This window comes from Streptomyces sp. NPDC005070 (assembly GCF_053600395.1).
Genome location: NZ_JBSFZS010000009.1, coordinates 57,672 through 106,909, shown reverse-complemented (window position 1 = coordinate 106,909; position 49,238 = coordinate 57,672). Strand labels below are relative to the sequence as shown.

The 49,238-nt window shown below is 71.9% G+C and carries 44 protein-coding genes, 1 pseudogene and 1 riboswitch; of the genes and pseudogenes, 27 read left to right on the top strand and 18 right to left on the bottom strand.

From position 1 onward, the window contains the following. Nucleotides 1–611: pseudogene (locus tag ACWEBX_RS05590) on the bottom strand (GMC family oxidoreductase); the annotation flags it as partial. A gap of 338 nt (nucleotides 612–949) precedes the next feature. On the opposite strand from ACWEBX_RS05590, the gene kstD reads away from it, so the two are divergent. Then, on the top strand, nucleotides 950–2,773 hold the full coding sequence (gene kstD / locus ACWEBX_RS05585) for a 3-oxosteroid 1-dehydrogenase (protein ID WP_451883613.1): 1,824 nt from the start codon (nucleotides 950–952) through the stop codon (nucleotides 2,771–2,773). Between the two features lie 50 nt (nucleotides 2,774–2,823). On the opposite strand, the gene ACWEBX_RS05580 is transcribed toward kstD, so the two are convergent. Continuing rightward, complete coding sequence (locus ACWEBX_RS05580; protein ID WP_451883612.1) at nucleotides 2,824–3,993, bottom strand: PP2C family protein-serine/threonine phosphatase; 1,170 nt, start codon at nucleotides 3,991–3,993, stop codon at nucleotides 2,824–2,826. Between the two features lie 373 nt (nucleotides 3,994–4,366). Between ACWEBX_RS05580 and ACWEBX_RS05575 the strand changes: the two genes are divergently transcribed. Both ACWEBX_RS05575 and ACWEBX_RS05570 read left to right on the top strand, forming a co-directional pair. Next, the gene (locus tag ACWEBX_RS05575) at nucleotides 4,367–5,173 is read left to right on the top strand and encodes a DMT family transporter (protein ID WP_451883617.1); all 807 of its coding nucleotides are present in this window, start codon (nucleotides 4,367–4,369) and stop codon (nucleotides 5,171–5,173) included. Nucleotides 5,174–5,264: 91 nt separating this feature from the next. Further along, nucleotides 5,265–6,008, top strand: coding sequence for an HAD family hydrolase (locus tag ACWEBX_RS05570; protein ID WP_451883611.1), 744 nt, complete (start codon nucleotides 5,265–5,267; stop codon nucleotides 6,006–6,008). A 182-nt stretch (nucleotides 6,009–6,190) separates the two neighbouring features. Here ACWEBX_RS05570 and ACWEBX_RS05565 read toward each other — a convergent pair whose 3' ends face one another. The 3 genes from ACWEBX_RS05565 to ACWEBX_RS05555 form a co-directional block, all read right to left on the bottom strand. Then, complete coding sequence (locus tag ACWEBX_RS05565) at nucleotides 6,191–8,608, bottom strand: SpoIIE family protein phosphatase (RefSeq protein ID WP_451883610.1); 2,418 nt, start codon at nucleotides 8,606–8,608, stop codon at nucleotides 6,191–6,193. A gap of 102 nt (nucleotides 8,609–8,710) precedes the next feature. Next, nucleotides 8,711–12,988, bottom strand: a complete 4,278-nt coding sequence (locus ACWEBX_RS05560; RefSeq protein ID WP_451883609.1) for a HAMP domain-containing protein — start codon at nucleotides 12,986–12,988, stop codon at nucleotides 8,711–8,713. A 358-nt stretch (nucleotides 12,989–13,346) separates the two neighbouring features. After that, a complete protein-coding gene (locus ACWEBX_RS05555) occupies nucleotides 13,347–14,228 on the bottom strand; it encodes an RNA polymerase sigma factor SigF (RefSeq protein ID WP_451883608.1) in 882 nt (293 codons plus the stop codon). Nucleotides 14,229–14,532: 304 nt separating this feature from the next. Here ACWEBX_RS05555 and ACWEBX_RS05550 point away from each other — a divergent pair, with 304 nt between their 5' ends. Next, on the top strand, nucleotides 14,533–15,474 hold the full coding sequence (locus ACWEBX_RS05550; protein ID WP_451883607.1) for an anti-sigma factor RsbA family regulatory protein: 942 nt from the start codon (nucleotides 14,533–14,535) through the stop codon (nucleotides 15,472–15,474). Between the two features lie 88 nt (nucleotides 15,475–15,562). Here the strand turns inward: ACWEBX_RS05550 and ACWEBX_RS05545 are convergent, their stop codons facing one another. Continuing rightward, on the bottom strand, nucleotides 15,563–16,132 hold the full coding sequence (locus ACWEBX_RS05545) for a Dps family protein (protein WP_451883606.1): 570 nt from the start codon (nucleotides 16,130–16,132) through the stop codon (nucleotides 15,563–15,565). Between the two features lie 200 nt (nucleotides 16,133–16,332). On the opposite strand from ACWEBX_RS05545, the gene ACWEBX_RS05540 reads away from it, so the two are divergent. Both ACWEBX_RS05540 and ACWEBX_RS05535 read left to right on the top strand, forming a co-directional pair. After that, nucleotides 16,333–16,692: a DUF5133 domain-containing protein gene (locus ACWEBX_RS05540; RefSeq protein ID WP_451883605.1), complete on the top strand. Its 360-nt coding sequence runs from the start codon at nucleotides 16,333–16,335 to the stop codon at nucleotides 16,690–16,692. A gap of 140 nt (nucleotides 16,693–16,832) precedes the next feature. Continuing rightward, nucleotides 16,833–17,240, top strand: a complete 408-nt coding sequence (locus ACWEBX_RS05535) for a hypothetical protein (protein WP_451883604.1) — start codon at nucleotides 16,833–16,835, stop codon at nucleotides 17,238–17,240. Here the strand turns inward: ACWEBX_RS05535 and ACWEBX_RS05530 are convergent. Continuing rightward, entirely contained in the window at nucleotides 17,237–17,833 is a 597-nt protein-coding gene (locus ACWEBX_RS05530) for a DUF4383 domain-containing protein (protein ID WP_451883603.1), read from the bottom strand. The two genes, ACWEBX_RS05535 and ACWEBX_RS05530, sit on opposite strands and share 4 nt — an antisense overlap. A gap of 227 nt (nucleotides 17,834–18,060) precedes the next feature. Here ACWEBX_RS05530 and ACWEBX_RS05525 point away from each other — a divergent pair, with 227 nt between their 5' ends. The 10 genes from ACWEBX_RS05525 to ACWEBX_RS05480 all read left to right on the top strand — a co-directional run bounded on the left by ACWEBX_RS05525 (nucleotide 18,061) and on the right by ACWEBX_RS05480 (nucleotide 25,720). Further along, complete coding sequence (locus ACWEBX_RS05525; RefSeq protein ID WP_261705424.1) at nucleotides 18,061–18,237, top strand: hypothetical protein; 177 nt, start codon at nucleotides 18,061–18,063, stop codon at nucleotides 18,235–18,237. Between the two features lie 221 nt (nucleotides 18,238–18,458). Then, complete coding sequence (locus tag ACWEBX_RS05520; RefSeq protein ID WP_451883602.1) at nucleotides 18,459–20,048, top strand: PP2C family protein-serine/threonine phosphatase; 1,590 nt, start codon at nucleotides 18,459–18,461, stop codon at nucleotides 20,046–20,048. After that, nucleotides 20,045–21,154: a cobalamin B12-binding domain-containing protein gene (locus tag ACWEBX_RS05515; protein WP_451883601.1), complete on the top strand. Its 1,110-nt coding sequence runs from the start codon at nucleotides 20,045–20,047 to the stop codon at nucleotides 21,152–21,154. The genes ACWEBX_RS05520 and ACWEBX_RS05515 overlap by 4 nt, the downstream gene beginning before the upstream one ends. After that, nucleotides 21,151–21,534 (top strand): STAS domain-containing protein, encoded by a 384-nt coding sequence (locus ACWEBX_RS05510; protein ID WP_451883600.1) that lies wholly within the window; start codon nucleotides 21,151–21,153, stop codon nucleotides 21,532–21,534. The genes ACWEBX_RS05515 and ACWEBX_RS05510 overlap by 4 nt, the downstream gene beginning before the upstream one ends. Before the next feature lie 135 nt (nucleotides 21,535–21,669). Further along, complete coding sequence (locus tag ACWEBX_RS05505) at nucleotides 21,670–22,035, top strand: PRC-barrel domain containing protein (RefSeq protein WP_451883599.1); 366 nt, start codon at nucleotides 21,670–21,672, stop codon at nucleotides 22,033–22,035. 22 nt (nucleotides 22,036–22,057) lie between these two features. After that, nucleotides 22,058–22,429 (top strand): STAS domain-containing protein, encoded by a 372-nt coding sequence (locus tag ACWEBX_RS05500; protein ID WP_451883598.1) that lies wholly within the window; start codon nucleotides 22,058–22,060, stop codon nucleotides 22,427–22,429. Further along, entirely contained in the window at nucleotides 22,426–22,854 is a 429-nt protein-coding gene (locus ACWEBX_RS05495) for an ATP-binding protein (RefSeq protein ID WP_451883597.1), read from the top strand. The genes ACWEBX_RS05500 and ACWEBX_RS05495 overlap by 4 nt, the downstream gene beginning before the upstream one ends. 140 nt (nucleotides 22,855–22,994) lie before the next feature. Then, nucleotides 22,995–23,900, top strand: coding sequence for a YihY/virulence factor BrkB family protein (locus ACWEBX_RS05490; RefSeq protein WP_451883596.1), 906 nt, complete (start codon nucleotides 22,995–22,997; stop codon nucleotides 23,898–23,900). An 81-nt stretch (nucleotides 23,901–23,981) separates the two neighbouring features. Continuing rightward, nucleotides 23,982–24,260, top strand: coding sequence for a GlsB/YeaQ/YmgE family stress response membrane protein (locus tag ACWEBX_RS05485; protein ID WP_355773918.1), 279 nt, complete (start codon nucleotides 23,982–23,984; stop codon nucleotides 24,258–24,260). 251 nt (nucleotides 24,261–24,511) lie between these two features. Next, the gene (locus ACWEBX_RS05480; protein WP_451883595.1) at nucleotides 24,512–25,720 is read left to right on the top strand and encodes a cysteine desulfurase-like protein; all 1,209 of its coding nucleotides are present in this window, start codon (nucleotides 24,512–24,514) and stop codon (nucleotides 25,718–25,720) included. A gap of 19 nt (nucleotides 25,721–25,739) precedes the next feature. Here the strand turns inward: ACWEBX_RS05480 and ACWEBX_RS05475 are convergent, their stop codons facing one another. The 6 genes from ACWEBX_RS05475 to ACWEBX_RS05450 form a co-directional block, all read right to left on the bottom strand. Continuing rightward, nucleotides 25,740–26,936, bottom strand: a complete 1,197-nt coding sequence (locus ACWEBX_RS05475) for a MerR family transcriptional regulator (RefSeq protein ID WP_451883616.1) — start codon at nucleotides 26,934–26,936, stop codon at nucleotides 25,740–25,742. 231 nt (nucleotides 26,937–27,167) lie between these two features. Next, entirely contained in the window at nucleotides 27,168–27,485 is a 318-nt protein-coding gene (locus tag ACWEBX_RS05470) for a hypothetical protein (RefSeq protein WP_451883594.1), read from the bottom strand. Nucleotides 27,486–27,535: 50 nt separating this feature from the next. Then, the gene (locus ACWEBX_RS05465) at nucleotides 27,536–28,873 is read right to left on the bottom strand and encodes an ATP-binding protein (RefSeq protein ID WP_451883593.1); all 1,338 of its coding nucleotides are present in this window, start codon (nucleotides 28,871–28,873) and stop codon (nucleotides 27,536–27,538) included. Nucleotides 28,874–28,986: 113 nt separating this feature from the next. Further along, nucleotides 28,987–29,874: an oxygenase MpaB family protein gene (locus ACWEBX_RS05460; protein ID WP_451883592.1), complete on the bottom strand. Its 888-nt coding sequence runs from the start codon at nucleotides 29,872–29,874 to the stop codon at nucleotides 28,987–28,989. 159 nt (nucleotides 29,875–30,033) lie between these two features. Further along, nucleotides 30,034–30,984 (bottom strand): ornithine cyclodeaminase family protein, encoded by a 951-nt coding sequence (locus ACWEBX_RS05455; RefSeq protein WP_451883591.1) that lies wholly within the window; start codon nucleotides 30,982–30,984, stop codon nucleotides 30,034–30,036. Beyond that, nucleotides 30,981–31,886 carry an IclR family transcriptional regulator gene (locus tag ACWEBX_RS05450; protein ID WP_451883590.1) on the bottom strand — a complete coding sequence of 302 codons (906 nt, stop codon included), beginning with the start codon at nucleotides 31,884–31,886 and terminating at the stop codon, nucleotides 30,981–30,983. The genes ACWEBX_RS05455 and ACWEBX_RS05450 overlap by 4 nt, the downstream gene beginning before the upstream one ends. A gap of 163 nt (nucleotides 31,887–32,049) precedes the next feature. On the opposite strand from ACWEBX_RS05450, the gene ACWEBX_RS05445 reads away from it, so the two are divergent. From ACWEBX_RS05445 to ACWEBX_RS05430, 4 genes are all read left to right on the top strand, one after another. Further along, complete coding sequence (locus ACWEBX_RS05445; protein WP_451883589.1) at nucleotides 32,050–33,477, top strand: amidohydrolase family protein; 1,428 nt, start codon at nucleotides 32,050–32,052, stop codon at nucleotides 33,475–33,477. Beyond that, the gene (locus tag ACWEBX_RS05440) at nucleotides 33,474–34,541 is read left to right on the top strand and encodes a dipeptidase (RefSeq protein ID WP_451883588.1); all 1,068 of its coding nucleotides are present in this window, start codon (nucleotides 33,474–33,476) and stop codon (nucleotides 34,539–34,541) included. The genes ACWEBX_RS05445 and ACWEBX_RS05440 overlap by 4 nt, the downstream gene beginning before the upstream one ends. 232 nt (nucleotides 34,542–34,773) lie before the next feature. Further along, nucleotides 34,774–36,123 (top strand): transaminase, encoded by a 1,350-nt coding sequence (locus ACWEBX_RS05435; protein ID WP_451883587.1) that lies wholly within the window; start codon nucleotides 34,774–34,776, stop codon nucleotides 36,121–36,123. A gap of 43 nt (nucleotides 36,124–36,166) precedes the next feature. Continuing rightward, a complete protein-coding gene (locus tag ACWEBX_RS05430) occupies nucleotides 36,167–36,607 on the top strand; it encodes an Lrp/AsnC family transcriptional regulator (protein ID WP_355764227.1) in 441 nt (146 codons plus the stop codon). Nucleotides 36,608–36,626: 19 nt separating this feature from the next. Here ACWEBX_RS05430 and ACWEBX_RS05425 read toward each other — a convergent pair whose 3' ends face one another. Further along, nucleotides 36,627–38,900 (bottom strand): FUSC family protein, encoded by a 2,274-nt coding sequence (locus ACWEBX_RS05425; protein WP_451883586.1) that lies wholly within the window; start codon nucleotides 38,898–38,900, stop codon nucleotides 36,627–36,629. A 151-nt stretch (nucleotides 38,901–39,051) separates the two neighbouring features. Between ACWEBX_RS05425 and ACWEBX_RS05420 the strand changes: the two genes are divergently transcribed. Then, nucleotides 39,052–39,681, top strand: a complete 630-nt coding sequence (locus ACWEBX_RS05420; RefSeq protein ID WP_451883585.1) for a GNAT family N-acetyltransferase — start codon at nucleotides 39,052–39,054, stop codon at nucleotides 39,679–39,681. A gap of 57 nt (nucleotides 39,682–39,738) precedes the next feature. Here the strand turns inward: ACWEBX_RS05420 and ACWEBX_RS05415 are convergent, their stop codons facing one another. Continuing rightward, nucleotides 39,739–41,193, bottom strand: coding sequence for an MFS transporter (locus tag ACWEBX_RS05415; RefSeq protein WP_451883584.1), 1,455 nt, complete (start codon nucleotides 41,191–41,193; stop codon nucleotides 39,739–39,741). 186 nt (nucleotides 41,194–41,379) lie between these two features. Between ACWEBX_RS05415 and ACWEBX_RS05410 the strand changes: the two genes are divergently transcribed. Together ACWEBX_RS05410 and ACWEBX_RS05405 are read left to right on the top strand one after the other, a co-directional pair. Beyond that, entirely contained in the window at nucleotides 41,380–41,835 is a 456-nt protein-coding gene (locus ACWEBX_RS05410; protein ID WP_451883583.1) for a MarR family winged helix-turn-helix transcriptional regulator, read from the top strand. A 129-nt stretch (nucleotides 41,836–41,964) separates the two neighbouring features. Further along, on the top strand, nucleotides 41,965–42,528 hold the full coding sequence (locus ACWEBX_RS05405) for an exonuclease domain-containing protein (protein ID WP_451883582.1): 564 nt from the start codon (nucleotides 41,965–41,967) through the stop codon (nucleotides 42,526–42,528). A 188-nt stretch (nucleotides 42,529–42,716) separates the two neighbouring features. Here ACWEBX_RS05405 and ACWEBX_RS05400 read toward each other — a convergent pair whose 3' ends face one another. Continuing rightward, on the bottom strand, nucleotides 42,717–43,310 hold the full coding sequence (locus ACWEBX_RS05400; RefSeq protein ID WP_451883581.1) for a DinB family protein: 594 nt from the start codon (nucleotides 43,308–43,310) through the stop codon (nucleotides 42,717–42,719). A 230-nt stretch (nucleotides 43,311–43,540) separates the two neighbouring features. Here ACWEBX_RS05400 and ACWEBX_RS05395 point away from each other — a divergent pair, with 230 nt between their 5' ends. The 3 genes from ACWEBX_RS05395 to ACWEBX_RS05385 all read left to right on the top strand — a co-directional run bounded on the left by ACWEBX_RS05395 (nucleotide 43,541) and on the right by ACWEBX_RS05385 (nucleotide 46,079). After that, on the top strand, nucleotides 43,541–43,915 hold the full coding sequence (locus ACWEBX_RS05395) for a VOC family protein (protein WP_451883580.1): 375 nt from the start codon (nucleotides 43,541–43,543) through the stop codon (nucleotides 43,913–43,915). Nucleotides 43,916–44,231: 316 nt separating this feature from the next. Then, nucleotides 44,232–44,936: a beta-glucanase gene (locus ACWEBX_RS05390; RefSeq protein WP_451883579.1), complete on the top strand. Its 705-nt coding sequence runs from the start codon at nucleotides 44,232–44,234 to the stop codon at nucleotides 44,934–44,936. Between the two features lie 396 nt (nucleotides 44,937–45,332). Next, complete coding sequence (locus ACWEBX_RS05385) at nucleotides 45,333–46,079, top strand: alpha/beta fold hydrolase (protein ID WP_451883578.1); 747 nt, start codon at nucleotides 45,333–45,335, stop codon at nucleotides 46,077–46,079. A 30-nt stretch (nucleotides 46,080–46,109) separates the two neighbouring features. On the opposite strand, the gene ACWEBX_RS05380 is transcribed toward ACWEBX_RS05385, so the two are convergent. Continuing rightward, nucleotides 46,110–46,340 (bottom strand): hypothetical protein, encoded by a 231-nt coding sequence (locus ACWEBX_RS05380; protein WP_451883577.1) that lies wholly within the window; start codon nucleotides 46,338–46,340, stop codon nucleotides 46,110–46,112. 419 nt (nucleotides 46,341–46,759) lie between these two features. Then, nucleotides 46,760–46,931: riboswitch (cyclic di-AMP (ydaO/yuaA leader) on the top strand. 7 nt (nucleotides 46,932–46,938) lie between these two features. Here ACWEBX_RS05380 and ACWEBX_RS05375 point away from each other — a divergent pair. Beyond that, nucleotides 46,939–48,825 carry an NlpC/P60 family protein gene (locus tag ACWEBX_RS05375; protein WP_451883576.1) on the top strand — a complete coding sequence of 629 codons (1,887 nt, stop codon included), beginning with the start codon at nucleotides 46,939–46,941 and terminating at the stop codon, nucleotides 48,823–48,825. A gap of 59 nt (nucleotides 48,826–48,884) precedes the next feature. On the opposite strand, the gene ACWEBX_RS05370 is transcribed toward ACWEBX_RS05375, so the two are convergent. Continuing rightward, entirely contained in the window at nucleotides 48,885–49,202 is a 318-nt protein-coding gene (locus tag ACWEBX_RS05370; protein ID WP_451883575.1) for a hypothetical protein, read from the bottom strand. Nucleotides 49,203–49,238 lie beyond the last annotated feature (36 nt).

Below are 49,238 nucleotides of genomic sequence, written 5' to 3'. Positions count from 1 at the left end.
ACGAAGGGGAAGCCCGAGCGCTGGGCCTGCTTCCGGCCGACCCGCGCGTACTGGTAGCAGTCGGTGGTGTCGAACCACGCCGGGTCGATGAGGCCCGTGCCGAGCGTGGCGTTGGCGCGCGGGTAGTACGTCGCGTACATCTCGTCGGCGTTCACCGACGGGAGGATCGCACCGAAGTTCTCCCGCTTGGGAGTGACCGCCATCCCTCCGTTGACGAGTGATCCGCCGCCGACACCGCGGCCCTGGTACACGATGATCTGGCCCATCTCCTCGGCGTCGAGGATCCCCGTGTATCGGGGGATGTCCTTGTCGATGGGGAAGCCGAGGAAGTTGCTGAGGGGCTGTTTGGTCCTGGTCCGCAGCCAGTACGAACGCTGGTCCGGGCTGGTCGTGTTGGCGAAGATCTTGCCGTCCGAGCCCGGTGTGTCCCAGGCCATGCCCATCTCGACCATCTGCACGTCGACGCCCGCCTGGGCGAGGCGCAGGGCGGCGACGGAGCCGCCGTATCCGGTGCCGATCACGAGGACGGGGACGTGTGCGCCGGACGGGATGGACGAGGCCGCCGTGGCGATCACCGCGGGGGCCGCGACAGCGCGACCGGCAAGGCTCACTGCTCCAAGAATAGAACTTGTTCCAGCTATGAATCGTCGGCGCGAAACACCCCTGGAATCGTTGTTCTGCTGGTTGATGTCACCCACGTGACACTCCTCACTCTCGATGAGTGGGAACAGGTTCTACTGTTGCCGGCTTGTTAAGTCACTACATACCGGTTGGTAACTTCTGTCCGATCTTGGGGTGATCGGCGAGCTCTGCTCCGCTTGCTCTTGACTTCACAAGACCCTCGCGCGACATTCCTGACGCTGCATCAGAACCGGTACGGCGGGGGCCAGTCGGGCTCCCGGAGCAACGGAGAGCCACACATTTCCTCGCCCTGCTGGAGAGCCCCGTCATGTCCCCGAACACCGAGCCCGCCAGACCTGCCCCTTCCCTCCCGGCCCCCGGCCCGTCACGTCGTCGGGTGCTCGGCGCGGCCACGGGCGCCTCCCTCGCGCTCGCCGCCGGAGCCGCCCAAGCCGCCGGTGCCGTCGCGGCCGCCGGCCCGGCCACCGCGGCCGACCTGCCCCTGCTCGGCACGTACGACGTCGTCGTCGTGGGCTCGGGAGCCGCCGGGATGACCGCGGCGCTCACCGCCGCGAAACGGGGGCTTAGCTGCGTCGTCCTGGAGAAGGCGGCCACCTTCGGAGGGTCGGCGGCCCGCTCGGGCGCGGGCATCTGGATCCCCAACAACCCCGTCATCCTCGCCGCGGGCGTCCCCGACACCCCGGCGAAAGCCGCCACCTACCTCGCGGCCGTCGTGGGCCCGGACGTCCCGGCCGACCGGCAGCGGGCCTTCCTCGGCAACGGACCGGCCATGATCTCCTTCGTCATGGCCAACAGCCCGCTGCGCTTCCGCTGGATGGAGGGCTACAGCGACTACTACCCGGAACTCCCCGGCGGCCTGCCGGGCGGACGCTCCATGGAGCCCGACCAGCTCGACGGCACGATCCTCGGAGCGGAACTCGCCCACCTGAACCCCGCGTACATGGCCGTTCCGGCCGGCCTGGTCGTCTTCAGCGCCGACTACAAGTGGCTCACCCTCGCCGCCGTGAGCGCGAAGGGCGCCGCCGTCGCCACCGAGTGCCTGGCGCGCGGCACCAAGGCGGCGCTGCTCGGCCAGAAACCACTGACGATGGGCCAGTCGCTCGCGGCCGGACTGCGCGCCGGCCTGCTCGCCGCCCAGGTCCCGGTGTGGCTGAACAGCCCGATGTCCGACCTGCTCATGGAGAACGGTGCGGTCACCGGCGCGGTGGTCACCCGCGACGGCGCGTCCGGACTGGTCAGGGCCAGGCGCGGGGTCGTCGTCGGCTCCGGCGGCTTCGAGCACAACGCGGCGATGCGCGCCGAGTTCCAGCGGCAGCCCATCGGGACCGCCTGGACGGTGGGCGCCAAGGAGAACACCGGCGACGGCATCCAGGCGGGCCGGCGGGCCGGGGCGGCGCTCGACCTGATGGACGACGCATGGTGGGGCCCGGCCATCCCGCTGCCCGGCGAGCCCTACTTCTGCCTCGCCGAACGCACCCTGCCCGGCGGCCTGCTGGTCAACGCCGCCGGCGCGCGTTTCGTCAACGAGGCCGGACCCTACAGCGACGTGGTGCACACCATGTACGACCGCAACCCGAGCGCTCCGGACATCCCGGCGTGGCTGGTCGTCGACCAGAACTACCGCAACCGCTACCTGTTCAAGGACGTCGCGCCGACCTTCACGTTCCCTGACTCCTGGTACACGTCCGGAGCCGCGTACAAGGAGTGGACCCTGGACGCGCTCGCCGGGCGGATCGGTGTCCCCGCCGCGGCCCTGCGCACCACCGTCAGCCGCTTCAACAGCCTGGCCCTGAGCGGCAAGGACACCGACTTCCACCGCGGCGACAGCGCCTACGACCACTACTACACCGACCCCGTGGTCCTCCCGAACTCCTGCCTCGCCCCGCTGTGGCTCCCCCCGTTCCACGCCTTCAAGATCGTCCCGGGTGACCTCGGCACCAAGGGCGGACTGCGCACCGACGCCCGCGCCCGCGTCCTGCGCCCGGACGGCACGGTGATCCCGGGCCTGTACGCGGCGGGCAACGCCAGCGCGGCCGTCATGGGCCACAGCTACGCGGGAGCGGGCTCGACGATCGGCCCCGCGATGACGTTCGGCTACATCGCGGCACTGGACCTCGCGGCGACGACCTGACACGCGCGGCGACGGCCTGACATGCGCGGCGACGACACGACGGACGACCGTCAGCCGCCGGTGCTCTCGCGGTGGCTGTCGGCGGTCGCCCCGGCGACTTCCTCCCTGTCGCCGTCGTTCCGGTCGCCGCGGGGCCGGGGCGACAGGACCAGGACGGAGACGTCGTCGCGGATCGAGGGGCAGAACCGGAGGAGGTCCTCCCACAGGTGGTCGACGAGCGCGTCCGAAGGCTCCTCGGCGAACGAGGTCAGCCGCTCGGGCAGCGGGTAGAAGGCGCCGCTCGCGTCCCGGCTCTCGCTCACGCCGTCCGAGGCCATGAACAGCCGGTCGCCGGGGTCCAGCTCCACCGTGCTCCCCTTCGGCGGGGACAGCTCGAAGAATCCGAGCCCCAGCGGAGGCCCCGGCTCGGTGTCCAGTTCGAGCGCCTTCGCCCCGCGCAACAGCAGCGGCGCGGGGTGCCCGCAGGACACCATCCGTACGGTGTCGGTGCCCGGCGGGAACTCCAGGAGCAGCGCGGTGGCGAACAGCTCGGCGTGATCGACCGACGCCGAGTCCACCACCAGCCTGCGTTCCAGCCGGGCCGCGGCCGCCTCCAGGTCACGCTGGTCCAGCACCGTCTCCCGGAACGCCCCCAGCAGCGAGGCGACCGTCCCCACGGCCGACAGCCCGTGTCCCTGTACGTCGCCCATCACGGCCCGGACCCCGAACGGCCCGTCCCGCACCTCGAAGAAGTCGCCGCCGACCAGCGTCTCCCGCTGGGCGGGCCGGTACAGCCCGGCGCAGCGGACCGGCCCGACCCGTTCCGGCAGCGGGGGCAGTACGGCGAGCTGAGCGGCTTCGGCGACCGACCGTACGGTGACCAGATGGGCGTCCCTCCGGCTGCGGACGAGCGCGACGAACACGCTCAGCACGGCGATGAAGGTGATGGTGAGCAGGTCCGCGTTGCCCGGATGGTTGAGATGCAGGGCGGGGACGTTCAACAGGACCACGACGAGCGCGCCGAAGCCCGCGGTCGCCAGCGGGCCGTAGGAGAGGACCGCCAGGGAGGGGATGGCTCCCAGCAGGAAGCCGATGTCCGGGGGCACGCTGCTGACGAGTTCCGCTACGAGGACAGCCACCAGCAGGACCGGTGGGAGCAGCCGTACCCAGCGCGGAGGGGGCGAGCCGCGCAGCCATCCCCGGTGGTCGTCCCGCCGACCGGACGCGGCCTTCGTGGCCATGGCACTCCTCTCTTCGCCACCACGCTCCTCCCTTCCCCGCCGTCGCGCATTTTGATCGGCTCGCGGACACGGGCGGACCCGAGCGTGCGGGCCGGATCGTGCGGGCGGGATCGTGCGGGCCCGAGTGTGCGGGCCGGAGCCGTCGGGAACGGCCCGGACGGGGGACCGGCGAGGAGAGCCGGCGTGGTGGGAGCGGCACGAAGCCCCGCCACCACGGGGATGAGATGACGGGGCTCCACAGGGCGGATGCCCCGTCGTCGGCGATCCATCCCACCGGCGCCCGGGAGAGGCCCCGGGTCCCCTCCCGGGGCATGGTGGAGGGGTGACCGGACTGGCCGTGCTGTTCGCGCTCCTCGGGGCCGCCAGCAACGCGATGGGCACGGCGTTCCAGCGCAAGGCCGCCGCCCGCGTCAGCGAAGGCGGCGGGCTGCGGCTGATCATCCGGCTGGCCCGGCAGCCGCCGTGGCTGATCGGCATCGCCGGGGTGATCGGGGCGGCGCTGTTCCAGGCCCTCGCGCTGGCGAACGGGCCGCTGTCCCTGGTGCAGCCCCTGTTCATCCTGGAGCTGCCCTTCGCCCTGATGATCGCCGTCCCGCTCCTGCACCGCCGTCTGTCGCGCGCGGGATGGCAGGCCGTCGCCGGTGTGGTGGCGGGACTCGGTCTCGTCCTCCTCGCGGCCGCTCCCTCGGGAGCACAGTCCGACGCCTCCATGGAGCGCTGGATCCCGGTGCTGATCGCGTGCCTGGGAAGCGTGGCGGTCGCGGTCGTCGTCGCCCGTCCGGGCCGCCCGCCGCTCTTCCGCGCCGCCGTGCTCGGAGCGGCGTCGGCCATCAGCAACGCGCTCACCGCCGCTCTGCTCAAATCGGCCATGGGCACGCTCCGCGACGACGGGTTCGCCGCCTTCCTGGGCGTCTGGCAGACCTACGGATTCGCCCTGACCGGGATCGCCGCCGTCCTGCTTCTGGAGAACGCCCTCCAGGCGGGCCCGCTGGCCGCCTCGCAGCCCGCGCTGACCATCGGCGACGCGACGCTCAGCCTCGTACTCGGTGTCACGCTCTTCGACGAGACGATCCGTACGGGCTGGTGGCTGCTGCCCGAGCTGATCGGCGCGGGGCTGGTCCTGTGGGGGGTCCTGCGGCTGACCCGCGTGGTCCCGCATCTCGCGGACATGGCCCATTGACGGCGGTCGTCCCGGCTTGTCCCGGCCCGCGACCGCCGGTGCGGCCGGAGCCGCGACGGTGCGCGGCGACTGGCCGACACTCGCTCGATTGGTGACGGCCGGGACTGGACAGACCCTGGTGGTGACGAGTCGGATCGAGAACGTTCGGGAACTGGTCGCGCGGACGCGGTATGTCGTCTTCGGCTTCGACGGCCCGATCTGTCAGCTCTTCTCCGGGCCCTCCGCGACGGCCCTCGCGCGAGCCCGGCTCGACCGGCTGACGGAACCGGACCTGAGCGCGGTGCTCACCGAGGAGGAGCGCCACCCCGCGGACCCCTACCGCGTTCTGACGGCGGTGGCCGGACGGCACCCGGGCGGCGAAGCACTCGCCCGGCTCGACGCGTGGCTGACGGGGACCGAGCTGGAGGCGGTACGCACCGCCATGCCGACGGCGTACGCGGATCCGCTGATCCACACCTGGGCGGCGGTCGGGGCGCGGCTCGCCGTGGCGACCGGCACCTCGGCCAGGGCCGTCACCTCGTACCTGGACGCCCGCGGGCTCACGCCCCGCTTCACTCCGTACATATTCGGCCGCGCGCCGCACCCGGGAACGCCCGCGGCCCGTCCCGCCGCCCTGGAACGCGCCCTGAGCGCCATGGGGGCCGAGCCGGACGTCTCGCTGATGATCGGCGCCGCTCCCGAGGACCACGCGGCGGCGCGCCGGGCCGGTGTCCGGTTCCTCGGATACGCCCGCCACCCGGCCAGAGCGCGGACACTGCGGGAGGCCGGTGTTCCCGCGCGCTGCGTCACGGACTCCCTGGAGCCCCTGCTGCGTACCCTGCGTGAACCCTCCTGAGCCGATCGCTCCGCCATACGAGCGGAAAGCCGGCCCGAAACTCGTGTGCATGCTTCGCCTGGAGCGGGGCACCAGCATCCTGAGACAGTTCGGGAAGCTACCCCCCTGGCGAAACCCGAGCTGCACGGCCCCGCAGGCAGCCACTCCCCCCGGCTGTCGGCGGGGCCGCATCTCGTACGGCCCTACTCCACCCGGATGCCGACGATGCAGGTGTCGTCGTCGGTGTCGGACCTGCTGTACGTCAGGAGCCGGTCGAGCTGGTGGTCCAGCGTCCCGGACGTCGTACGGGCCGCGGTGAGAAGCTGGCGCAGCGACACCTCGACCGAGCGGTCACGCCGTTCGATCAGACCGTCCGTGTACATCAACAGCGTGTCGTGGAGCTCCAGTTGCACCTCGTCCTCCTCGAACGTCGCCTCGGGGACGGCACCGAGCAGGATGCCCTTGATCAGCGGCAGCGGGCCCGCGTCCGCGTCGCGGACGAGAACGGGCGGCAGATGTCCGGCCCGCGCCCAGCGCAGGACACGGCGGCGCGGATCGTAGATTCCGCAGACCGCGGTGGCGGTGATCCCGCCCGTCAGATGGTGCGCCACGATGTTGAGCCAGGACAGCAACTGACCGGGCCCCGCGCCCGTCACGGCGAGTCCGCGCAGCGCGTTGCGCAGCACCACCATGCTGGTCGCCGCCTCTATCCCGTGACCGGCCACGTCGCCGACACACAGCAGGACCAGACCGGAGGACAGCACGACGGCGTCGTACCAGTCGCCGCCGACGAGCTGCTCCGTCTCCGCCGGCCGGTAGCGCACCGCCACGTCGAGGCCCGGAGCCCGCAACGGCGCCCGGTCCGGCGGCATGATCGCGTGCTGGAGCTGGAGGGTCAGCCGGTTGCGTTCGTGCGCCTGCTGTTCGGTGTGCGCGAGCTGGTCGCGGGTGACGGCCAGCGCCACCTCGGTCCAGTGCTGCGCCGAGATGTCCTGGTAGGCCCCGCGGACCGTGAACAGCCGGTCGTCGGCGTCGAGCACCGGCTCGGCCACCACGCGGATGTGCCGGGTCACGCCGTCGGGACGCTGCAGCCGGAACGCGGCGGACGCCGGCCGACGGTGGTGCAGGACGGTCCGCAGGAAACGGCCGATGGTGACGGCGTCGTCCGGGTGGGCGTGCGCGGCCAGTTCCTCCAGCGGCACGGGGGCGCCCGACGTGGGGCGGCCGTACAGATCGAAGAGCGTGTCGTTCCAGACGGTCTCGCCGGTCAGCAGGTTCTCCTCGAAACCGCCGATCCTGCCGAGCCGCTGGGCGTGCTGGAGCAGACTCGCCAGCCGTGCCGTCTCGTCCTCTATGCGCCAGATGAGCAGCACGGTTCCGCCGTGCCGGCTGACGTTTATGTCGGCCACGGCGGACAGCCGCACCTGGTCGACCAGCGCCGTCAGATCCATGCGCCGCGCCCGGAAGGGTTCCCCGGTGGCGTAGACGCGCTCGACGCACTGGAAGAGGCCGCTGTCCCCGGCGGCCAGCGGGTAGGCCTCGAGGAGCAGCGCCCCCTGCACGGTGCCCCGCGGCCGGCCGGCCGGATCGAGGAAGCGGCCGTTCACATGACGGATGCGGAAGTCGGTGAGTCTTCCCTGGTCGTCGAGCTGGGGCACCAGCACGAGCGCGGGATCGTGCAACCCGTCCACCAGGTCGATCAGTTCGCGGACGTCGGCCGTTCCCCGCACGTCGGCGCAGTCGCCCGGCAGCGCGTGCGTCTCCAGCGTGTGCGAGCACAGTTCGGCCAGTGCCTCGACCTGACGGACCACCTGCGGCGGCTGAGGTTTCAGGGCGGACGGCCACGCGATCTCCAGGACGCCGTGGATCCGGCCTCCCGATCCGGCCGGTACCGCGACCCGGCCGCCGCCCGGATGGTCCGCGTGCCCGATGGACGGCAGCCCGGTGTCCGCCAGCGAGCCCGCCCACTGCGTCGTACGGTCGGCCAGGGCCCGGCGTGCCATCGTCGCGACGCCCGGGGGGACGTAGCGCCAGCGCCGGGCCTCGCCCGCCGAGAACCCGGCGCTGCCCGCCAGGGACAGCGAACCGTCGGCGTCCGCCGCCCAGATGGCCACGGCGACCGCCCCGAGCGGGGTCAGCGCGTGCTGGAGCAGGGAGTCGGCCACCGCCTGGCTGTCGCCCGCCGCCAGCGCGCCGCTCTCGGCCGCGCGCAGCCGTACCGCGGAGGCGTCCTCCTTCGGCGGATGCTCCGCCGCGGCGGAGAGGAAGGTGCCGGTCACCTCCGAAAGCCGGTCGTGCGCCGCCTGGTTGATGATCTCGACCGCGAGCTGGAGCTGCGGCACCTTGGCCTGTTCGGCCAACTCGGCGAGCTGGCGCGCGGCCTGGGCCGGTCCGCAGCCCAGACGCTCGACCAGGATGCCCTTGGCCAGCTCGATCAGCGCGCGCCCGTCGGCCTCCGCCTGCGCGGTCCGTACCTCGCGGCGCAGGCGTTCGACGGTGGCGGCCAGCCGGCCCACCGGTGATGTCCGGGCCACGCCCGGGAGTTCGCCGGACCGCCCGGCGTCCGTGCCGTCCTCCGTGGGCTCGGGGACGTGCGCGCCGGTTGCCTCAGGACTGTTCATCGTGCGACCGCTCCTCGGCGGCGGCCCCGGGGAGGGCGGGGGAGGGGAGTCGGCGGAGGATGTCCCGCCGCGCTGCCGCGGCGGAGGGGTCCGGGTGTCATGTCACGCCCCGAGCCAGCGTCGGACACACGCGATGAGGTCGTCGGTGTCGACCGGCTTGGTGACATGGTCGCTGGCACCCGACAGCAGGCTCTTCTCCCGGTCGCCTGGCATGGCCTTCGCCGTCACCGCGATGATCGGCAGGTCGGCGTACCGCGGCATCTTGCGGATCTCGGCGGTCGCGGTGTACCCGTCCATCTCGGGCATCATCACGTCCATCAGGATCAGCGCGACCTCGGGCCGGCTCAGCAGCGTCTCGATGCCCTTCCTGCCGTTCTCCGCGTGCAGCACCTGGAAGCCGTGCAGCTCCAGAATCCCGCTGAGCGCGAAGAGGTTGCGGGCGTCGTCGTCGACGACGAGCACCGTACGGCCCTGGAAGGCGCTGTCGATCGGCCGCGCGGGCCGGCTCCTGGCCTCCTCGGCGCGGACCAGCGGCACCACGTCGCCCGGCTGGTCCGCGGACAGGTGCAGCGCGATCCGCTCGCGCAACTCGTCGAGGCTGGACAGGAATTCCAGCGACCGGGCGCCCGAGCGGGACTGCAGCGCCTGCTCCTGCGCGAGGTCGACCCGGCTGCCGTTGTGGACCAGGACGGGCACGGTCGCCAGGGCCGAGTCGCCCTCCACCGCTTCGAGGAACCGGGCGGTCTCGCCCTCCGGCATGCCGAGTTCGAGCACGACGCAGTGCCACGGTTCCGCGGCCAGGGCACTGGCCGCCTCCTGCGCCCCGACGACGGTGACGACGTCGACGCTCTCCCGCGCGTCGCCCTCGTCACGGCTGCGCGCCACATCCCCGACGGCGCTCTCGGCCACCAGTGTCAGCAGCCCCCGCGGCCGTTCCTCGACGACCAGGAGCCGGCGCCGATGCTGGCGGGGCAGGCCCGTCGAGCCGGGAGCGGTGTGCCGCTGTTCGGAGTGCGCCGAGGCGTCCTCGTGCGGCGCGGACTCGGGCGCCCGGCCGCCGGCCAGCAGCTCCTCGAACTCGGGCCGGGCCACCGGGAGGAACAGTGTGAACGTACTGCCCTGTCCGGGCGTGCTGTCCACGGTGACCGCTCCGCCGAGCAGATGGGCGATCTCCCGGGTGATCGACAGACCGAGACCGGTGCCGCCGTACTTGCGGCTCGTGGTGCCGTCGGCCTGCTGGAAGGCGCCGAAGATCGTCTCCAGCTGCTGTTCCGGGATGCCGATCCCGGTGTCCTTGACCCGGAAGGCGACGATCGTGTCGCCGCGCCGTACGCCGGCGGGGATCTCCTGGTCGGACGCGGGTTCGATGCGCAGCTCGACCCGGCCGCGCTCCGTGAACTTCACCGCGTTCGACAGCAGGTTGCGCAGTACCTGCCGCAGCCGGGAGTCGTCGGTGAGCAGGTCCACCGGGGCCCCGGGAGCGGTGCTCACGGTGAACTCCAGGCTCTTCTGCGAGGTCATGGGGCGGAAGGTGGCCTCGACGTATTCCAGGAGCTGGCGCAGCCGGACCCGTTCGGGAGTCACGTCCATCTTGCCGGCCTCGACCTTCGACAGGTCCAGGATGTCGTTGATGAGCTGGAGCAGGTCGGAGCCGGCGGAGTGGATGATGCCCGCGTACTCGACCTGCTTCGCCGTGAGGTTGCGCGAGGGGTTCTGCGCCAGCAACTGGGCCAGGATGAGAAGGCTGTTGAGCGGGGTCCGCAGCTCGTGGCTCATGTTGGCGAGGAACTCGGACTTGTACTTGGACGCCAGCGACAACTGCTGGGCCCGTGCCTCCAGTTCCTGCCGGGCCTGTTCGATCTGGAGGTTCTTCGCCTCGATGTCGCGGTTCTGTGTCGCGAGCAGGGAGGCCTTGTCCTCCAGCTCGGCGTTGGAGCGCTGGAGTTCGTCCTGCTGGACCTGCAACTCCTCGGAACGGGCCTGGAGTTCGGCGGTCAGGCGCTGCGACTCGCCCAGCAGCTCGTCGGTGCGGGCGTTGGCCACGATGGTGCTGACGTTGACGCCGATGGTCTCCATGAGCTGTTCCAGGAACGTCCGGTGGCCCTGGGTGAAGCGGGTGACCGAGGCGAGCTCGATGACGCCGAGCACCTGCTCCTCGACGACGATGGGTAGGACCACCAGCGCGGTCGGCGCGGTCCGGCCGAGCCCCGAGGAGATGGTGACGTAGCCGGCCGGGACCTCGTCCACGGTGATCGCCCGCCTGCTGCGCGCGGCCTGCCCGACGAGCGAGCGGCCGAGCGGGATACGAGTGGGACGCCCGTCCTCGTCGGGATAGCCGTACGACCCGACCAGCCGGAGTTCCGTGCCCTTCGCGGTCTCCTCGGCGAGGTAGAAGGCGCCGTACTGCGCGGCGACCAGCGGGGTGAGCTCGTCCATGATGAGGTCGGCCACCACGTCCAGGTCGCGGTATCCCTGCATCAGACCGGAGATACGGGCCAGGTTGGTCTTGAGCCAGTCCTGCTCCTGGTTGGCGCGCGTGGTCTCCCGCAGCGACTCCACCATGGAGTTGATGTTGTCCTTCAGGTCGGCGACCTCGCCCGAGGCTTCCACGGTGATGGACCGGGTCAGGTCGCCCTCGGCCACGGCACCGGTGACCTCGGCGATCGCGCGCACCTGGCGCGTGAGGTTGCCGGCCAGTTCGTTCACGTTCTCGGTCAGCCGCTTCCACGTGCCCGAGACGCCCTCCACCTCGGCCTGGCCGCCGAGCCTGCCCTCGCTGCCGACCTCCCGGGCCACGCGGGTGACCTCGGCGGCGAAGGCGGAGAGCTGGTCGACCATCGTGTTGATGGTCGTCTTGAGTTCGAGGATCTCGCCGCGGGCGTCGACATCGATCTTCTTGGAGAGGTCGCCCTTGGCCACCGCCGTCGTCACCAGGGCGATGTTGCGCACCTGCCCGGTGAGGTTGTTGGCCATCGAGTTGACGTTGTCGGTGAGGTCCTTCCAGGTGCCCGCCACATTGGGCACGTGCGCCTGGCCGCCGAGCCGCCCCTCGGTGCCGACCTCGCGGGCGACGCGGGTGACCTCGTCCGCGAACGCGGACAGGGTGTCGACCATCGTGTTGATGACGTCGGCCAGCGCCGCGACCTCGCCCTTCGCCTCCACGGTGATCTTCTGCGAGAGGTCGCCGCGGGCCACGGCGGTCGCCACCTGCGCGATGGAGCGGACCTGACCGGTCAGGTTCGACGCCATGACGTTGACGTTGTCGGTGAGGTCCTTCCAGGTGCCCGAGACACCCCGCACGGTGGCCTGTCCGCCCAGGTTGCCCGCGGTGCCGACCTCGCGGGCCACACGCGTCACCTCGTCGGCGAACGCCGAGAGCTGCTCGACCATCGTGTTGATGGTCTCCTTGAGCTCGAGGATCTCGCCCCGGGCGTCCACGGTGATCTTCTGCGACAGGTCGCCCTTGGCCACCGCCGTGGCCACCTGGGCGATCGAGCGGACCTGGGCGGTGAGGTTGCCGGCCATGAAGTTCACCGAGTCGGTGAGGTCGCGCCAGGTGCCCTTGACGCCCTTCACGTCGGCCTGGCCGCCGAGGCGCCCGTCGGTGCCGACCTCGCGGGCGACGCGGGTGACCTCGTCGGCGAACGCGGAGAGCTGGTCGACCATCGTGTTGATGGTGTTCTTCAGTTCCAGGATCTCGCCGCGGGCGTCCACGGTGATCTTCTGCGAGAGATCTCCCTGGGCCACCGCGGTGGTGACCTGGGCCACGTTGCGGACCTGGGCGGTGAGGTTGCCGGCCATGAAGTTCACCGAGTCGGTGAGATCACGCCACACCCCGCCGACCCCGGGAACCTGGGCCTGGCCGCCGAGGCGTCCGTCGGTGCCGACCTCGCGCGCGACGCGGGTGACCTCGTCGGCGAACGCGGAGAGCTGGTCGACCATCGTGTTGACGGTCTCCTTGAGCTGCAGGATCTCGCCGCGGGCGGGCACGTCGATCTTCTGCGAGAGATCACCCTTGGCGACCGCGGTGGCCACCTGCGCGATGTCCCGGACCTGCGTGGTGAGATTGCCCGCCATGGCGTTGACGGAGTCGGTGAGGTCGGCCCAGGTGCCCGAGACCCCCGGTACCTCCGCCTGGCCGCCGAGCGTCCCCTCCGTACCCACCTCACGGGCCACCCGTGTCACTTCCGAGGTGAACACCGAGAGCTGGTCGACCATGCCGTTGAAGACGGTGGCGATGTCACCCAGCAGGCCGCCGGCCTCGTCGGGGAGCCGGGTGCCGAAGTCGCCGTCGCGCACCGCGGTGAGACCGGCCAGCAGTTGCCGCAACTCCTGTTCACCCGGCGTCCGTACGGACGTCCCGCTCGCTGCCCTGGTCATGGCCACCCTCGTTCCGCTCCCCTGGAGTCCCGTGTCACGGAACTCGGAACCGCGCCGGGCCCACGGGCGGCCCCCCTGCCTGCCCGTGGGATTCCCGCAGATCACGGGTCATCCCATCAAGAAAATACGCCGCAGGCTAACCCAGGGAGCGGGGGCGGAACAAAGCGTCGGAGGGAATTCTCCAGGGGGCCGAAAATATCGCCGGTCACAGGAATAACCTCGCGTGAACGGGATACACAGGACCCTCTCGGTCCCGGTGGGCGGGCCCCCGGGTACGGGAAATCCCGTCGGCCCGCCGCGGACCGGAGTCCTGGGCGGGCCGACGGGAGAGTCGTACGCGCTGTCACGTGCGGAAACGTCAGGCGACCGCGGGATCGAGCAGCCCGGCGCGCAGCCGCTTGACGATGCGGGTGATCAGCCGGGAGACATGCATCTGCGAGATACCGAGCTCCTCACCGATCTGCGCCTGGGTGCGCTCCTCGACGAAGCGCAGATGAATGATCCGGCGCTGCCGGTCGTCGAGCTGGGCGATCAGGGGAGCCAGGGAGTTGAAGTCCTCGACCAGTTCGAGTGACGGGTCCAACTCGCCGATGAAGTCCGCGAGGACAGCCTCGCCGTCCGCACCGCCGTCGGCCGTGAGAGCGGCGTCGAGGGACGAGGAGTTGTAGCCGTTCGACGCCTTGCGGGCCTCGATGACCTCTTCCTCGGACAGGCACATGAGCTCGGACAGTTCACGGGTCGTGGGCGTGCGGCCGAGGCGGGTGCGCAGTTCCTCCGTCGCCTTGGCCAGCTCGACGCGGGCCTCCTGAAGCCGCCGGGGCACATGCACGGCCCAGCTCGTGTCGCGGAAGAACCGCTTGATCTCGCCGACGATGTAGGGAACCGCGAAGGACGTGAACTCGACCTCGCGGGACAGCTCGAAACGGTCGATGGCCTTGATGAGCCCGATCGTGCCGACCTGGACGATGTCCTCCATCTCACCCTGGCTGCGGCTGCGGAAGCGTGCCGCGGCGTACCGGACGAGGGAGAGGTTCATCTCGATGAGGGTGTTGCGTGCGTACTGGTGTTCATGCGTCCCCTCCTCCAGTACGGACAGCCGGTCGAAGAACTGACGGGACAGCTCACGCGCGTCCTTCGGGCTGATCTTCAGGGGTTCGTCGATCTGCGGAAGGACACCTTCCGTGACCGTCGCTGCCTGGTGCGCCGTGTCCGTCGCCCTCACTGCCGCCACGGCTGCCATGCCGTCCACCCCACATCGTCCTAAGGAATTGATGACAGGGCCCGTCTGCCCTGCCTCACACCACTCATGCCACCCGGTTTCGGGAATTCCGCGGAACGCGTACGTCCCGCCTCCCCCTGACCCCAGGTCAGGGATATTCCTCCCGGGGACACCGTTCGGATGCGGCGAAGTAAAATGGGTCACGGGGTGAGTCCGTGGGTATCGAGCGACGAGTCGGCCGGGCGCAGACGCGCTCGCCTCTGGCGTACCCCGACGCGGGACCGCTCGCCGCACGCCGGTCCCTGGGCGCGGCGGTGGTCGTGGCATGACGACGGCGGCACTCCACGGCGAAGCCGAACCCTTCGTCCATCCCGCGCTCATCTACCGCGACGACCTCGAGTACGTGCAGGAGATGACACGGTTCGTCTCCGACGGCGTAGCCGCGGGGGAGCCGGTGGCGGTGGCCGTTCCCGCCGCGCGACTCGGCCTCGTCCGCGACGCGATGGGACCGCTCGGTGCCGGCGTCCGCTGGATCGACATGGAGCGGGCCGGCCGGAACCCCGGCCGGATCATCCCCTCCGTTCTGCGGGCGTTCGCCGACGTCCACCGAGGCGTCCATGTACGGATCATCGGCGAGCCCGTGTGGGCCGGCCGCACGGCGGTGGAGTACCCGGCCTGCGTCCAGCACGAAGCCCTGATCAACCGGGCGTTCGCCGGACGGGACGTGACCATCCTCTGCCCGTACGACGCCCGTGCCCTCGACTCGGGCGTGATCGCCGACGCCCATGCCACCCACCCCGTCGTGATCGGCGCCGGGCGGCAGTGCGTCAGCGCGGCCTACGACCCGGACGGTGTGCTGGCCCGCTTCAACGACGTGCTGCGCCGTCCGCCGGGAGCGGCGACGGTTCCTTTCGACGCCGAACTCCTTCCCGCCGCGCGCGACTTCGCCCTGGCGGAGGCCCGGGCCTGGGGGATGTCAGGAGCCCGCCTCCAGGACCTGAACCTCGTCGTCGCGGAGCTGACGACCAACAGCGTGGTGCACGGGGGCGGTTCGGGGACCCTGAGGATGTGGGCCGAAGGCGAGCAGATCGTGTGCGAGACGCGGGACAAGGGGTGGCTGAGCGATCCGCTGGCCGGCCGGCACCCCGCGCATCCCGATCAGATCGGCGGACGGGGTCTGTTGCTCGTGCACTTCCTCTCGGACCTCGTCCGGGTGCACAGCGACAGCTCCGGAACGACCGTGCGCAGCTACATCGACCGCGCCTGACCGGCCCGGCGGCCGCGCCGACCGCGAGGAGGCCCGGACCCGTGCTCCCGGTCCGGGCCCCCGTCGGTGCGGGCCGGCGTCGTCGCCCCTAGCGCGTGGCGCCCTGCCCCGCCGAGCGCGCCGCCTCACGCTCGGTGCGGGCACCGGCATGTGACAGCGACCCGCCGGCACTCTCCAGGTGCGCCCGGACGAACCACTGGAACTGCTCGAGCGCGCGGAGCTGCTCGATGAGAAGGTCCTCGGTCACCGGGTCGATCCTGCCGACCTCGGCCACGGCCGCGCGGTGCTCCTCCACGATCCCGGTGTAGACGAGATCGAGGGCGCCGAGGTGGGCGATGGCGTCGGCGCGGCCCACGCTGTAGTCGTCCCAGGTCCGTTCGGCGACGAGCGCGCCCGGTGTGCCGTGCGGAACCCCGCCGAGGGCGGAGATCCGTTCGGCGGCGTCGTCCGCCATGTCACGTACGCGGTCCACCTGCGGGTCGAGCATCTCGTGCACGGCGATGAAGTGGGGACCCACCACGTTCCAGTGGATGTGTTTCAGCGTGAGCGACAGGTCGTTGAGAGCATGCAGCCGCATGCTCAGGACATCGATGATCCGACCGCCGTCCTGCGTGCTGATGCCGGGGACCGTGTACTGGGGTGTCGTGGAAGTCGTCATGGTGCCTCCAAGTGCCCTGGTTCACCCGTGTCACACCTTTCGCCCCGGGCGCCGACCGGTTCCGTACGTGACGGGCGGGGGCGACGGGATTCCGTCAGTGAGACGGCGTTGGGCCAAATAGGTTGTCCGGTGCGGATGTTGCGAATGAACCGTCCCGAACCCGGGCACACGGTCGGAAACTCGAGAGAGGAGCCCTCGCCGTGCTCGTGCCCGACCCGAAGGTTGTCCGGAGGCTGCTGACCCGCTACGCGGCCCTGAAGATCGCGTACGCCGAGAAGGAGACTCCGGAGACGGCCCGCGGACTGGAGGACGTCACGTACACCTTGTGTGTGATGACGGGAACGACCCGTGTGCGCGACGCCGTCGCCGCGGCCGACGTCCTGCTCGCGGCCGGAGAGCAGCGCCGGGACGCGCGGCAGGCCGGGCTGCTGGCGGGCGGGACGTCCCCGGCGCCCTCGCCGAAGGCGGTGTCCGCGGCCGTCCCGCCGCTCGTCCGGCCGCACACCGAGGTGCGGACGCTGAACGGCAGGACCCTGGGTGTGTCCGGCCCGCTCCACTGAACGCCACGCGGTTCCTGTCCTTCGAACGGCTGAACTACCTAGTCGGCTCCCGCTCGTTCTCCTGCTGTGAGCATCGTCGAGGCGGAGATGAGGAATCGATGAGCCGACACAGCAAAGGCCGTAGGCACCGCAAGGTGAACATGACGCCCCGTCCGGTCGGACCGAGGAGATCGCCGCGTGAGATCCGGGAGCAGGTGGGCGCGGCCGTGGCCGACCCGCGGCCCGCGCGCGCCCAGCCTCCCATTCCCGGGCAGGACGCGAACGGAGAACGGGCCGAGGCCGTGTCCAGGACGGTGACCGAAAGCGGTCTGAGCCGTCACGCCGTACGCACGTGGGAGCGGTTGGCGGAAGCGGGCGCCGGCGGGGCCGAGGTCGCCGAACTCACCGAGGCCGTGGGCTTCCGGCGCTCCACCGTGCTGGGCCATCTCAAGGGCCTGGCCGGGCTCGGACTGGCCGAGGACCACGAGAGCGTGTGGCGGGCGACCGGCCCGGTGGAGGGCGCGGTCGCCCGTGAGGGCGTGGGGGCTACGGCCGGGAGCGTTTCCTAGGACGGCGGCCCGTGGCGGCGCTTGCCGGGTGAATCCGCCCAGGTCAAGTGCCGCCCGCCGCGCTCCGCGCCGGCCGGAAGCGCGCCTCTCGGGGCCGGGCCGGCGCCGAGGGCGAGGGATTCCCGGGCGGCTTCGTGCGGGTGACGGTGCTGCCAGTACGGATTGTCGTGGGACAGCTTGCTCGACACGCGCCCGTACATGCCGAACGTCAGGATCACCAGCCCCATGACGAAGCTGAAGACGACGTTGGTCATGCCGAAGTCGAGGATGTTGGCGGGGCGGTCGAGGATGAAGATGTGGACGAATCCACTGAGCAGGAACAGGGTTCCCACCGCCATGTTGAGCGTCGAGGCGACGTTTCCGCCGATGACGGCACCGGCGATCAGGAACAGGCCGACGGCCACGGAGATCAGGCTCAGGGCGCCGTTGCTCGACATGCCCGCGACGCTGTCCCCGTTGGTGTCGAACGGACTGAGCTCGTCGGCGAAGCCGAGACTGCCGAAGACGAGCAGGACCACCCCGCAGAACGCGGCGCCCCACCGGTAGACGGCGGCCAGGTGGTGATCGAGGGGCAGTTCGTCCTGGAGCTTCATCGCCCGTCCCTTCATGCACCGGGGAGCACCGCCGAATGGTGCCCTCTTCGTGCCTTTTGTCCTTCACTTCCGTGGAAAGTCGCCACGCGGTTGCACCTGCCTCCGGGTGGTGGATCCGACGAATTCGTCACACGCGCGGTGTCGGGCGGCCTTCTCGGGGCATCCGGACTCCATCGCTCGACGACCGGACCTTCACCTCGACGGCCGGACCTTCACAAGGAGTCCTCATGCTCGGCATCGCCGCCGCCGTACTGCTGTTCATCGCGTTCCTGATCAATGCCGGTGACGTCTCGACCAATCACGTGTTCACGTCCACCAATGTCATGCTCATAGGGCTCGCCCTGCTCGCCCTTCACCTCTCCGGCGTCGGCGGCGGCTGGGCGACGCGCAGTCGCCGGCGTTGACGGACATCACCGGCCGGAACGGTCCGTTTCGGGTGACTTCACCCGGGTGACTTGCCGCGACGTGCTCCCTCGGGAGATGGTTGTCGGACGGAAACAATCTGTCGTCCCGGAAAGGTGGTGGGCTCGCTCTGCGGGCCTTGCTCGTGGACACTTCCCAGCAACCTCCCCCCGGCCCGCGCGGCGCCGTCACGGCCGCCTCGTGGGGGTCCGCCCCCTACCCCGTGGTCGTCGCAGACCCGTCCGGTGGCGTGGTCGACACGAACGACGCCGCGGCCACGCTCTTCCCCGACGCGATCGCCGGGTCATGGCTGCGGGACGTGGTCCCCGCGTGGATCGCCGACGGCCACACACGTCTGCGGGGCGTCGTGCCCGGCCCCCGGAACCCCGGTCCGGACGCGTTCGTGCACGGCCCGGTCGGCGACCGCACCTTCGAAGGGCGCCCCACCCGCACGGACGACGGCGACGTCGTCTGGTGGCTGCTCGACGACACCGACCGTCGCCTGGCGGAGGACGCGCTCAGGACCGAACGGGAGCGCGCCACCTTCCTCGCCGGCGCCTCCAGCGCCCTGCTGTCCTCACTGAACGTCGAACGGTGCATGGAGGTGACGGCGGAACTGGCCGCCGAGCACCTCGCCGACGCCGCCGTGATCGTCGCCCCGCCGCGCGGGCGCAAGGTCCAGCTCACGTTCTGCGGACCCGACGGCGCCGTGGTGCACCGGACGGTGCAGAACGACGTACGACAACTGCCGGGGCTCGGCGAGGCCCTGCGTGGGTTCCCGCCCGTACCGTCCCGCTGGATCGACCCGGCCACCGTTCCCGGATGGGTCGTGCCGGAGGGGTTCACCGAACCCGTCGGCTCGGCCGTCGTGACACCGCTGCCCGGACACGGCGTGCCCGCGGGCGCCCTCATCCTGCTCCGGTCGAGCCGGCACGCGGCCTTCACCGAGAGCGAGGAGATCTTCGCCCGGCTCTTCGCCTCACGCGCCGGAGCCGCCATGTCCGCGGCCCGCATGTACGCCGAACAGGCCGCCATCACGGCGACGCTGATGCGGGAACTGCTGCCGCCCCGACTGCACGAGGTCCACGGGGTCGAGTTCGCCGGACGCTACCGCCCCGCGGGCCACGCCGAACGCGTCGGCGGCGACTTCTACGACGTCCACCCGGCCGCGGACGAGGGCCAGGAGTCCCTCGTCGTCCTCGGGGACGTCTGCGGCAAGGGGCTCGAGGCCGCCGTGCTGACCGGCAAGATCCGCAACACGGTGCAGGCGCTCCTGCCGCTCGCCGACGACCACCAGCGGCTGCTCGGACTGCTCAACGGCGCGCTGATGAACTCCCACCACACCCGCTTCGCCACCCTGGCCATGGCCTCCGTGGTGCGCCGCGCGGGCATCGTCCATCTGCGGGTCACCAGCGCGGGACACCCCGCCCCGCTGATCGTGCGGGCCGACGGCGCGGTCGAGCAGGCCAGGACACGCGGGACCCTCATCGGCGCGTTCTGGGACGTGAGCTCCACCACGGTCGGCGTCGAACTGGCGCCCGGCGAGACCTGCCTCTTCTTCACGGACGGCATCACCGAGGCCAGGGGAGGGCCGCTGGGGGACGAATTCTTCGGCGTCCTGCGGCTGGAGACGGCACTCGCGCAGTGCGCCGGCATGCCCGCCGAGGCCGTGGTGGAGCACATCCAGATGCTCGCCGCGCAATGGGTCGGACGCGGCGGACACGACGACATGGCGACGGTCGCGGTCACCGCACCCCACCACGCGCACCTGAGCGCGGTGAACGGCCACACTCGGGGCAGGTACACAGGATGACCCCACCACCCCCACCGCACCCCGAGGCCGTGTCGCTCGGCCCCGCCCGCGACCATCTGTGGTCGGCGGTCCACCAGGGCGACGAGCGCGCGGCCGCGGCCGTCGTCCTCGACGCGCTGGAGTCGTCGGCCGACGCCGAGACCGTGCTGCTCGACCTGATCGCCCCGGTCCAGGCGAGAGTCGGCACGGAGTGGGCGGCCAACCGGCTCACCGTCGCCCAGGAACACACCGCCACCGCCATCCACGAGCGGGTCATCGCGGTCCTCGCCCACCGTACCGACCGCCGCGGCGAGACCCCGAGCGGTCCGCGTGTCACCGTGGCCTGCGTCGACGGCGAGTGGCACGCCCTGCCGGCCAGGCTCCTCGCGGAGGTGCTGCGGCTGCGCGGATGGCGGGTGGACTTCCTCGGCGCTCACGTGCCCACCCCTCATCTCATCGCGCATCTCCACCAGACGGGACCGAGGGCGGTCGCGCTCTCCTCCTCGATCCCCACCCATCTGCCCACCGCGCACATGGCCGTCACGGCCTGTCAGGCGGCGGGCGTGCCCGTCATCGCGGGCGGCGCCGCCTTCGGCCCCGAAGGCCGGTACGCCCGCGCCCTGGGCGCCGACGGATGGGCGCCCGACGCCCGGCGCGCGGCGGAGGTCCTCGAACGGGGCCTCGACCGCCCCCGCCCCCCGGCCGTCCACCAGACCGTGGACGACCTCCCGCACCTGGCCGACCAGGAATACACGATCGTCGCCGGGACGGCCCACCAGCTCGTCAAGCAGACACTGGCGGACCTGGAGGACCGGTTCGCGCCGCTGCGCGGATACACCGAACGGCAGCGGCGGCACACCGCCGAGGACCTCGCGCACATCGTCGAGTACCTGGCCACGTCGTTGTACGTCGCCGACGAGGAGCTGTTCACGCGGTTCGTTCTGTGGACCGCGGACATCCTCACCGCCCGCCATGTCCCCGCGCGGAGCCTGGACCCCGCCCTGGACCTGCTGGCCCTGCAGCTCAAGGACTTCCCGCGCGCCTGCCGCACGCTGGCCCACGCGCGGGAGGCGCTCGGAAACCGAACGCCGCCATCCACGATCCCCGGCCCCGGAAAGCCCGCATGACCACTTCACATCCCCCCGCCTTCACGCTGACCGTCGACGTCCAGCCCGCCGCACTCGTGATCCGCGTCGCCGGAGACCTCGACCACGAGACGTGCGACGAGCTCATGAGGACCGTCGACCAGTACCTCGTCGCCCCCCGGGACCCCGAGGGGCGATTCCGGGAACTGCGCGTCGATTTCGCCGGCCTCGGCATCATCGACTCCATGGGCCTGTCCACCCTGCTGATGATCCGTCGCCGCACCGACGCCGCGGCTGTGCGCCTGTACCTCGACGAGCGGCCCCGCGGCATGGACCGGCTGCTGGAGATCACGGGAACGCTCGAGCACCTCACCGCGCTCCGCGACGAGAGCGGCGGGGAGCGGAGTCCCGGGACCGGCTGACGCGCGTGGGCCCCGGTCACGCACGCGGGTGAACGGTGCAGGACTCGCGCTCCGCCCGTCGCATTCCGTCGAATGCGCGCCGGATAGTGGGGTATTGGGGGCCCTGTACGACCCGGCGAGCCCACGGAGGAAGACATGACGATCGACGGAATCTGGTCCTACGCACCGGAGTTCAACCACCCCGAAGCGCACGAACTGGCCGGCTACAGCGTCGAGGCGACCGACGGGACCATAGGACACGTCGACCGGCAGGCCGACGACGCGGGCATGCGTCACCTGGTCGTCGACACCGGCGTCTGGGTGTTCGGCAAGAGCGTGCTGGTGCCCGTGGGTGTCGTCGCCGGCATCGACACGGAGTCCCAGAAGATCACCGTCGCCTGCACCCGCGAGGAGATCAAGTCGGCGCCGGTGTTCAGGACCGACCGCGAGACCTCGGACCCCGTGTACCTGTCCAGCGTCGGGACCTACTACCGGAGCCTCCCGCCGAGGCAGCCCGTGTGAGCGGACGAGAAGGAGCGTTCCCATGCCCGACGGGCCGGAAGCCACCGTGACGCACGGGGCGGACCAGGACGCCTTCGTCGTGCGCGTCGGCGGCGACATCGACCACGAGAGCGCCTTCCGGCTGGACGAGGCACTGAGCCTGGCCGGCCGGACGGGCCCGGAGCGCACGGTGGTCGATCTGTCCGGCACCGGCTTCGCCGACTCGTCGATCCTGCACGTCCTCATCGAAGCGCAGCGCGCGCACCGGGCCCGCGGCACGTTCATGGTGGTCTGCGGGCCGTTCAGCGACATCGTTCGGAGGCTGTTCGACGTGACAGGGACCGAGGGCTTCTTCGTCCTCGCGGACAGCGTCGGAGCGGCGCTGGAACTCCCGGACCCGGCGACCGGGCCATGAACCCGGCCAACCGCCCACCGGCGGACGGGCCGAGCCCGGGAGCGGGCGCCGCGATCACGAGCGCCGCGACGGCACGCGACCACGTACGGGCCCTGCTGCGCGAACACGGCCGGACGGGCGGGCCGAACCCGGACGCGGTCGTCGACCTGCTGCTCGTCGTCTCGGAACTGGTCACCAACGCGATCCGGCACGGCGACGGGCTCGCCGGATTCGACGCGACGCCGACCGACGACGGCGTACGGCTCGCCGTGCGCGACAACAGCGACATCGTCCCCGAGCAGGCCTACGGCACCGGCGAGATCCCGCGCACGCACCGGACGAACGGATACGGCTGGCCCTTGATCATCCGCCTCTCCACCGCCGTCACCATCGAGCCGTGTCCCGGGGGCGGCAAGACGATCCACGTGTTCGTCCCCCTGACCTGAGGCGAGCCCACGCGTCCCGCCCGTCGCGGCGTGCGAGGTCAGCGGGCGTAGCGGGACGCGCGCGTGGAAGAAGAGCCTCGACCGACTCCGCCGGACACGGGGTCCGGAACGCCGGCCGGACCGGCGCGGAGAGGTGAGTCATGAACAGTGTCATCGAGGCGGTCCGCCCGGCGCGGCGGCGCCGGTACGGGCCCCGGCTGCCCGCCTTCTGGTGGCCGGCCCTGCGCCGTACCCCGGTCTCGATGTGGAACGACGACGTGTCCGACTGGGCGGCCGCGCTGACGTACTACGCGATCCTCGCGGTGCTCCCGGCCCTGCTCGTCATGGTCATCGCCTTCGGCCTGATCAGCCCGGACACCGCCGAGCAGTTCATCGCGCACGTCACCGCGTACGCTCCCGCCCAGTCGGGGGCCGAGCTGCACCAGGCGCTGGGGGAGATGCTGCGGCAGCGGTCCGCCGCCTGGACGCTGCTGGTCACCGGCGCGGCCAGCGCTCTGTGGTCGGCGTCGAGCTACCTCGCGGTGTTCCGGCGGGCCCTGCACCGCATGCACGACGCGGCGGACCACCGCTCGGCCTGGCGCACCGCGCACCGGCTGGTGCTGACCGCGCTGGCGCTTCTCGGGCTGCTCGTCGTGAGCGCGCTCGTCCTGCTGCTGACCGGACCCGTGGCGGAGGCCGCGGGCCGTGTCCTCGGTGTCCGCGGCCCGGTGGCCCTGGCCTGGAACCTGCTCCGCTGGCCCCTCTTGACGTGCCTGGTGGCCCTGCTGGTCCTCGTCGTGTTCCACACCGGGCCACAGCCCGCGCGCCGTCGTCGGCACAGCTTTCCCGGCGGCATCCTGGCCGCCGTCCTCTGGCTCGCCGTCTCGGCCGGATTCGCCCTCTACGCCTCCGTCCTCGGCGCCTACAGCCGGCTCTACGGCTCTCTCGCGGGCCTGGTCGTCTTCCTCGTGTGGCTGTGGCTGTCCAACCTCGCGCTGCTGGCCGGCGCGCAGTTCACCGCCGAACTGAACAAGGCCGCGGCGGCGGGGAATCGGGCGACGGTCTGAGGTTCACAGGTTTGTTCCGGCCGGGACGGAACACACGGAGTGAGGAAGCCACATCTTGTACGGACGGACGATGGAGGAACTGTGGGCATCATCGCTTGGATTCTGATCGGGTTGCTTGCCGGTGCCATCGCCAAGCTGCTCCTGCCGGGCAAGGACCCGGGCGGGATCATCATCACCATGCTGATCGGTGTGGCGGGTGGCCTGCTGGGCGGCTGGCTGGGCAAGGTCATTTTCGGCGTCGACTCGATCGACGGGTTCTTCGACCTGTCGACGTGGATAGCCGCCATCGCGGGATCGCTGATCCTCCTGGTTCTGTACCGGGTGCTGACGGGCAACAGCCGATCGCACCGCCACGCCTGAACGGGCCCCGGCCCGTTCGGCGCGTCCTGACCCACGGCCTGGGGCCGGCACCGGAGTTCCCGGTTGCCGGCCCCAGGCCGTTCGTCGTTCCTCGGGGCGCGCCCGGGCGGCGCACCGCCTTCCCACCGCGGTGGGCCTCCTGCCATGATCACCGCAGAACGTGCGGGCCCGCCCGGTCACGGGCTCCCGCCCGCCGGACCGCGTTCCGGGCCGACCGGCGCGGGCCGCGACACAGCCAGTGAGGAGTCCGAGTGACGTACGACGTCGGCGCGCTGCGTGCCGAGATCCCCGCCCTGCTGTCCGGTGTCGCGCACTTCGACGGGCCGGGCGGCACCCAGACCCCGGCCCGGGTGGCCGGGGCGATCGCGGACGCGCTCACCGGACCGCTGTCGATCCGGGGACGCCTGACGCCGGGAGAGGTGAACGCGGAGAACGTGGTCCAGGGCTTCCGGCAGGCCGTCGCCGACCTGGTGGGCGGTCGTCCGAACGGTGTCGTCTTCGGCCGCAGCGCCACCCAGCTCACGTACGACGTCGCCCGGGCGCTCGCGAAGGACTGGGCCCCCGGCGACGAGGTCGTCGTCAGCCGTCTCGACCACGACGCGAACATCCGGCCCTGGCTCCAGGCGGCCGAACAGGCCGGCGCCCACGTGCGCTGGGCGGACTTCGATCCGGAATCGGCGGAACTCCCGCCCTCGGTCGTGGGCGCCCTGCTGACCGAGCGCACCCGGCTGGTCGCGGTCACCGCCGCCTCGAACCTCACGGGGACCGTGCCCGACGTCGCCGCGATCGCCCGCCTGGTCCACCGTCACCCGCGGGCACTGCTCTACGTCGACGGGGTGCACTACGCGGCGCACGCCTTCGTGGACGTCACGCGGCTCGGCGCCGACTTCTTCGTGTGCTCGCCCTACAAATTCCTCGGCCCGCACCACGGTGTCCTCACCGCTTCCCCGGAGCTTCTGGAGCGACTGCACCCGGACAAACTGCTGCCGTCCACCGACACGGTGCCCGAACGGTTCGAACTGGGGACACTGCCCTACGAGTTGCTCGCCGGCACCACCGCCGCGATCGATGTCCTCGCCGGACTCTCGGGCGAGACGACAGGCGCTCGCCGAGACCGTCTGCGTACGGCCTTCGCGGCGATCGAGCGACACGAGGGAGCACTGTGCGAGCGGTTGGAGGCGGGCCTGGCCGAACTGCCCGGCGTCACGGTCCGCTCCCGGGCGGCCGAGCGCACGCCCACCCTGCTGCTGACATTCGACGGCCGGAAGGCGGTGGACGCCTCCGCGTTCCTGGCGGGCCGCGGGGTGCACGCACCCGCCGGATCGTTCTACGCGCTGGAGGCGTCCCGGCACCTCGGCCTCGGGGACACCGGGGGTCTGCGCGTCGGGCTCTCGCCGTACAGCGACGCGGACGACGTCGACCGGCTGCTGGAGGGGCTGGCGGCCTTTCAGCGGTCTTAGGCGCGGGGGCGCTTCCCGGTCAGGAGACCGCCGGCGTCTGCGGATCCGTCGTCCGGTCGTCCGGGGCGGTGATCAGGTGGAGCGCCTCGGCGAGGTGACGTGGACGCAGGAGTCCGGGTCCGGGCGGGGCGGTCCAGCCCGGCCCGCTCAACAGGATCCGGCTCCGGGTCCGTGCTCCCCGTACGCCCCAGCGCGTGGCGGCGATGTGCCGGGCGAGCGGCAGGTTCGCCGTGGACCACGACTGGGACCACAGGACGACCGCCGGGGGACCGACGCGCTGCACCGCCGCGATGAGTGCCTCGGGCGGGACGGCGCCGCCGAGGGTCACGGCGGGCACGCCCTGTTCCGCGAGTGCCGCGTTGAGCGCCTCCAGGGGCAGGGTGTGCTGTTCGCCCGGAACACAGGCCAGCAGGACGGGCGACGCGGCGGCGGGCGGTGCCTGTCCCGCCGCGGAGACGTAGGCGTGTCGCAGGGTGGCGGAGACGTGCCAGGTCAGAAGGTGCTCGACCTCGACGTAAAGGTCCCCCGAGGACTCCCACTTGCGGCCCACCGCCCGCAGGGCGGGCACCATCACGTCCTCCCAGGCCCGGGCCAGACCGTGCGTGCGGACCGCCGCAGCCAGCCGGGCCTGGACGGCGTGGGCGTCCAGCCGGACGGCGGCGCGGGCGAGACCCCGGCTTTCCTGGGCCGCGTCACCCGGGACAGGCCCGGTGTCCGGAGCCCTGGTGCCCGGTGACTCGGTCCCTGACGGCTCGGTGCCCGACGGTGATTCCGGAGCTCCCGGACCCGGAGCCGTTGCGGCCGCCTCCTCCGGGCCCCGGAGGCCGGTTCGCGCGGGGGCGGCGGTCCGCGTGCCGGCGGCGGCCTGGGTACGGCCCGCGGTCCGCGTACGAGCGGCGGCTTCCGTCCGGGCGGCGGCCCCCTTCCGTGCCGCCAGGGCCGGCGACGCGGCGACCCGGCCGCGAGCCGCCTCCTTCGCCGCGCGGGCGGCTTCGGCGGGGGGCAGACCGGCGGCCGTCAGGCGGCACATCTCCCGGACCATGGCCACGTCGTCGGGCGACCAGCGGCGGTGACGGCCGTCGGCCCGCACCGCGGGTCCCAGACCGTACCGCCGGTCCCAGGAGCGCAACGTCGTGGGCGACACTCCGACCTTGCGCGCCAGGAAACCGGTGGTCACTCCCACACCGGCGCTCTCCGTCCCGTCGCCGGAGCTCAGTTCCACGGCCCGGCTCCCGGGAGAGCGCGGGACGCCGCTCCGTCGGCGATGCCCCACCCGGGGGTGGACGGGCCCGGTGCGCGGTGGCAGCGGTTCATGACGGGCCTCGCCTCGATTCCGGAGCCGCCCGGGACCCGGCCGGTCCGCCTGGCTCACCCCTGCTTCGGCCCGGGAAGGCCCCCCGGATGCAGCGAAAGGGCCCGCCGTGACGCCGGAGCCGTCCCGCCTTGCTCAGGAAGCCTTGGGGGGACCGTCGAGGAGGTGGTGCAGGATGGTCTCGGGGTCGCTGAGCGCCGAGTGCAGAAGGGCCTGCTCGTAGCGGTCGTCGCCGAGGAGGGAGCGGGCCGTGTCCTCGTAGCGTGCGCGTACCGGGCCCAGTTCGGGGGTGCCGCGCTGCGGATGGCCGACCGCGCTCCAGTACGTCTCCCCGGCGGCGTACGCGGCCACCGCGCGTTCGCCCGCGCCCTGGGCGGCGAGGGCGGAGGCCAGCAGATCCAGGCCGAGCGCGATGCCGAAACTGTCCCCGATGCGCCGCTTGCCGTCCAGCATCGACAGGGCGTGGGCGGTGGCGTCCTCCGCGCGGTCCTCGAAGAGGGCGATCAGCGCGAGCTGGTAGTCGGCGTACGAGCGCGTCCACCACTCACCGCGGGCGACACAGCCGTGCCGCAGTTCCTCCGCCGCCCGGCGTGCCTCGTCAAGCAGCCCCTCCGCGGTGACCTGTGGGCGCTGGGCGTCACCCGTGTCCTGCGCGGCGAACTGGCGAGCAGACCGGTCAGTTCGAGGGCCGCGTCAGGCCGTCCGGAGAGCAGGTGGTCGAGCGCCGCGCACAGATCGGCGTGCGCCGAGCCGAGCCGTGCGTACCACCGCGCCTGCTGTTCTCCCAGCCAGCCGGCGTGGGCTTCGCGGGCCATCGCCAGGAAGTGCGAGGCGTGCCGGTCCGCCGACTCCCGGCTCTCGCCCACCTGGTCGAGCCACATACGGCCGTACTCCCGGACGGTGTCGAGCATCCGGTACCCGGAACCGGCCCGCGACAGCACCGACTTCCTCACCAGGCCCGTCAGCGCCCGGTCGACGTCGCTCTCGGGGAGCGGACCCCCGCCGCATACGAGGCGCACCGTCGGCGCGTCCACCGGCTCCCGGAACACCGACATCCGTGCCCACAGCAGGCGTTCGGCGGGCGCGCACAGTTCGTGGCTCCAGCCGATCGTCGTCCGTACCGCCCGGTGCCGCGGCGGCCCGGGGAGCGGGCCGTCCGCCGTGATGTCCAGGCGCCGGCCGAGTTCGAGCTCGACCTCCTCGACCGTACGGTGCACGAGCTGTCCGGCGATCAACTCCACAGCCAGCGGCATGCCTTCGAGCCGCTCGCACAGCCGGGCGGCGATCACCATGTCCGCCGGGGAGGACAACGGGGTGCCCGCGGCGGCCGCATGCAGCCGGAACATCTCCACGGCGTCCGTGGCCGGAGGCAACGGCTCCACCGCGACGACATGTTCACCGGGGAAATCCAGCGGCTCCCGGCTCGTCGCGAGGACGGTCAGGCGCGGGCACGCCGATATGAGGCGGGCGACCAGACGGCGGCAGCGGCCGACCAGATGCTCGCAGGAGTCCAGGACGAGCAGGGCGTCCCGGTCGGCCAGCCACGCGGTCAGGGAGTCGAGCGCCTGGTCGGTCGTGTGGTCCGCGAAGTCCACCGCGTCGGCCACGGTCGCGACGAGCAGCCGGTCGTCCCGCAACGGCCACAGGTCGGCCCACGCCACCCCGCGTTCCCCCGCGCGCAGCGCCCGGTCCGCAGCCTCCAGCGCCAGCCGGCTCTTGCCCACACCGCCGGCCCCGGTGAGGGTCACGACACGCTCCTCGCCCAACGCGTCGTCCAGGTGGGCGAGTTCGCCCCGGCGACCGACGAAACCGGGCGGAACGGCCGGAAGATTTCTCAGCACACGCACAGTCTTTCGGCCTCGACGTCCCCTGTGTGCCGACTTGGCCGACTCGGTACCGCGTTCGTGGCCGACCGGGGAGGGGCGCCCGTGCCGACGTGCCGGCACGGGCGCCCTCAGGCGACCCCCCGCACGGTTCGGGCGCGCTGCGGCGCCATCGCCCAGCGCACGGCCGACGTGAAGGCGCTGCCGAGGGGACGCACGCACACGCTGTCGACCAACGGCAGCCGGGGCAGCCGGAGTTCGGCGGCGGCCCAGGCCGGCAGCAGGGACACCGCGTTCGCGGCGAGCACCCCGTACGGCACGCGGGCCACGAGCGGCACCGGCGGATTCAGCAACAGGAAGCGCGCGGCGTCGCGTGCCTGCGGCGTCGCCCGCAGCTCGCCGCGGTACGCGGCCAGCCGTTCCGTGAGCTCGGCGACGGTCGTGGGCGGGTCGAGGACGCCCAGCGCGGCGGCGACGCGGGCCGTGTCCGCCACGTAGGCGTCGCGGCCGGCCTCGGACAGGGGTCGTGCGCCGTACCGCTGATGCGCGCGCAGGAAGCTGTCGACCTCGGCGACGTGGACCCAGCCGAGGAGGTGGGGATCCGCCGCCCGGTACCGCGTCCCCTCCGGGGTCACTCCGCGCACCCGCTCATGGACCGCCCGCACCCGGTCGCAGGCGTCCTGGGCGCTCTCGGCCGTCCCGTACGTCGTCACCGCGAGGAAGGTGCTGGTGCGCTGGAGTCTTCCCCAAGGGTCGCCGCGGAAGCCCGAGTGCGCGGAGACGGCGGCCATGGCGAGCGGGTGCAGCGACTGGAGCAGCAGCGCGGACAGGCCGCCGATGAACATCGACGCGTCCCCGTGCACGGCGCGGATGGGGCGGTCCGGGCCGAACCAGCGGGGGCCGGGGGTGCCGTGGATACGGGCGCGGTTCTTCGGTCCCTCCGGGCCCGCGACCCGGGAGAACAGCGCGCTGCCCAGCCGTTCCCGTACTCCGCAGCCGTCCGTTCCGGTCCGTCTCATGGGCGTCGGCCTCCCTTCGCGTCCCGCTCCGCCGGGCCCACGGTCCGTCCCGGACCGGCGCAAACGGTGGAAGCCCCTTCAGCATGGTCGAACCGGGGGAGGAAAGTCCACGGGCCCGCACCGGACACCCGGACCCGCTCAGGGCACCCGGACCCCGCCTCACAGGGCGACGCGGGTGCCCCACGCCTCCGCGCGGGCAACGGCGTCGGCGACGTGGGCGGCCGCGACGTCCAGAGCGGCGTGGCCGGTCGACTTGAACAGGGTGAGCTCGTCGTCGTCGCGCCGGCCGGGGTGTTCACCGCCGAGGACGGAGCCGAGGAGCGTCACGCTCCGGTCGGGCGGGAGGTCCTGCAGCTCGTGGGCGCCGGACGGAGGCCGGGTCGTGGCCGCGCCGTGCCACTCGGCGAAGAGAGCGGCGTCCCGGACCGTGTCGGCGTCCAGCTCGGGCCCGTGGGAGCCCCCCACCGAGCTGACGTGGGTGCCGGGGGCGAGCCAGGCGCGACGGATCACAGGGCGGACGGCGCCGGTGCAGCAGAACACCGTGCCCGCCCCTCGTACCGCCTCCTCGATGCTCTCCGCGACCCGGCCGGCGGGGTGGAGCGCGGCGACGCTCGCGGCCCGCCCGGGATCGCGGCCCGCGACGAGGACGGGGGTCTCGGGGTCCAGATCCGCGAGCAGCGCCGTCTGGGCGCGCGCCTGGGCGCCCGTTCCGACGACGGCGACCCGGTCGGCGTCCGGACGGGCCAGCGCGCGGGCGCTCAGTGTGGCGGTCGCGGCGGTACGGATCTCGGTGAGCGGCTCCGCGTCCATCAGGGCCAGCGGGCGGCCGTCGGTCTCGTCGAAGAGCGCGACGATCCCCCGGTGACTGCTGCGGCCCGGCCGTGCCGGGTCGGCGAACACGGAGACCAGCTTGGCCGCGAGCCCGAGACCGGGCACATGACCGGGCATCGCGCCCAGCAGGCCGTGCGGGGTGTGCGCGGCGATGCGCGGCGGTACGGAGACCTCGTCGCGGCCGATGGCGACGAGGGCCGTGGCCACGGCGTCCAGGACGCGCCGCGGTTCGAGGGCGGCACGCGTCTGCGCCCCGTCGAGGAAGAGGATCTCGCTCATGCCGGGCCTTCGGTGGGCGTGGAAGGGGAGGGGGAGGTGGAGGGGGAAGAGGTGGACTCGGGCTGCGAAGACGCTTGCTCGGTGGCCTCGGTGGCCTCGGTGGCCTCGGTGGCTCCGGTGATCCCTGTGCTCCCCGTACTTCCGGTGACCTCGGAGGCCTCGGTGCCGGACAGGATCCGTGCCAGTTCGTCCGCCGCCTCCCGCAGGCGCTCCCGCAGGCCGGGGAGTCGGGCCTCGTCGAAGTCCGGACCCAGGCCGACCAGCGTGAGGGCGCAGACCGGCGCACCCGGGCGGGTGACCACGGCGCGGGCGAGCGAGGCGACCGGCTGTTCGTTGCGCCCGTACTCGACGGCGAATCCCGTGCGTTCGGCTTCCGCGATGTCGGCCAGCAGCCCTTCGGGTCCGTCCAGCGGGTGCCCGGACTCCTCCGCGGCGCGCAGATAGGGGCCCCGTTCGGCCGGGTCGAGGGCGGCGACGAGGGCGAGCGGGCCGGCGAACCGGTGAACGGGCAGGGCCTGGCCGTTCAGACTGCTGATCATCGCCAGCCGGTCGGGCCGCACGACGTCGATCACGCGGGACCGGTCGACCTCGGGCACCTGGAGGTTGACCATCAGGCCGGTGCGTCCGGACAGCGCCGCGAGAACCGGGCCGGCGAGGGCGCCGAGCGAGTTCCGGGCCGCCGAGGACGACAGTTGAAGGACCGCCGTGCCCGGCAGATAGCGGTCGCCGGCGCGCAGCACCCAGCCACGCCGTACCAGGTCGACGAGCACGCGGTAGGCGGTCGCGCGATGCAGCCCGACCTCCTCGGCGAGGTCGGTGAGACGCGGCGGCCGGGACGCGCGGGCCACGGCTTCGACCAGGTCCAGGGCCTTGTCCACCGCGCTGCGGGGTGCCTCGGGCAATTCCGACCCCTCCTTGTGACGTCGTGAGATGTGAGCGTACGGTAGCGCATGTTGCGAGAGACGATACGTCTGTTACGTAGAGCGTAACAAGATCCATGAAGCGGCCATCGGCCCGGACGGCGGCGGCTGCCGGAGTCCGGGCACTGCGACTACTGAGGTGAAGATGACGGACGAGACTTCGGGCGCACCGGCCCCGCACGCGCCCGCGGTGACGGGCTCCGTCGCGGTGTACCGCGGCGCGACCCTGTTCGACGGAACCGGCGCTCCGGCCCGGAGCTCGACGTCGATCGTGATCGACGGCCAGATCATCCGTGCCGTCGGCGACGACGCCGTGATCGCCGAGGGTCTGCCCGCGGACGCCCGGGTCTTCGACCTCGACGGCCGTTTCGTCATCCCCGGTCTGATCGACGCCCACCAGCACATCGCGACCCCGCCCGACCGGCCCGCCGCCGAGGCGGTGCTGCGCCGGCTCGTCCACAGCGGCGTCACGGCCATCCGCGACATGGCCGACGACCTGCGCCAGGTGGGCGACCTAGCGCGGGCGACGCTCGTCGGCGAGATCCCCGGCCCGGACATCCGCTACGCCGCCCTGATGGCGGGGCCTGGTTTCTTCGACGACCCGCGCACCCACCAGGTGTCCCAGGGCGAGACGCCCGGCGCGGTTCCGTGGATGCAGGCGGTCACGAAGGACACCGACCTGCCGATCGCCGTCGCGCTGGCCCGCGGCACCCATGCCTCCGCGATCAAGGTGTACGCGGATCTCGACCGGGCCACCGTCGCCGCGATCACCGCGGAGGCGCACCGTCAGGGCGTCCCCGTCTGGGCCCACGCCACCGTCTTCCCGGCCTCGCCCGGCGAGATCGTCGAGGCCGGTGCGGACACCGTCTCGCACGTCACCCTGCTCGCGTTCGAAGGCACGGACGAGCCGCTGACCAGCTACAAGACCAAGCCGAAGGTCGACTACGAGCGGTTCGCCGCCGGGGACGACCCCCGGGTCGAGGAACTTTTCGCCCTGATGCGCCGTCGGGGCACGGTCCTCGACGCGACCGCGGGCATGTGGGCGAGCGAGGCCCTCGCGGGCGAGGGTCCCGAGGACGCCGAGCGCGCGGCGGCCAACACCGAGCTCGCCGCCGTGCTCACCGCCCAGGCCCACCGCGCCGGTGTGGACATCGCGACCGGCACGGACTACGAGACCGACGCCGAGAATCCCTTCCCCGCCCTGTACGACGAGCTGGCGTTCCTCGTGGACCGCTGCGGGATGTCGGCGGCGCAGGTGCTGCGCTCGGCCACGCTGATCGGTGCCCGGAGTGCCGGGGCCGAGGACGTCATGGGCACCGTCGAAGCGGGCAAGCTCGCCAACTTCGTCGTCCTGGAGGACGATCCGCTGCGGGACATCGCGCACCTGCGCAGCGTCACGCTGACCGTCAAGCGCGGCCGGCGCTTCGAGCGCCGGGACTTCGACGGCACCGCCCCCGGCGCCGGACGGCCCGAGCGCGCTCAGGGCCCCGGGTCCGAGGAGCCCGCCGCCACCCCCGCCGCCGACGTGACCCGCCCCGCCGACGTGACCCGCCCTGCCGAGGAGACCCGATGACCGACCTTCCCATGATCATCAACGCGCTCGGGCAGCTCGACAATCCGAACGCCCCGCAGTCGGCCGAGGCCGCCGCGCAGCTCAACCCCTCCAGCGAGCAGATGACCGTCGACGCCCGCACGCTGGCCGACGCCCATGCCTCCGGCATCACCGCCGTCAACATCACCCTCGGCTACACGATGGGCGATCTGCCGCCGTACGAGCACACGCTGCACGAGATCGCGGTCTGGGACGGCATCATCCGGGACAACGCGGCCGACCTCCTGAAGGTCCGTACGGTCGCGGACATCCACCGGGCCAGGGAGGAACGCCGGATCGGGGTCGTCTACGGCTTCCAGAACGCCGTCGCGGTCGGCGACGACGTCGGGCGCGTCGCCACGTTCGCCGATCTCGGCGTCCGGGTCGTCCAGCTCACGTACAACCAGGCCAACCACATCGGTGACGGCTCCATGGCGCCGGAGAACCGGGGACTGACCGACTTCGGCCGCAGTGTCGTGGAGGCCCTCGACGAGCACCGCCTGATGGTCGACCTCTCCCACAGCGGCGAGCGCACCTGTCTGGAGGCCGCCAAGACGGCGCGGCTCCCCGTGTCGATCAACCACACCGGCTGCCGCGCGCTCGCCGATCTCCCCCGCAACAAGACGGACGAGGAACTGCGTCTGGTCGCCTCGCGCGGCGGCTTCGTGGGCATCTACTTCATGCCGTTCCTGAACGTGTCGGGTCACGCGACGGCCGCCGACGTCGTGGAGCACATCGTCCACGCGGTCAACGTGTGCGGCGAGGACGCCGTCGGCATCGGCACCGACGGGACCGTGACGTCCATCGACGACCTCGACACCTACCGCGCGCATCTGGCCGAGCACGTGGCCCTGCGGCGCCAGGCGGGTGTCGGCGCGGCGGGGGAACGCGACGACACGCTTCCCTTCGTGCTCGACCTGAGCGGAGTGGACCAGTTCCGGGAGCTCGTCCGGCTGCTGGAGCAGCGCGGTTACACCTCGGAACGCATCGAGAAGATCCTCGGCCGGAACTTCGTGGACTACGCGGAACGGGTGTGGGCCCCGTAACCCTTCCGGAGGCCGGTGGTCGGTAGCCGGTAGCCGGAAGTCGGTAGGTCACTGAATCAAGTGCGCCGGCCTTCATCCACGGTTGATTCGGTTGTCACGGCAACTGAATCAATCGTTTGGGCTTGCTTCCGCACCGTATGCGTTCGTACTCTGGCCGAAACCGCTCGTCGAACATGTCGTCGACCGAGCACAGCGACCGGGGCGACCGGGTCGACCGACAGAGGAGCCCTCGATGGACCGCACTCGCCTGCAACAGCTCCTGGCTCGTGAGAGCGCCGAGGCCGAGCGTCGAAACCCGCGGTCCAGGGCCGCGTACGAGCGCGCCGAGCACCTGTTCGGCCGCGTCCCGATGACCTGGATGAACAAGACCGCCGGGGCCTTCCCGCGCTATCTGGACAGCGCCCGCGGAGCCCGCGTCACCGACATCGACGGCCACGAGTACATCGACTTCTGCCTCGGCGACACGGGCGCCATGGCCGGTCACTCGCCCGAGGTCGTCGCCGAGGCGGTACGGGCCCGGTTCGCCGAGAGCGGCGGCGCGACCGCGATGCTGCCCACCGAGGACGCGGAATGGGTGGGCGCCGAACTGACCCGCCGCTTCGGGCTCGCCCGCTGGAGCTTCTCGCTCACCGCGACCGACGCCAACCGCTGGTCCATCCGGCTGGCACGAGCGGTCACCGGCCGCCCGAAGATCCTGGTGAACAGCTACAGCTACCACGGCAGCGTCGACGAGTCGCTGATCGTCGTCGGCCCGGACGGCCACGGCACCGCCCGCCCCGGAAACGTCGGCGCCCCCTGCGACGTCACCCTCACCAGCCGGGTCGCGGAGTTCAACGACCTGGAGCAACTGGAACGCGAGCTCGCCCACGGCGACGTCGCCGCCGTCCTGATGGAGCCCGCGCTGACCAACATCGGCATCGTGCTGCCCGAGCCGGGCTACCTGGAGGGCGTCCGTGCCCTGACGCGCCAGTACGGGACCCTGCTCATCAACGACGAGACGCACACCTTCTCCGCCGGCCCCGGTGGCTGCACCGCCGCGTGGAGCCTGGAGCCGGACATGCTCACCATCGGCAAGGCGATCGGCGGAGGGATCCCGGCCGGGGCCTACGGGCTCTCGGCCGAACTCGCCGACAAACTGCTCGGCCGCGCCGATCTGGACCTGGTCGACATGGGCGGCGTCGGCGGCACCCTCGCCGGCAACGCCCTGTCCACGGCGGCGACGCGCGCCACCCTGGAACACGTCCTCACCGACGCCGCGTTCGACACGATGGCGAAGCTCTCCGAACGCTTCGAGGCCGGTGTGCGGGCGGGCATCGACGCATGGGGTCTGCCGTGGTCGGTGAGCCGTCTCGGAGCCCGTACGGAATACCGGTTCGCCGATCCCGCGCCGCGCACCGGAACGGAGTCGGCCGCGGCGGCCGACACCGAGCTGGAGGACTTCCTCCACCTGTATCTCGCCAACCGGGGCATCCTGCTGACCCCGTTCCACAACATGGCGCTCATGTGCCCGGCGACCACCGAGCAGGACGTGGACCGGCACACCGAGGTCTTCGCCGCCGCCCTGGCCGAACTGGCCGGCTGAGCGCCGCCGATAGACTCGGACCCGCCGGCCGGAGAGGAACAGCGTGGACGAGATCGACCGGGCCATCCTGCGTGAACTGCAGATCGACGGCCGTATCGCCTATGCCGAACTCGGCCCCAAGGTAGGGCTGTCCGCGTCGGCGGCCCGACAGCGTCTGCAACGCCTGCTCGACTCGCAGGCGGTCCAGGTCGTCGGCGTCACCGATCCGATGGGCATGGGCGGACAGGCGATGGCCCTGCTCGGCATCGCCGTGGACGGTGATCCGCGAGCGGTCGCCGACACGCTGGCCGAACGGACCGAGGTCGTCTACTCGGTGCTGACCTCGGGCGGCTTCGATCTGTTCGCAGAGGTCGTCTGCCCCGGACCGCGGGATCTGCTGGACTTCGTCAACGACGTCGTACGGCAGATCGAGGGCGTCCGGCAGGTGCAGTCGTTCCCCTACTTCGGCATCCACACGCACCGCTTCCTCTGGAACGTGGGCTGAGCCGCCGGGCGGAAAGGCCCTAGCGTGCCGCGCTCCGGGCCGGCTTCTTGGCGGGTGTCGAGATCCGCACCCCCAGCGGGCGGGCCAGACCGATCACGCCTTCGTCGAGTCGCTGCAGATGGCGCAGGACGCGGCCCGTGACACGGTCGTGCCGGGGCGAGTCCGGCGTGTCCGGCTCCAGCATGGCGGCGAGGCTCGCCCCGGTCTCCGCGACACCGTCCCCCGCGTCCGCCGCGACCCGGGCGACGAGGATGTCGATGTTGTGGCCGATCCGGCGGCCCGCCAGTTTGAGCCGGGGATCGGCGGCGACCGACCTGCTGTACGGGAGGAGTTCGGCCGTCGCGGCGAGCGACCGTGCGTGATAGGCGCACGTCTCCAGCAGGGCGACGATGTAGCGGGCGGTCTGACGGCGGGCCCGCCACGGAGTGATCGGGTGGGTCAGCGGTTTGGTGGAGGCCCGCAGCTTGTCCAGGGCGACGTCCAGCTCGCGGGCCTTGTCCAGCAGATCGAGGGCGATACCACCGCTGAGCTGCTCCACCGCCGCACCGCTGACGTCCCCGAGCCGGACGAGCACGGCGGCGAGCAGCTCGTCCGTACGGCGGTCGGTCTGCACCGGAAGGACGACGATGGCCGCGACCATCCCGCAGATCGCGCCGAGCGCCGTCTCCTCGATCCGCAGGACGAGTACCGCCGGACTGTAGGTGTTGAGCACCGTGTACAGCAGCCCCAGCATCGCCGTCACGAAGAAGGACATCAGGACGTACGACACGGGGGCGGTGAAGTACATGGCGAAGATGAACACCAGGACCAGGGTGAACGCGGTCCACGTGTGGCCGCCCACCACGCCTGCCAGGAGGACACCGGCGACCACGCCGAGGATCGTCCCCAGCAGCCGGCGATAGCCCTTGACCAGGATCTCCCCGGTCGAGGAGGTGTTCAGGAAGACGACCCAGCACGTCAGCACCGCCCAGTACCACCGCTGCGGAGAGAGGAGTTCCCCGCCGACGATGGCCAGGGTCGACCCCACCGAGACCTGCACCGCCGCCCGGGTCGTCGGCCGGTCAAGCCCCGTCGGGTGCGGCTCGTCCTGGTCCCCCTCCTCGGCGGCGATCGACGCGTCCTCGGCGTCCAGTTCCTCGCGGGAACGTTTCGTCTCGGGGGAGTCGTCGGTCTCGTCCTGGGGGCCGTCGAGTGCCAGCCGCAGCCCGAGGGCCGCGCGGGTCGCCTCGCCGATGCCGCGGAAGACGTCCTGCACGGCCGCCGGGGCGTCCGGAAGGTTCTGCTCGTCCCGGTAGCCGAGGAGCCGGTTGCGGAGCTGGGCCACCCCGGTGCCGCGCTCACCCGTGACCGGGCCCGCGACGAGTACTTGCAGCGCTTCGAGGTCGCGGTGCAGCGTCGCGAGGGTGTCGTCCTGCTTCTGGAGCCGGTCCGCCGCCGCGGGCAGCGGAGCGTCCGGCAGGTGCAGGGCGAGTGTGTCGGGCTGTTCGGCGCTGCGCGCGGTGAGGATGAGGATGCCGAGCCGTTCCGAGGCGATCTCGGCCTCGGCGACCCGCCGCTGGAGCAGCGAGGCGGTCGCGCCGTCGGCGGTTCCCTCGTCCAGGCGGTCCTGGATCATCATCGCGCTCTCGTGCAGCCGCGCGGTGTGCAGCCGTACGTCGTCCAGGGCCTTCTCGACGTCGTCGGGACCGGCGTCGAGGAGGTCGATCTGGACGGACACCAACTGGGCCACACGTGCCCGGAACGCCTTGCGCAGCCGTTTCAGGACCCGCTCGGTCGACTCGGCGATGACGGCGAAGCGCACCACGGCGCTGCAGGCGAAGCCGATGGCCAGCGTCGCCCAGAGTTCGGGAAGGGAGGAGTAGGTCGCTCCGCCGAACAGGGACAGGAAGTAGATCTGGAAGGCGATCAGCCCGAGCGCCGTACCGCGGTCTCCGTACCGACGGCAGTAGACCGCGGCGAAGATCAGGGCGACGAAGCACGCGTCGCCCGCGACCGCGTGACCGCGCAGCAGGGCGCCCAGCGACATCGCCGTGACCGCCACGGGCAGGCCGAGCGCCAGGGTGACGGCCTGTTCGCCGCGATGCTTCTCCTTGATGGAGAACGTGGCGACCATGGCGGTCATGGCTCCGGTCACCATGCGGCTGGGACCGGATCCCATCAGGCCGAGGAGGGCGAGGGTGAGGGCGATCGCGCCGACGGTCCGCAGTCCGGCCATGAGCCGCAGCAGGCCCGGGTCGGATGCCACGAACCGGTTCCAGATCGCCGCTCGGTTCGGCCGAGTCACTGTCCTCACGCTGCCGTCGTTCCCTGCTCCCAGGTCATGATCCGGTACTTCAGCATGGCACCTCGCGGCGCCCCCTGCCGGACGGTGCCCGGGCGTCCCGCCTGGAGGAGGGCGCGAGCACCCCCTTGTGGGAGCGCTCCCAAAGGGCCAGGATGCCGCCATGAGCCCAGTGCCGACCATTCGCCCCTACCGGCCGACCGACCGCGCCGCCGTCGCGGAGGTGTGCGTGAGCACCGCGGACCTCGGAGGGGACTCGCGTGCCCTGTATCCCGACGTGGAGCTGATGCCGACGCTCTTCGCGGCGCCCTACTGCCATCTGGAGCCCGGCCTGGCCTTCGTCCTCGACGACGGGAGCGGCCGGGCCGTCGGCTATGTGGTCGGCACCGGAGACACCGCGGACTTCGCCGCCCGGTTCCGCGACACATGGATCCCCCGCGTCGCGCACCGCTATCCCGAGCCCACGAGGCCGCCTCGCACACCCAGTGAGGTGATGGTCGGGCTGCTGCACACTCCCGAGCGCATGATCCTGCCCGAACTCGCCGCCTATCCGGCGCACCTGCACATCGACCTGCTGCCGGACTTCCAGCGGCGCGGCCACGGAAGAGCGCTGATGAACACCTTTCTCGCCGCGCTGCACGACCGCGGGGTGCCGGCGGTCCACCTGGGGATGGTCACCGCGAACAAACCGGCCAGGGCGTTCTACGACCGTCTCGGCTTCCACGAGATTCCCGTCGAGGACCCGGGGCCGCTCACCTACCTCGGCCGGCCGGCCGCGGTGGCAGCAACGTGAACGCACCGGTTCCGGCGGACGGGGGCCGCCGGAACCGGTGCGGGGAGAGCGTGAGCCTCAGCGCGTGGCCGTGGCCGCCTCCGGCGCGGCCGTGGGGCCGGTCTTGTCGCCTCCGGCGGCGGCGCGCGCGGCCGGGATCACGGCGGCGATGGCCGCGGCCACCAGGGCGACACAGCCACCGACGACGAGGCCGGTGCGGAAGCCGCTCTCGGAGGTGAAGGTGTAGCCCGCCATGCCGGTCGTCATCTGCGCGAGGATGACGCCGATGACCGCCGCGCCGACCGAGGTGCCGAGCGAACGCATCAGCGTGTTGAAGCCGTTCGCGGCGGCGGTCTCGGCGAGCGGGACCGAGCTCATGATCAGGGCCGGCATCGAACCGTAGGCGAGACCGACGCCGCTGTTGATGACCATGCAGGTCAGCATGAGACCCCAGGCCGATCCCATGAGGGTGAGCGCGAGTCCGTAGCCGAGGGCGATGACGAGGACACCGCAGATCAGCGTGAACTTCGGGCCCCGGGCGTCCGTCAGCTTCCCGCCGAGCGGGGAGACGATCATCATCATGATGCCGCCGGGCGCCATCCACAGGCCCGCCGCCAGCATCGACTGGCCCAGGCCGTAGCCGGTTGCCTCGGGGAACTGGAGAAGCTGCGGGATGATCAGCATGCTGGCGTACATGCCGAAGCCGACGAAGACCGAGGCGACGTTGGTGAGCAGGACCCGGGGGCGGGCGGTGGTGCGCAGGTCGATCAGCGGGTCCCGGGTGCGCATCTCCCACGCGCCCCAGGCGACCAGGATCACGACGGCGGCGGCGAGCAGCCCCAGCGTCGTCGCGGAACCCCAGCCCCAGTCGGCGCCCTTGGAGACGCCGAGGAGCAGGCAGACCAGGCCGGCGCCGAGTCCGAGCGCGCCGAGGATGTCGAAGCGCTGACCCTTGGCGCCGGCCGGCACGTCCGGGATGAGGAACCAGATCAGCGTCCCGATCACCACAGCCAGCACGGCGGAGCCCCAGAAGAGGACGCGCCAGTTCGCGTACTGGGCGACCGCGGCGGAGATGGGCAGGCCGAGGCCGCCGCCGATACCCATCGAGGCGCTGACCAGCGCGATGGAGGAGCTCAGCTTCTCGGCCGGCACGACGTCACGCAGCAGGGCGATGCCCAGCGGCACCATGCCCATGCCCATTCCCTGCAGACCGCGTCCGACGATCATCGGGACGACGGACGAGGAGAGTGCGCACACGACCGAGCCCACCACGAGCGGGACGGAGCAGGCGAGCAGCATCCGCCGCTTGCCCACCAGGTCGCCCAGCCGGCCGGAGACCGGGACGCAGACGGCCGCGACCAGCAGGGTGACGGTGATGACCCACGCGGAGTTCGCGGGCGTGGTGTGCAGGATCTGGGGCAGCTCGGCGATGAGCGGAGTGACCAGCGTCTGCATGATCGCCGCCACGGTGCCGGCGAAGGCGAGCGTGGCGACCACGCCGCTTGCTCGGGCGGAAGGCTGGGGGGCGTCCATGAGGGACTCCTCGGGATTCTGTCTGTCGGGCAAGGGATGTGCATCGTACATGTCGTATGCATCTCGCATGTGATGTGGTTCATGCATGCGATGTGGCCCGTGCAAGCGGGTGTGGGACCATGGAGCCGGGCCGCACCGATGTGCGCGGGACGCGCGGCCCAGGTGACAGCGGGAGGCGGCAGGCGGATGGTCAGGCCCACACACGAGGTCGAGTACGAGCAGATGCTGCTCAGCCGCCACGGATGGATGAACCACAGGGGCGGCCGAACCAAGGACGGTGTCCTGGAACGCAGCGCGTACATCCTCCTCAGCCGGATCCGGATCCAAGGGCCCATGTCGATCGGTGAGTTGAGCGACGCCTTCGGGCTCGACGCGTCCACCCTCAACCGGCAGACCGCGGCGGCGATGCGTGCCGGGCTCGTCGAGCGCATCCCGGACCCCGACGGCGGCATGGCCCGCAAGTTCCGCATCACCCACGAAGGGGCGCGGCTCCTCGACCAGGAGCGGCAGGAGCTCATCGATTCGCTGGACCGCGTCATGACCGACTGGCCGGAGGAGGACATCGCCGCGTTCGCCTCCTACCTGCGGCGCTTCAACACGGACATCGAGCGCATCGGCGGCCGTCCCTGGCCGCGCCCCTGAATCGCCGTCCCCGGCCGCGCCCGTGGCCTGAAACCCGGCCGCCGTCGCGCGCCGACCCTCGTGGCGGACCGCCCGCGCCGGGCGAAAACGGGGAGACGTGGTGCCGCGTCGCGTTCTACGCTCTCCCGCATGAAAAATACGGGGGGATTCTTGAATGTCGTCGATGTCGAGGCGACCTGTTGGGAGGGGGAGCCCCCGTCCGGGGCGGTCAGCGAGATCATCGAGATCGGTCTGACGGTCGTCGACCTGGACGAGGGCGTCCGCGTGGCGAAGCACCGCCTTCTGGTCAGACCCGCGCGATCGACCGTCAGCGCGTTCTGCACCGAACTCACCGGGCTGACGCAGGGCGAGGTCGAGCAGGGGCTCGGATTCGCCGAAGCCTGCCGGGAGTTGGCCGCGCGGCATCGTACGGGGGAGCGGCCGTGGGCGAGTTGGGGTGACTACGACCGCCACCAGTTCACCCGTCAGTGCGCCGCCACGGCGACTCCGTATCCCTTCGGGCGCCGGCACACCAACGCCAAGGCGGTCTTCACCGACGCTCGCGGGCTGCGGAGACGGCCCGGTATGGCACAGGCCCTGCGCCTCGCCGAACTGCCCCTGGAGGGACGGCATCACCGCGGCGAGGACGACGCGTGGAACATCGCCGCACTCGTCCTCGACCTGGCCGGGCGGGGGGCCTGGCCGGGCGCCTGACGGTCTTGGCGCCCGGGTCTCGGCCCGGCGGATCGGGTCCGGGTGCCTGACGGTCCCGTGACCCGGAGGTCGTTCTCACGGATCGGTCCCGCACGTCTGATCCGGTCCTCCAGAGGTCGTTCAGGCAGATCGGTCCTGCGTGTCCGACCCGGTCACCCGGGTTCACTCCGGCGGATCGGGCCGCGGCGTCAGGCGTCCTTGCCGGCGTCCCGGGCCACCTGCTCCAGTCGCGCCCGGTACTCCTCCCACCATGCCGCGTCGCCCGGCATCAGGCTGTCGTTGTTCTCGCTCAACCCGGCCGATCCGTCCATGAGTTCGCGGATGATATCGGCGTGCCCGGCGTGCCGCTGGGTGTCGGCGATCACGCGGACGACCGCGTGGTGCAACGTCACCTCGTTCTTCCCCGCGGGCCACCACGGCACCGTGCCGGTCGTCTCCAGCGGCAGCGCCTCGATCGTCGCGTCCGCGTGGGCCCATGCCCGGCGGTAGAGCCCCACGATGAACTCGCGCGTCTCGTCGGCGGTGGCCCACATGTCGCCGTTCGTCTCCTGGGCGTGCTCCAGCCAGGGCAGCGGCTCGCCCGACGGCCGTCCGAAAGTGTCGCCGAGGTAGCCCAGTTCCACGGTGGCCACGTGTTTGACGAGACCGAGGAGGTTCGTCCCGGTCGGGGTGAACGGACGGCGGATGTCGTACTCCGAGAGACCGTCGAGCTTCCAGATCAGGGCGTCACGAGCCGACTGCAGGTAGCGGTGGAGATCGGCCTTGGCATCCGGTGAAGTCATGGCGTTCAGTCTGCCGTTCCCCGGGGCGTTGTCGTGGCCGGTCCGATCAAGTACCGTCACCGGCGTGAACACCGGACCGGCGCCTCGCCACACACGGATGGGCAATCCGGTGGAGGGCTGATCGCGTGGTGGGTGCGCCGCAGGCGCCGCCCCCGTCCGGCACGTGGACCTCCCGGTGCTTGTGCACCACGAGTCCGTCTTCCGTGCCGAGCACTGCCGAGGTCAGCCGTATGACAGTCACCTTCAATCACACCATCGTCGCAGCCAAGGACCGCCGCGAGTCGGCACGCTTCTTCCGGGAACTGCTGGAACTGCCGGAAGCGCCGTCCTGGGGTCCGTTCACCAATGTCCAGCTCACGGACGGCGTGCTGCTGCAGTTCGCCGAGCCCCCGGTGGACATCCAGATGCAGCACTACGCGTTCCTGATCGACGACGAGCTGTTCGACCGCGCGTACGGACGGCTCCGCGCCGACGGCGTCGAGCACTGGGCCGATCCGCAGATGCGGCGCCCCGGGGAGATCAACGACGAACACGGCGGCCGTGGCGTCTACTTCAAGGACCCGGCCGGCCACGCCATCGAGTTGATCACCCGCCCTTACCTGTAGCCGGGCGGAGCCCGGTCGGGGCCGCAGGACGCGGCGCCCGGCCGGGCAGCCGGCCGAACCGGTGGGTGGGGCGTGTGTCGCGCTGCGATCCGCGATCCGCGAGCTGCATCTGTGATCCGTGAGCCGCATCCGTGATCCGCGAGGGGCGCGGGGCTCAGGCGTCAGCGCGCGGTACGCGGAAGGTGCCGCGCGCCGGAGTACGACCGGTTCACCCCGATGGGTTGTTTTGTGGCGAGTTGGGATGAACAGGGCGTGGATGTCGGCGGCTTGGGGAGAACCTGGACGTTCGCGAAACGCCGTCATCGAGGAGTGCCGCGTGTCCGATGTCGTCTTCACGGCGGATTTCGCCTCGACTCGTCAATGGGTCGCGGGCCATTCCTGGGCCTATCCCGACGGCGGTCCGGTCAACCCGGACGACGGCAAACTCGACCATCTGGTCACCGACCCCTCCTACAGCCGGACAGGCCGCTTCCGGGCCACCCGGCGCCCGGACGGCGACTGGGACGCGGGCCTGCTCACCACCGAGGGCAGCGCGGACGGGTTCATGGTCCGCACGGGGGACGTGCTGGAGGCACGGGTCAAGCTGCCGACGGTGACGGGGGCCTGGCCGGCGATCTGGACATGGCGGGACGGCGGTCAGGAGATCGACGTCTTCGAGTACCACCCCGACAACCCCGACCTGCTGGAACTGTCCAACCACGTACGGAACACCCACCGCTACTACCGGAACCACGCGATCCAGCCCGGTGCCTGGGTCGACCTCGTGGTCGAGCTCGGCGCCCTCCGGGTCGTGTGGTGGGTCAACGGAATCCGGGCTTTCGACGACCGGCGCGGCGTGGGCAGATCCTGGCACGCCTATCTCATCGTCAACCTCTCCGTCTGCGCGGGGCGTTACCACCCGCCGCCGCCTCCCGAGGCCTCCGAGATGGACTTCGAGGTGGCCCGGCTGGCGGTCCGCAGGCCGCTGGTCGGCAGACCTTTCCCCGCGGCGGAGGAGTGCGAGGCCGACGTCCTCGACTGACGTCGGAGCCGGGCCTCGGCAGGTGCAGCCGGGCAGGTGCATCCGCCGGGGCCCTCGGCGCGGAAGTACGGCATCAGAAGCGACGCTGCGCCGGTGCGCGTCGCGCCGACGAGTGCCGAGGGCCATGCCGAATTCGCAACCGGGGGACGCCCCCGAGTCCGCCTACGTCAGTCACGTCGGCAACTGCCGCACGTGTCAACGGGAGTCGGGACGCTGCCCGCAGGCGGCCCGTCTCTGGCGTTTCTACCAGGAATGGCGCAATGGGTACCGCGCGCGGCCCAAGCCCACGGAGTGACCTACGGAGTGAGATTGGGGCGGGTCCGTGCCCGGTGAGACGATCCCTCCTCACGGTCCAGTGCGAGGCGTGGACTAAGCGCCGGTAGGTGGAGGGGTGTCATGCGAGGTTCTGTGCGGATGTCCGCCGACGATGTGTCCCGGTCCGGGGAGACCGGCGCCTCCGTGGCGCTGCGGCCCCGCCGCGTTCCTCGTCCGGACGGGGAACCGGCGCGTGCGGCCGTACTCGTCCTTCATGGCGGCACCGCCGACAGCAAGGCCCCGTTGCGGCCGTGGAACCTGGCACGTGCCCGGATGCGGCCGTTCGTGCGCTCCGTGACACGGGCCCTGCCGGACGAGGACACGTTCGTCGGTCAGGTGCGCTACCGCCACCGGGGATGGAACGGCGTGGACGCCGACCCCGTCGCCGACGTTCTGCTGGCACTGGACGAACTCGCCGCTCTGGTGGGGGAGGTGCCGGTCGTGCTCGTGGGCCACTCGATGGGCGGGCGCGCCGCGCTGCGGGCCGCGGCCGCCCCACAGGTCCGGGCCGTGGTGGCACTGGCGCCTTGGTGCCCCGAGGGTGAGCCGGTGGCCCACCTCCGGGACAAACGCGTGATCGTGCTGCACGGGGACCGGGACCGGGTCACCGACCCCGTGGAGTCGTTCGCCCTCGTCCGTCGGGCCGCGGAGGCGGGTTCCTCCGCGAGCGCCGTGCGGGTCGAGGGCGGGGACCACGCGATGCTGCGCCGCGCGCGGACCTGGCATCGGGCCACGAGTACGACGGTCGCCGAACTGGTGACCAGGATCGGCGGTGGCCTCGACCCGCTCCCCGCCGAACGGCCGGGCGGAGAGCCCGGCGTTCTGTAGGGCGTGCGGGACGTCCTGGGGCCGCGGCCGTCAGGAGCCCGGTGTGTCGAGCCGGTCGTCGGGGTCGGGGGTGGGGGAGAAGGCGCGGCGCCTACCGGACGCCGGCCGTGCGGCGGACGAGGGAAGCGGGGCGCCCGTCGACGGATCCCAGCTCAGGATCCACTCGAAGTCGCGTTGCAGCCGACGTGCTTCGCTTCGCACGAGCGTCGGTATGTCACCGCGTTCGGAGATCAGTTGGGCATAGATCGGCGCTTCGTGCACGTGGGGATCCTCGACTCGCTCTCGTGGTCTGACGTGCTTCGACGGTACGGCCGGCAGATGGTCGCAGCGGTGATCCGGCCAGCTCGGCCAGAACCGGTCAAGGTGTGACGGAAGGGTGCCGTCGATGTCGAGCGACGTGCCAGGGAACGCCCGTTGCGTGCACACTTTCGACACATTCGAGTTGGCTCGACGTGTGACCCGCGGCTCGGGACCGGGCGCCGGCCTCGATCGTCCCAACGGCCGTGCTCAGCCACCTTTTCGCGTACGGCCCGTGTCCTCACGGTCGCGCTGCGGGATGGTGCGATGAAGGTCACGAAAATGTATCGGACATCTGGGACGTGGATCTTCACATCGGGTGCACACCATCGCTAAGTTGGCGACCAGGCCGCCCGACTCCCTCCGGCGAAGTTCGCCGGGCGGTGCGGCCTCCGCCGAGTCCTGCCTGTCCTCGTGGCAGCGGGAGCCGGGGACCCACCGAACCTGGGGTGAATCGGCCAACTGCCTTTCGGGGCAGGGACCGTAGGGCATACCTTCCGGAATCGTCCGCCCGAACCCGACAGCTAACCCGGTAGGCGGACGACGGAAGGAGCACCACTCCATGGCGCCGGAACGCACCCCGCCCAGCGGCGAAGAAGTCGCCCGACGACTCTCGTCCCTCTACGACCAGGCGGAGCTCGCCACCGGAAACTTCAACGGGACCCGCGCCCTGGCGAACTCCAGCCGCAGGCCGGGCCGACGGGGCGCCAGTCAGGGGAGCGGGGTTTCCGACGCCGCCCAGGAGGACCTGATGCGGCAGTGGTTCGACGGGGCGCGCTCCCGGTTCGGACCCTCGGCTCCGGCCGCACTCCCGGTGGACAGGCAGCAGGAGCGTGGCAGCGGAGGTGCTCGTCCGAAGGAGGCCGCGAAGGCGCCCAGGGGGTCCTCGTCGGACCTTCCGACGATCTACGAGCTGGAACAGATCGTGCGGCCGGTCGCCGAGTTGACGGCTGCCCCGATGCGAGAGCTGACCGCAGGTCCGGCTTCGGAGCCGGGCGCGCGCCCCGCGTTGGAGCTGACCGCCGGTCCGGCGGCCGCGCCCCCGGTCGGCGCACAGGCGGCACCGGGATCCGAGATGGCGGTCCGTGCGGGGCTCCGCGCGGGGGCCGCTCCGGCCGCGGCGTCGCAGCAGTCCTCGCCGCACGTCAAGAAGCAGAGCGCCCGGCGCAAGTTCGCCGTCGCGCGGGAGCTGATGGCGCGCCACATGGCACGGCAGGGCATGCCCGTGGCACAGGTGCCGGCCATCGAGTACCGCCCGGCGGCCCCGCAGACCGGTTCGTTCCCGTCGGTCGGTCAGACCGGTTCGTTCCCGATGGTCGGTCAGACGGGTTCGTTCCCGACGGTCGGGCAGACCGGTTCGTTCCCGACGGTCGGGCAGACGGGCTCGTTCCCGTCGGTCGGCCAGACCGGTACCTTCCCGTCGGTCGCTCAGCCCACCGCGTTTCCGGCGGCTCCGCAGACCGCCGCGTTCCCGTCCGCCGCTCAGACGGGCACCTTCCCGTCGGTCGCTCAGGCGCCCGCGTACCAGGCGGCGCCCCAGCCGACCCCGTACGAGGCGGCGCCCGGGGTCTTCGACACGGGCTCCATGCCCCAGGTGTACGAGTCGGCGCCCCCGGCCGCCCAGCCCCAGGCGGTCATCCTGCCCCGCGGGTACGAAGCGCCCGCACCGGCCCCCGAGTACACGTCGGTGCTCCTGCCCCTCGCGTACGAGAAGCCGACGCGTCCCAGCGGGTACCAGCCGGCCCCGATGCCCCCGATGAGCGAGCCGGTTCCCCAGCCTCCGGCGTACGAGGCCGCGCCGCGCGCGGCCGCCTATCCGCCGGCCCCGATGAGCGAGCCGTTGCCGCAGCCGCCCGCGTACGAGGCCGCGCCGCGTCCGGCCGCTTATCAGTCGGCCCCGATGCCCCCCGAGAACCAGCCGGCGCCCCCGCCGGCCGGCGACGCCTGGCGGCAGTCGTTGCGGCCGACCGGGAACCAGCAGGCGTGGCCCGCCGCTCCCGGGGCCGCCGGCGCGAACCCGGGGTTCGACATCGACAGCCTTGTCGCCGGTGCGGGAGCCGGCGCCGCCGCCCCGCCGGTCATCGGACACGACAGCAGAGCCGCCGAGGCGGTCGCCTTCGCCCGCGCCCAGATCGGCAGCCCGTGCGTGTGGGGAGCGTCCGGACCCGGTTCGTACGACCCCTCCGGTCTCACCCAGGCGGCCTGGAAGAGCGCGGGAGTCATGCTCCCCCGTGCGACGCAGGACCAGGCGCAGGCCGGCCCGGCGGTCGACCTCGGTGCCATCCAGCCGGGTGACCTGGTCTTCTTCCACGCCAACGTGAGCCACGTGGGTGTCTACGTGGGTGACGGGATGATGGTCCACGCGCCGAGTCCCGGAGCGCGGATCAGCGAGGAGTCGGTCGAATACGTCGGACGGGCGGCCATCCACAGCGTCGTACGCCCGGCCTGAACCCCGGCTCGGCCGCCCTGGACGTACCCGGTACAGGGCCGTCCAGGACGTAACCGCGGTCAGAACTCGCTGTCGATCCCCGTGACGGCGGCGGGTCCGAGCGGCGCGTCGTCCGCGGTCAGGCCGCTGTCCAGGAGCGCGCCGGAGACGAGCCGTACGGCCTCGGCCTCGGCGCTTCTCCGGTCCGCCGCCTCGACCTCGAGCCGGACGGAGAACCTGTTGTCCTCGTCGACGGAGAGCAGGCTCAGTTCCTCGCTCTCGCCCAGGTCCGTGTTCTGCGGGTCCTGGGGGCGAAGCCTGCGTTCCACCTCGGCACGGGAGGCGGCCGGGAGGCCGTGGACGAACGTCCCGGGAACGGTGATGACGTAGGTGGTCACAGGAGCTCCTAGTGCGGCCGGCGCGAGGGCCTGAAG

Coding starts and splice junctions, on each gene's coding strand:
- kstD (WP_451883613.1), top strand. CDS start 950: ATGTCCCCGAACACCGAGCCCGCCAGACCTGCCCCTTCCCTCCCGGCC.
- ACWEBX_RS05580 (WP_451883612.1), bottom strand. CDS start 3,993: ATGGCCACGAAGGCCGCGTCCGGTCGGCGGGACGACCACCGGGGATGG.
- ACWEBX_RS05575 (WP_451883617.1), top strand. CDS start 4,367: ATGGGCACGGCGTTCCAGCGCAAGGCCGCCGCCCGCGTCAGCGAAGGC.
- ACWEBX_RS05565 (WP_451883610.1), bottom strand. CDS start 8,608: ATGAACAGTCCTGAGGCAACCGGCGCGCACGTCCCCGAGCCCACGGAG.
- ACWEBX_RS05560 (WP_451883609.1), bottom strand. CDS start 12,988: ATGACCAGGGCAGCGAGCGGGACGTCCGTACGGACGCCGGGTGAACAG.
- ACWEBX_RS05555 (WP_451883608.1), bottom strand. CDS start 14,228: ATGGCAGCCGTGGCGGCAGTGAGGGCGACGGACACGGCGCACCAGGCA.
- ACWEBX_RS05550 (WP_451883607.1), top strand. CDS start 14,533: ATGACGACGGCGGCACTCCACGGCGAAGCCGAACCCTTCGTCCATCCC.
- ACWEBX_RS05545 (WP_451883606.1), bottom strand. CDS start 16,132: ATGACGACTTCCACGACACCCCAGTACACGGTCCCCGGCATCAGCACG.
- ACWEBX_RS05535 (WP_451883604.1), top strand. CDS start 16,833: ATGACGCCCCGTCCGGTCGGACCGAGGAGATCGCCGCGTGAGATCCGG.
- ACWEBX_RS05530 (WP_451883603.1), bottom strand. CDS start 17,833: ATGAAGCTCCAGGACGAACTGCCCCTCGATCACCACCTGGCCGCCGTC.
- ACWEBX_RS05525 (WP_261705424.1), top strand. CDS start 18,061: ATGCTCGGCATCGCCGCCGCCGTACTGCTGTTCATCGCGTTCCTGATC.
- ACWEBX_RS05515 (WP_451883601.1), top strand. CDS start 20,045: ATGACCCCACCACCCCCACCGCACCCCGAGGCCGTGTCGCTCGGCCCC.
- ACWEBX_RS05510 (WP_451883600.1), top strand. CDS start 21,151: ATGACCACTTCACATCCCCCCGCCTTCACGCTGACCGTCGACGTCCAG.
- ACWEBX_RS05505 (WP_451883599.1), top strand. CDS start 21,670: ATGACGATCGACGGAATCTGGTCCTACGCACCGGAGTTCAACCACCCC.
- ACWEBX_RS05500 (WP_451883598.1), top strand. CDS start 22,058: ATGCCCGACGGGCCGGAAGCCACCGTGACGCACGGGGCGGACCAGGAC.
- ACWEBX_RS05495 (WP_451883597.1), top strand. CDS start 22,426: ATGAACCCGGCCAACCGCCCACCGGCGGACGGGCCGAGCCCGGGAGCG.
- ACWEBX_RS05490 (WP_451883596.1), top strand. CDS start 22,995: ATGAACAGTGTCATCGAGGCGGTCCGCCCGGCGCGGCGGCGCCGGTAC.
- ACWEBX_RS05470 (WP_451883594.1), bottom strand. CDS start 27,485: ATGCTGGACGGCAAGCGGCGCATCGGGGACAGTTTCGGCATCGCGCTC.
- ACWEBX_RS05460 (WP_451883592.1), bottom strand. CDS start 29,874: ATGAGACGGACCGGAACGGACGGCTGCGGAGTACGGGAACGGCTGGGC.
- ACWEBX_RS05455 (WP_451883591.1), bottom strand. CDS start 30,984: ATGAGCGAGATCCTCTTCCTCGACGGGGCGCAGACGCGTGCCGCCCTC.
- ACWEBX_RS05445 (WP_451883589.1), top strand. CDS start 32,050: ATGACGGACGAGACTTCGGGCGCACCGGCCCCGCACGCGCCCGCGGTG.
- ACWEBX_RS05440 (WP_451883588.1), top strand. CDS start 33,474: ATGACCGACCTTCCCATGATCATCAACGCGCTCGGGCAGCTCGACAAT.
- ACWEBX_RS05435 (WP_451883587.1), top strand. CDS start 34,774: ATGGACCGCACTCGCCTGCAACAGCTCCTGGCTCGTGAGAGCGCCGAG.
- ACWEBX_RS05420 (WP_451883585.1), top strand. CDS start 39,052: ATGAGCCCAGTGCCGACCATTCGCCCCTACCGGCCGACCGACCGCGCC.
- ACWEBX_RS05415 (WP_451883584.1), bottom strand. CDS start 41,193: ATGGACGCCCCCCAGCCTTCCGCCCGAGCAAGCGGCGTGGTCGCCACG.
- ACWEBX_RS05410 (WP_451883583.1), top strand. CDS start 41,380: ATGGTCAGGCCCACACACGAGGTCGAGTACGAGCAGATGCTGCTCAGC.
- ACWEBX_RS05405 (WP_451883582.1), top strand. CDS start 41,965: ATGAAAAATACGGGGGGATTCTTGAATGTCGTCGATGTCGAGGCGACC.
- ACWEBX_RS05400 (WP_451883581.1), bottom strand. CDS start 43,310: ATGACTTCACCGGATGCCAAGGCCGATCTCCACCGCTACCTGCAGTCG.
- ACWEBX_RS05395 (WP_451883580.1), top strand. CDS start 43,541: ATGACAGTCACCTTCAATCACACCATCGTCGCAGCCAAGGACCGCCGC.
- ACWEBX_RS05385 (WP_451883578.1), top strand. CDS start 45,333: ATGCGAGGTTCTGTGCGGATGTCCGCCGACGATGTGTCCCGGTCCGGG.
- ACWEBX_RS05375 (WP_451883576.1), top strand. CDS start 46,939: ATGGCGCCGGAACGCACCCCGCCCAGCGGCGAAGAAGTCGCCCGACGA.